General features: G+C 63.0%; 56 protein-coding genes and 1 riboswitch (1 of these 57 only partly in view). Of the genes, 29 read left to right on the top strand and 27 right to left on the bottom strand.

Translation table 11 applies throughout. The annotated features are described in order from the left end of the window. On the top strand, window positions 1-308 hold a 308-nt coding region (locus NP503_RS31385), incomplete at its 5' end, for an electron transfer flavoprotein subunit alpha/FixB family protein (protein WP_206529168.1). Between the two features lie 116 nt (window positions 309-424). Then, entirely contained in the window at window positions 425-1,303 is an 879-nt protein-coding gene (locus NP503_RS31380) for a 3-hydroxybutyryl-CoA dehydrogenase (RefSeq protein ID WP_013529423.1), read from the top strand. A 57-nt stretch (window positions 1,304-1,360) separates the two neighbouring features. On the opposite strand, the gene NP503_RS31375 is transcribed toward NP503_RS31380, so the two are convergent. The 4 genes from NP503_RS31375 to NP503_RS31360 all read right to left on the bottom strand — a co-directional run bounded on the left by NP503_RS31375 (window position 1,361) and on the right by NP503_RS31360 (window position 5,879). Next, window positions 1,361-3,379 carry a PAS domain S-box protein gene (locus tag NP503_RS31375; RefSeq protein WP_127271199.1) on the bottom strand — a complete coding sequence of 673 codons (2,019 nt, stop codon included), beginning with the start codon at window positions 3,377-3,379 and terminating at the stop codon, window positions 1,361-1,363. A 132-nt stretch (window positions 3,380-3,511) separates the two neighbouring features. Then, the gene (locus NP503_RS31370) at window positions 3,512-4,150 is read right to left on the bottom strand and encodes an NrsF family protein (protein ID WP_127271201.1); all 639 of its coding nucleotides are present in this window, start codon (window positions 4,148-4,150) and stop codon (window positions 3,512-3,514) included. Window position 4,151: 1 nt separating this feature from the next. Continuing rightward, complete coding sequence (locus NP503_RS31365; RefSeq protein WP_127271203.1) at window positions 4,152-4,703, bottom strand: sigma-70 family RNA polymerase sigma factor; 552 nt, start codon at window positions 4,701-4,703, stop codon at window positions 4,152-4,154. Window positions 4,704-4,859: 156 nt separating this feature from the next. After that, complete coding sequence (locus NP503_RS31360; RefSeq protein WP_127271205.1) at window positions 4,860-5,879, bottom strand: hypothetical protein; 1,020 nt, start codon at window positions 5,877-5,879, stop codon at window positions 4,860-4,862. 90 nt (window positions 5,880-5,969) lie between these two features. Here NP503_RS31360 and NP503_RS31355 point away from each other — a divergent pair, with 90 nt between their 5' ends. The 5 genes from NP503_RS31355 to NP503_RS31335 all read left to right on the top strand — a co-directional run bounded on the left by NP503_RS31355 (window position 5,970) and on the right by NP503_RS31335 (window position 11,847). Continuing rightward, window positions 5,970-6,623 carry an N-acetyltransferase gene (locus NP503_RS31355; RefSeq protein ID WP_127271207.1) on the top strand — a complete coding sequence of 218 codons (654 nt, stop codon included), beginning with the start codon at window positions 5,970-5,972 and terminating at the stop codon, window positions 6,621-6,623. Next, window positions 6,620-7,846: a cytochrome P450 gene (locus NP503_RS31350; RefSeq protein ID WP_127271208.1), complete on the top strand. Its 1,227-nt coding sequence runs from the start codon at window positions 6,620-6,622 to the stop codon at window positions 7,844-7,846. Before NP503_RS31355 ends, NP503_RS31350 begins: the two co-directional genes overlap by 4 nt. A gap of 159 nt (window positions 7,847-8,005) precedes the next feature. Beyond that, window positions 8,006-9,013: an iron ABC transporter substrate-binding protein gene (locus NP503_RS31345; RefSeq protein WP_127271210.1), complete on the top strand. Its 1,008-nt coding sequence runs from the start codon at window positions 8,006-8,008 to the stop codon at window positions 9,011-9,013. A 174-nt stretch (window positions 9,014-9,187) separates the two neighbouring features. Continuing rightward, the gene (locus tag NP503_RS31340; RefSeq protein WP_127328001.1) at window positions 9,188-10,768 is read left to right on the top strand and encodes an iron ABC transporter permease; all 1,581 of its coding nucleotides are present in this window, start codon (window positions 9,188-9,190) and stop codon (window positions 10,766-10,768) included. Continuing rightward, window positions 10,765-11,847, top strand: a complete 1,083-nt coding sequence (locus NP503_RS31335) for an ABC transporter ATP-binding protein (protein ID WP_127268506.1) — start codon at window positions 10,765-10,767, stop codon at window positions 11,845-11,847. The genes NP503_RS31340 and NP503_RS31335 overlap by 4 nt, the downstream gene beginning before the upstream one ends. Window positions 11,848-11,974: 127 nt before the next feature. Here NP503_RS31335 and NP503_RS31330 read toward each other — a convergent pair whose 3' ends face one another. From NP503_RS31330 to ugpB, 4 genes are all read right to left on the bottom strand, one after another. Next, the gene (locus tag NP503_RS31330; protein ID WP_127268505.1) at window positions 11,975-13,042 is read right to left on the bottom strand and encodes a sn-glycerol-3-phosphate import ATP-binding protein UgpC; all 1,068 of its coding nucleotides are present in this window, start codon (window positions 13,040-13,042) and stop codon (window positions 11,975-11,977) included. Between the two features lie 7 nt (window positions 13,043-13,049). Then, the gene (gene ugpE, locus NP503_RS31325; protein ID WP_127268504.1) at window positions 13,050-13,898 is read right to left on the bottom strand and encodes a sn-glycerol-3-phosphate ABC transporter permease UgpE; all 849 of its coding nucleotides are present in this window, start codon (window positions 13,896-13,898) and stop codon (window positions 13,050-13,052) included. 9 nt (window positions 13,899-13,907) lie between these two features. Then, window positions 13,908-14,792, bottom strand: coding sequence for a sn-glycerol-3-phosphate ABC transporter permease UgpA (gene ugpA / locus NP503_RS31320; protein WP_127268503.1), 885 nt, complete (start codon window positions 14,790-14,792; stop codon window positions 13,908-13,910). A gap of 194 nt (window positions 14,793-14,986) precedes the next feature. Next, window positions 14,987-16,297: a sn-glycerol-3-phosphate ABC transporter substrate-binding protein UgpB gene (gene ugpB, locus NP503_RS31315; protein WP_127269634.1), complete on the bottom strand. Its 1,311-nt coding sequence runs from the start codon at window positions 16,295-16,297 to the stop codon at window positions 14,987-14,989. 359 nt (window positions 16,298-16,656) lie between these two features. Between ugpB and NP503_RS31310 the strand changes: the two genes are divergently transcribed. Further along, a complete protein-coding gene (locus tag NP503_RS31310) occupies window positions 16,657-19,089 on the top strand; it encodes an EAL domain-containing protein (protein WP_127269633.1) in 2,433 nt (810 codons plus the stop codon). A 1-nt stretch (window position 19,090) separates the two neighbouring features. On the opposite strand, the gene NP503_RS31305 is transcribed toward NP503_RS31310, so the two are convergent. Further along, the gene (locus tag NP503_RS31305; protein ID WP_127272540.1) at window positions 19,091-19,780 is read right to left on the bottom strand and encodes a TlpA disulfide reductase family protein; all 690 of its coding nucleotides are present in this window, start codon (window positions 19,778-19,780) and stop codon (window positions 19,091-19,093) included. Window positions 19,781-19,815: 35 nt separating this feature from the next. Here NP503_RS31305 and argH point away from each other — a divergent pair, with 35 nt between their 5' ends. The 6 genes from argH to NP503_RS31275 all read left to right on the top strand — a co-directional run bounded on the left by argH (window position 19,816) and on the right by NP503_RS31275 (window position 27,185). Beyond that, window positions 19,816-21,216 carry an argininosuccinate lyase gene (gene argH / locus NP503_RS31300; RefSeq protein ID WP_127271598.1) on the top strand — a complete coding sequence of 467 codons (1,401 nt, stop codon included), beginning with the start codon at window positions 19,816-19,818 and terminating at the stop codon, window positions 21,214-21,216. A 141-nt stretch (window positions 21,217-21,357) separates the two neighbouring features. Next, complete coding sequence (locus tag NP503_RS31295; RefSeq protein WP_023811112.1) at window positions 21,358-21,564, top strand: lipoprotein; 207 nt, start codon at window positions 21,358-21,360, stop codon at window positions 21,562-21,564. A 63-nt stretch (window positions 21,565-21,627) separates the two neighbouring features. After that, on the top strand, window positions 21,628-22,896 hold the full coding sequence (gene lysA, locus NP503_RS31290) for a diaminopimelate decarboxylase (RefSeq protein ID WP_127272539.1): 1,269 nt from the start codon (window positions 21,628-21,630) through the stop codon (window positions 22,894-22,896). Between the two features lie 39 nt (window positions 22,897-22,935). Beyond that, a complete protein-coding gene (locus NP503_RS31285; RefSeq protein WP_127272538.1) occupies window positions 22,936-23,877 on the top strand; it encodes a threonine/serine dehydratase in 942 nt (313 codons plus the stop codon). A 235-nt stretch (window positions 23,878-24,112) separates the two neighbouring features. Next, window positions 24,113-26,701 (top strand): TIGR02302 family protein, encoded by a 2,589-nt coding sequence (locus tag NP503_RS31280; RefSeq protein ID WP_127301959.1) that lies wholly within the window; start codon window positions 24,113-24,115, stop codon window positions 26,699-26,701. Between the two features lie 112 nt (window positions 26,702-26,813). Further along, entirely contained in the window at window positions 26,814-27,185 is a 372-nt protein-coding gene (locus NP503_RS31275) for a glyoxalase superfamily protein (protein ID WP_127269183.1), read from the top strand. Here the strand turns inward: NP503_RS31275 and NP503_RS31270 are convergent. After that, a complete protein-coding gene (locus tag NP503_RS31270) occupies window positions 27,164-28,045 on the bottom strand; it encodes a LysR family transcriptional regulator (protein WP_127269182.1) in 882 nt (293 codons plus the stop codon). The two genes, NP503_RS31275 and NP503_RS31270, sit on opposite strands and share 22 nt — an antisense overlap. A gap of 222 nt (window positions 28,046-28,267) precedes the next feature. Between NP503_RS31270 and NP503_RS31265 the strand changes: the two genes are divergently transcribed. Further along, window positions 28,268-29,215, top strand: a complete 948-nt coding sequence (locus NP503_RS31265) for a DMT family transporter (protein WP_164748665.1) — start codon at window positions 28,268-28,270, stop codon at window positions 29,213-29,215. Here the strand turns inward: NP503_RS31265 and NP503_RS31260 are convergent, their stop codons facing one another. The 3 genes from NP503_RS31260 to NP503_RS31250 form a co-directional block, all read right to left on the bottom strand. Next, a complete protein-coding gene (locus NP503_RS31260) occupies window positions 29,216-29,587 on the bottom strand; it encodes a response regulator (RefSeq protein ID WP_027038124.1) in 372 nt (123 codons plus the stop codon). Window positions 29,588-29,785: 198 nt separating this feature from the next. Beyond that, a complete protein-coding gene (gene hpt, locus NP503_RS31255; RefSeq protein ID WP_023811104.1) occupies window positions 29,786-30,328 on the bottom strand; it encodes a hypoxanthine phosphoribosyltransferase in 543 nt (180 codons plus the stop codon). A gap of 23 nt (window positions 30,329-30,351) precedes the next feature. Then, window positions 30,352-30,996, bottom strand: a complete 645-nt coding sequence (locus NP503_RS31250; protein ID WP_127271081.1) for a hypothetical protein — start codon at window positions 30,994-30,996, stop codon at window positions 30,352-30,354. A 192-nt stretch (window positions 30,997-31,188) separates the two neighbouring features. Here NP503_RS31250 and ftsE point away from each other — a divergent pair, with 192 nt between their 5' ends. The 3 genes from ftsE (at window position 31,189) to NP503_RS31235 (ending at window position 33,694) form a co-directional block, all read left to right on the top strand. After that, window positions 31,189-31,848, top strand: a complete 660-nt coding sequence (ftsE, locus tag NP503_RS31245) for a cell division ATP-binding protein FtsE (RefSeq protein WP_010911739.1) — start codon at window positions 31,189-31,191, stop codon at window positions 31,846-31,848. Next, window positions 31,841-32,836, top strand: coding sequence for an ABC transporter permease (locus NP503_RS31240; RefSeq protein WP_027038121.1), 996 nt, complete (start codon window positions 31,841-31,843; stop codon window positions 32,834-32,836). Before ftsE ends, NP503_RS31240 begins: the two co-directional genes overlap by 8 nt. A gap of 132 nt (window positions 32,837-32,968) precedes the next feature. Next, window positions 32,969-33,694 (top strand): YdcF family protein, encoded by a 726-nt coding sequence (locus tag NP503_RS31235; RefSeq protein WP_127270825.1) that lies wholly within the window; start codon window positions 32,969-32,971, stop codon window positions 33,692-33,694. Here NP503_RS31235 and NP503_RS31230 read toward each other — a convergent pair whose 3' ends face one another. Both NP503_RS31230 and NP503_RS31225 read right to left on the bottom strand, forming a co-directional pair. Further along, window positions 33,695-34,327 (bottom strand): pyridoxamine 5'-phosphate oxidase family protein, encoded by a 633-nt coding sequence (locus NP503_RS31230; RefSeq protein ID WP_127270827.1) that lies wholly within the window; start codon window positions 34,325-34,327, stop codon window positions 33,695-33,697. Between the two features lie 24 nt (window positions 34,328-34,351). Beyond that, a complete protein-coding gene (locus NP503_RS31225) occupies window positions 34,352-34,822 on the bottom strand; it encodes a DUF1348 family protein (protein WP_127270828.1) in 471 nt (156 codons plus the stop codon). Window positions 34,823-34,939: 117 nt separating this feature from the next. Here NP503_RS31225 and NP503_RS31220 point away from each other — a divergent pair, with 117 nt between their 5' ends. Then, window positions 34,940-35,842 (top strand): LysR family transcriptional regulator, encoded by a 903-nt coding sequence (locus NP503_RS31220; RefSeq protein ID WP_127271084.1) that lies wholly within the window; start codon window positions 34,940-34,942, stop codon window positions 35,840-35,842. Between the two features lie 123 nt (window positions 35,843-35,965). After that, the gene (locus NP503_RS31215; protein WP_127268948.1) at window positions 35,966-36,766 is read left to right on the top strand and encodes a 1-acyl-sn-glycerol-3-phosphate acyltransferase; all 801 of its coding nucleotides are present in this window, start codon (window positions 35,966-35,968) and stop codon (window positions 36,764-36,766) included. A 25-nt stretch (window positions 36,767-36,791) separates the two neighbouring features. Here the strand turns inward: NP503_RS31215 and NP503_RS31210 are convergent, their stop codons facing one another. The 3 genes from NP503_RS31210 to NP503_RS31200 all read right to left on the bottom strand — a co-directional run bounded on the left by NP503_RS31210 (window position 36,792) and on the right by NP503_RS31200 (window position 39,099). After that, a complete protein-coding gene (locus NP503_RS31210; RefSeq protein WP_127268946.1) occupies window positions 36,792-37,418 on the bottom strand; it encodes a LysE family translocator in 627 nt (208 codons plus the stop codon). 90 nt (window positions 37,419-37,508) lie between these two features. Next, window positions 37,509-38,456: an aldo/keto reductase gene (locus tag NP503_RS31205; RefSeq protein WP_127268945.1), complete on the bottom strand. Its 948-nt coding sequence runs from the start codon at window positions 38,454-38,456 to the stop codon at window positions 37,509-37,511. A gap of 121 nt (window positions 38,457-38,577) precedes the next feature. Further along, complete coding sequence (locus NP503_RS31200; protein WP_127268943.1) at window positions 38,578-39,099, bottom strand: gamma-glutamylcyclotransferase; 522 nt, start codon at window positions 39,097-39,099, stop codon at window positions 38,578-38,580. A gap of 142 nt (window positions 39,100-39,241) precedes the next feature. On the opposite strand from NP503_RS31200, the gene NP503_RS31195 reads away from it, so the two are divergent. Beyond that, complete coding sequence (locus NP503_RS31195; RefSeq protein WP_127268941.1) at window positions 39,242-40,240, top strand: DUF2125 domain-containing protein; 999 nt, start codon at window positions 39,242-39,244, stop codon at window positions 40,238-40,240. Between the two features lie 7 nt (window positions 40,241-40,247). After that, window positions 40,248-41,171: a sugar kinase gene (locus tag NP503_RS31190; protein WP_127268939.1), complete on the top strand. Its 924-nt coding sequence runs from the start codon at window positions 40,248-40,250 to the stop codon at window positions 41,169-41,171. Window positions 41,172-41,260: 89 nt separating this feature from the next. On the opposite strand, the gene NP503_RS31185 is transcribed toward NP503_RS31190, so the two are convergent. Both NP503_RS31185 and hisC read right to left on the bottom strand, forming a co-directional pair. Continuing rightward, window positions 41,261-42,196 (bottom strand): prephenate/arogenate dehydrogenase family protein, encoded by a 936-nt coding sequence (locus NP503_RS31185; RefSeq protein ID WP_206517072.1) that lies wholly within the window; start codon window positions 42,194-42,196, stop codon window positions 41,261-41,263. 5 nt (window positions 42,197-42,201) lie between these two features. After that, entirely contained in the window at window positions 42,202-43,311 is a 1,110-nt protein-coding gene (hisC, locus tag NP503_RS31180; protein WP_127271089.1) for a histidinol-phosphate transaminase, read from the bottom strand. A 136-nt stretch (window positions 43,312-43,447) separates the two neighbouring features. Beyond that, window positions 43,448-43,525, top strand: a riboswitch (SAM riboswitch). Window positions 43,526-43,639: 114 nt separating this feature from the next. Here hisC and NP503_RS31175 point away from each other — a divergent pair. Then, entirely contained in the window at window positions 43,640-44,809 is a 1,170-nt protein-coding gene (locus NP503_RS31175) for a homoserine O-acetyltransferase (RefSeq protein ID WP_127271091.1), read from the top strand. Beyond that, window positions 44,806-45,423, top strand: coding sequence for a methionine biosynthesis protein MetW (gene metW / locus NP503_RS31170; protein ID WP_127268377.1), 618 nt, complete (start codon window positions 44,806-44,808; stop codon window positions 45,421-45,423). The genes NP503_RS31175 and metW overlap by 4 nt, the downstream gene beginning before the upstream one ends. Window positions 45,424-45,430: 7 nt before the next feature. Here the strand turns inward: metW and NP503_RS31165 are convergent, their stop codons facing one another. Further along, entirely contained in the window at window positions 45,431-45,751 is a 321-nt protein-coding gene (locus NP503_RS31165) for a DUF1330 domain-containing protein (protein ID WP_127268376.1), read from the bottom strand. Window positions 45,752-46,078: 327 nt separating this feature from the next. Here NP503_RS31165 and NP503_RS31160 point away from each other — a divergent pair, with 327 nt between their 5' ends. After that, window positions 46,079-47,035: a glycosyltransferase gene (locus NP503_RS31160; protein WP_236383418.1), complete on the top strand. Its 957-nt coding sequence runs from the start codon at window positions 46,079-46,081 to the stop codon at window positions 47,033-47,035. A 15-nt stretch (window positions 47,036-47,050) separates the two neighbouring features. After that, window positions 47,051-47,986, top strand: a complete 936-nt coding sequence (locus tag NP503_RS31155) for a glycosyltransferase family 2 protein (protein WP_127268374.1) — start codon at window positions 47,051-47,053, stop codon at window positions 47,984-47,986. A 70-nt stretch (window positions 47,987-48,056) separates the two neighbouring features. On the opposite strand, the gene NP503_RS31150 is transcribed toward NP503_RS31155, so the two are convergent. The 3 genes from NP503_RS31150 to NP503_RS31140 form a co-directional block, all read right to left on the bottom strand. Next, on the bottom strand, window positions 48,057-48,860 hold the full coding sequence (locus tag NP503_RS31150; protein ID WP_127271093.1) for a DUF1194 domain-containing protein: 804 nt from the start codon (window positions 48,858-48,860) through the stop codon (window positions 48,057-48,059). 85 nt (window positions 48,861-48,945) lie between these two features. Continuing rightward, window positions 48,946-50,772: an ABC transporter ATP-binding protein/permease gene (locus NP503_RS31145; protein WP_127268372.1), complete on the bottom strand. Its 1,827-nt coding sequence runs from the start codon at window positions 50,770-50,772 to the stop codon at window positions 48,946-48,948. A 132-nt stretch (window positions 50,773-50,904) separates the two neighbouring features. Continuing rightward, window positions 50,905-51,687: a class I SAM-dependent methyltransferase gene (locus NP503_RS31140; RefSeq protein ID WP_127268371.1), complete on the bottom strand. Its 783-nt coding sequence runs from the start codon at window positions 51,685-51,687 to the stop codon at window positions 50,905-50,907. Window positions 51,688-51,824: 137 nt separating this feature from the next. Here NP503_RS31140 and gloB point away from each other — a divergent pair, with 137 nt between their 5' ends. Beyond that, entirely contained in the window at window positions 51,825-52,592 is a 768-nt protein-coding gene (gene gloB / locus NP503_RS31135; protein WP_127271095.1) for a hydroxyacylglutathione hydrolase, read from the top strand. Window positions 52,593-52,611: 19 nt separating this feature from the next. Then, a complete protein-coding gene (locus tag NP503_RS31130) occupies window positions 52,612-53,040 on the top strand; it encodes a cupin domain-containing protein (RefSeq protein WP_127266957.1) in 429 nt (142 codons plus the stop codon). Between the two features lies 1 nt (window position 53,041). Here NP503_RS31130 and NP503_RS31125 read toward each other — a convergent pair whose 3' ends face one another. The 3 genes from NP503_RS31125 to NP503_RS31115 are packed head-to-tail and all read right to left on the bottom strand — an operon-like array spanning window position 53,042 to window position 55,483. Continuing rightward, window positions 53,042-53,728, bottom strand: a complete 687-nt coding sequence (locus NP503_RS31125) for a lysoplasmalogenase (protein ID WP_127266958.1) — start codon at window positions 53,726-53,728, stop codon at window positions 53,042-53,044. Then, window positions 53,725-54,660, bottom strand: a complete 936-nt coding sequence (locus NP503_RS31120; protein WP_127266959.1) for a DMT family transporter — start codon at window positions 54,658-54,660, stop codon at window positions 53,725-53,727. Before NP503_RS31120 ends, NP503_RS31125 begins: the two co-directional genes overlap by 4 nt. Before the next feature lie 34 nt (window positions 54,661-54,694). Beyond that, window positions 54,695-55,483, bottom strand: a complete 789-nt coding sequence (locus NP503_RS31115; RefSeq protein WP_127266960.1) for a DUF3108 domain-containing protein — start codon at window positions 55,481-55,483, stop codon at window positions 54,695-54,697. Between the two features lie 257 nt (window positions 55,484-55,740). Between NP503_RS31115 and rpmB the strand changes: the two genes are divergently transcribed. Then, a protein-coding gene (gene rpmB, locus NP503_RS31110; protein WP_013529373.1) for a 50S ribosomal protein L28 crosses the window boundary here: on the top strand, window positions 55,741-55,785 show its 5' end (the start). 252 nt of this gene lie beyond the right edge of the window; the window shows 45 of its 297 coding nt (coding positions 1-45); the start codon lies at window positions 55,741-55,743; its stop codon lies off the right edge, out of view.

Below are 55,785 nucleotides of genomic sequence, written 5' to 3'. Positions count from 1 at the left end.
AGTTCCAGGAGGTCATCCTGCCGGTCGCCGACAAGCTCGGTGCCGCCGTCGGCGCCTCCCGCGCCGCGGTCGATGCCGGCTATGCGCCGAACGACTGGCAGGTCGGCCAGACCGGCAAGGTGGTTGCCCCCGATCTTTACATCGCGGTCGGCATCTCCGGCGCCATCCAGCATCTCGCCGGCATGAAGGATTCGAAGGTCATCGTCGCAATCAACAAGGACGAGGAGGCGCCGATTTTCCAGGTTGCCGACTACGGCCTCGTCGGCGATCTCTTCGTCATTCTGCCGGAGCTGCAAAAGGCGCTTTGACGCTTTCTGCCAAAGCGTATTAAATGGTGAGGGTGGGGTAGACGAAGTCGCCCCGCCCTTTTAGTTTGCACCGCACAAAAAGCAGGCCGCAAAGGCCTTTTGACGGGATCGGTGTAATGAGCAAGATCGAGACGATCGGCATCATCGGCGCGGGCCAGATGGGCGGCGGCATCGCCCATGTCTCCGCGCTTTCGGGCTACAAGGTGCTGATCTACGATATTTCGCCCGACCGCATCGAGAAAGGCATCGCCACAATCAGCGGCAACATGGCCCGCCAGGTGGGGTCCGGCAAGCTCGACGAGAAGGTGCGCAACGACGCGATGGGCCGCATTTCGGCCGCGCCCGCGATGGCCGATCTTGCCGGCGCGGATCTGGTGATCGAGGCGGCGACAGAGGACGAGACGGTCAAGCGCAAGATCTACGCCCAGCTTTGTCCGCAGCTCAATCCCGAAGCCATCCTGGCGACCAACACCTCGTCGATCTCGATCACGCGGCTTGCCGCGCAGACCGACCGGCCTGAGCGGTTCATCGGCATACATTTCATGAACCCGGTGCCGCTGATGAAGCTGGTCGAGCTGGTGCGCGGCATCGCCACCGAGGACCAGACCTTCGAGGCTGCCAAGACCTATGTGAAGCAGCTCGACAAGACGATCACGGTCTCGGAGGATTTTCCGGCCTTCATCGTCAACCGCATCCTGTTGCCGATGATCAACGAGGCGATCTACACGCTCTATGAGGGTGTCGGCTCGGTCGACGCCATCGACACCGCCATGCGGCTCGGCGCCAACCATCCGATGGGGCCGCTGCAGTTGGCCGATTTCATCGGGCTCGATACCTGCCTGTCGATCATGCAGGTGCTGCATGACGGCCTGTCGGACTCGAAGTATCGCCCTTGCCCGCTGCTGGTGAAATATGTCGAGGCCGGCTGGCTCGGCCGCAAGACCGGGCGCGGCTTCTACGACTATCGTGGCGAGCATCCCGTTCCGACGCGCTGAGCGCATCGTCGACGCAAATCAGGGACAAGCCTTCGGATCGGCGGTTGACAGGCTCGATCAGGAGGCCGCCGCCAGCGGCTCTGTCCGGCCCTCCACGATCCGTGCGTCGGACGCCACGGAGACACAGCCGCGGCCGGCCGCCTTGGCCGCATAGCAGGCCGCATCGGCTCTCGCGATGATCTCGTCGACCTCGCCGCAATTGGCATTGATCGCAGCCAGTCCGATGCTGGCGCCGATCACGTGAAGACGGCCGTCCCAGGTGAAGTCCAGCCCGCCGATCGCATCGATGATGGAGCGTGCCGCGATCTTGGCGCCGGCTGCCGAACCCGATTTCAGAATGACCGCGAATTCGTCGCCGCCGAGGCGAGCGACGATATCGTCTGGACCAAGCACGCCGCGAATCGCCTCGGCAACCCGCTTCAGCAGCGCGTCTCCCGCCGCGTGTCCGCCGGTGTCGTTGACCAGTTTGAAGTGGTCGAGATCGATGAACATGAACTGATGTCCGGCGCCTCCGACCGACTTCGTCGTGTCGGCGGTGCCATCCTTGCGCGCCTGGCCGACCAGGTCTTCCATGGCGCGGATGAAGCTCGAGCGGTTGGCAAGGCCGGTCAGCGCATCGTGTGCCGCGGCATGCGCCAGCTGGCGCTGCAGCGCGCGCGCATCGGTAAAGTCCTGGAAGACGATGACCAGCCCGCAGAATTCGTTCCGTTCGTTGATGATCGGCGACACCACCTGGCGGATGCTGCAGCGCGTGTCGTCGCGCCGGATCAGGACGGCGCGGCTGTTCTGGTCGGCGGGCGCATGAACGCCAACTGCGGGCCGGGTGACGCCGATCCTGTGCCCCGTCTCCTCGTCGACCGCCCAGTAGACATGGCCAAGCATCTTGCCGAGAGCCTCGCCGCCGGCAATCCCGGTCAGCTTTTCGGCGACCGGGTTCATGAAGGTGATACCGTTTGCGGCGTCGGTGCAGATGACGGCATCGCCGATCGATTGCAGCGTCACCCTCAACCGCTCCTTTTCGTCGGCAAGCATTGCCGCTGACACAGTAAGGCGCTCTTCGGCCTCCTTGCGGCGGGTGATGTCGGTCAGGCTGCCGATGGCCCTGATCAGCCGTCCATTCTCGTCGCGTTCGATGGCCTTGCCGCGGTCGAGTATCCACATCCAGTGGCCATCCTTGTGGCGCATCCTGAACTCGGCCTCAAAGAACGGTGTCTTGCCCTCGAGATGAGCGCGATCCGCTTCGGCGACAGTCTCGCGATCGTCGGGATGAATCATCGTCAGCCAGCGATCGGTGTCGCCATCGAGCTCGCCATCCGCATAGCCCAGCATCTTGACCCAGGTCGAGGAATAGGTCGTGCCCCCCTTGCGCATGTCGAGGTCCCAGACGCCTTGGCCGGCACCAGCCAGAGCAAAATTCCAACGCGTCTCCGCCTCGGCAATGCGCGCCTCGGCCTGCTTGCGCGCGTCGATGTTCTCGATTTGCGAAACGAGATAGAGCGGGCGGCCGCTGGTCTCATCGCGAATGACCGAACCGGCAAGATGAGCCCAGACGGGCGTTCCGTCCTTCCTGAGATAACGCTTCTCGAAGTGGAAGGAATTGACCGTGCCCGCCTTCAGATCGTCCATCGTCTCCCGCCCGATCAGCAGATCGTCGGGATGCGTGATCTGGAAGAAAGTCAGCGCCTCGATCTCTTCGCTTGTGTAGCCAAGCATGGCGGCGAAGGCCGGATTGGTTTGGCGGATGCGACCGTCGAGACCGACAACCACGATGCCGATCGCCGAATCCTCCATGGCGCGGCGGAAGCGCAGCTCGCTCTCGGCGATCTGCTGGCGATCCCTGCTGATCCTGCGGATAGACAGGGCGGCGAGGAACAGCGCGCCCGCCGCCACCGCCACCGCGATCTGCAGGCAGAGCCTCAACGCTTCGGTGCCGAAATCCAGGCTCGACAGCAGGATCGAGGTCGCCAGCACGCCCAGGCCGGCGACGAGCAACGCCAGCCCTGCATGCCCAAGAGATTTTCGGCTGGTCAATCCTCGCCACATCACGATACGTGCCACCCCCGTGCGCAAACGCATGTTCTCGCATCAACCTTGGCGGATCGATTTTAAGGAAAGGTTGCGTCCGGCATGCCGGCGTGGTCGCTAACCGGCAAACAATTGCCGGCATGATTAAGGATCGGTGCACGGGTCCGCGATCGTTACGAAACGCTACCAGCGTATGAAAAACCGTCCGCCGAGCGCACCGAGCAATGCGAGCGCTGCGATCGCTGCCGTGTACCAGGTGGCGACGAAAAGCGGCGAGTCGTCGAAGCAGTGCGCGGCATAGAAGGTTGCCGCCAGCCCGCCGGCGAGCAGACCCGCCACCGCACCGGCAAGCACCGGCCGTGTCGGCGCGCCATAGCGCAGCATCCACAGGAAGATGGCAAGCGGGCCAATACCGATCAGCGGGATGAAGCCCATGCAGAGCATCATGTTGGAGCCGACCATCCGTGTACCCCACAGCGCCTCCGGCACCATGAAAAGCTCAAGAAGCACCGCCACGGCGACCAGCACGGGCGCCGCGGCCATCCAGGCCATTGCCCGGCCCGTCGAGGCGCCCGGCGTCGACAAGGCGCGGATCAGGGCGAAGGCGCTGACGGCCAGCACGATGGTGAAGACGAATTTGGAGAGGAAGCGCATCGTGTGAGCGGCCGCCATGAAGTCCGGGCGCGGGCCGATGGTCAGCAGGAATACGACGGCCGCGATCACCGCCCCCGCACCGGCGGCCAGCCACCAGGCCGATAGCAGCGGGATTGCCTTGCTGCTTGCGTCGGCGTCCAGCGCCTTGATGAGATCATCCGTCCTCATGTCATTCCCGCCCGAACCGCCCCTGCCCGAATCGCTTGGCTATCGCAGCAAGTCCGCGATGCAGCGACACACGCACCGCCGTCTCGCTGATGCCGAACTTCGCCGCCGTCTCACCGATGGACCGCCCTTCCACCGACACGGCCGAGACCACGGAGCGCTGTGCCGGCGACAGGCTGTCCAATGCCCGGTTGATATCTCGCTCGCTGACGGTCTCGGTTTCCGGCTCGGCGAACGTCTCGGCGATATCGTCAACATCGATCTCGATGCGCCGTCCTCGCCGCCGGAACGCATCGATCACCTTGAAGCGGGCGATCGCGTAGATCCACGGCAACACCGGCGCATCCTGACGCCAGGTATGTCGTTTTACATGAATAGCCAGCAAGGTTTCCTGCACGACATCCTCGGGATCGACCCCGCCCTGCACGATCTTGCGCCTGGCAAAACCGCGAACCAGCGCGGCAATCCGGTGCAGAAAGTCGGCGTAAGCCCTTTCATCTCCCGCGATCGCGGCCCGCATCAGCCGGGAAAGTTCGGCCTCGTCCTTGCCGCTCACAAGAGTTCACTCCCCCGAATTTCGCGTCTCGGCGCTGATTTGTTACGTGGCCGGCGAAATAATGTCCAAGCCAAACTATCGGCAAATCACGAAAGATTGCGGCACACCGCGCGCCGATCGCCAGAGCGATATTGCCCCGCGCTCTTGTTCGAGAACTCAAGGCTTGGCGCCGAACATGGCGTCCCGGAAAGACCTGAAGCCCTTTCGAACGGTCAGCTTCATCCGTCTGCGACGGTACTTGTTTCTCAGGCGGCCCAAGATCTGGAAATGTGTCTCATCGATAACCGGAGTGGATAGGGGATCGTTAGCATATGGCAGTTGTGCCAAGGCATCTGCATGCATGTTGGCGTAAGGCAACGAATCGTATCTGTCGAAGGGTGTGGGCGGGTCGTTCAATACAGTGGGATTGGTGTTGATCTCGAAAACCTGGATACGACCATCGACAATGGTGTAGTCGATCCTGCCATATGAGATCCCCGCCTTCTCGAAAATCGGCATCAGCTCTACCGCATGCGGATTGTCGCGCACAAACTCGGTATGCTCGACCCGATGTTGCCCCGACATACCGCCTCCCTGTACCTTTATGAACCACTCCTTGCTGGCGAAGCAGTGTTGCGCATAACTGCGCTCGCCGATCCGATATGCCGAGTATTTTCGGTAGCTGCCATCGGCACCAGCCTTTGCTCCAAACTCCACCACTATGGGGCGAACAAAATTCATCGTACCCAGGTTCGAGAGCGCCTCGCCGAGTTCCGCCGGCGATTGCAACAGCGGCGGCACTTTATAAGCGGCGCCCGTCTCGTCACGCAGAAAGACAGGGAAACGCATTCCCGCCGGCAGACTTTCGGGTCTGTATACATTGAAATCATTGATGCCGTCCGCGAACAGCATACGCAATAGATCGAAACGCTGAAGGCTTTTTCGGGGATGGTTGAGTTGAAACAGATCAGGCTGCTGCGACTTCATCCGCTGGCTGAGATTGGAGCATGCTTCAATCTCTGCTTCGCTCAGTCGGTCCAAATCCGTCCAAAGAACGGTGCCTCTGGAAATCTCAAGCAGATGCTCCCGTTCGTCATAGGGGACAAAGCGCACAGAACCCTGCAAATCTGTTCGAAAATAGAGTAGCAGGCTTGCCAGGGTATAGGCATGCAAGCGATGGCAAACATAGAAGATCATGAGACAACCCGCCCCTACTCATGCACTCATCAACAGCTGGTATCAGAAAATTATCGATTCGATATCGCAATTACGAGCCGCCTTTCGACGATGAAGATGATCGTATTTCAACAGCTTATGGCAGACGACGTTCCGGGCATGGCCGCGATGGAGGCCGCGGCCTGGGGACGACTCGGTGCCAGCGAAAAAACAATTCACCACCGGCTTTCGCTCGGGCATACAATGATCCTGGCCATGGTTGAGAACCTTGTTGCCGGCGCGATCTGCTTCGTGGAAACCAGCCAAGATCCGCACGATACGGGAAGGTTCCCCAAGACCTTCTCCGCCTACTCTTCGCTTGCCAGGAGCCGACCTGCACGGTCACTCTACGTGTACAATCTTGGTGTGCGACCCGAATTCCGCGGCACCGACATGGCACGCCGCCTGTTGTCGCAAATGTCTGACTATGGACGGCAGGTCGGTGCGCGTTGGTTGGTCGGCGACGGACGTTGCCCGTCCTACGCGGGAGCACAGGACGAGTTGCCCGACAAGGTTCGGCCGGATCCGGAATTTCGTCGGACCATCGACGATTGGCATCGGACCGGTGTCATGCCTTCGGTGGAATCCATAACGAGGGATCCGCTACTGCGGTTCTATAACCGTGTTCTCCGGTGCGAATTTCTACATCTCGCGTCCGATTTTCTACCTGAAGACATGAGTTCCGGCGGATTTCGCGTTATCTTTGCTGTCGATCTTGCCCGATGACAGATCAGGCTGATCTATTTGACCCCATCGCCCATGGCAGCGATGCGTTTCCCGAATTCGCCCGTCGTCGGAGTTCAGGAGGCGCCAGTTGGGGCAAACCTCCTTATCCCGAGGTCGGTGAAGCCTTCTACGTGTTCAGCCATGCGCTTGTTTCCCAGGCCTTGAAACACCCGCTGTTGCTGCAGGCACCGCCGGGCGCCTATCAGGAGGTCAGGCAAAAGATCAGCGCCAATCCGGCCCTGGACCTGTTGACCCGTTCCATGCTGCTGTCCGACCCGCCACGGCACATGCGCCTGCGCCGCCCATTGGCTGGTTCGCTAAGCTTTTCCTCCAGCAACGGGCTATTCGACCGGCTTGCGGCCAAAGCGTCGGAACTTACGCAGGCAGCTGTACAAAAACCGGAGTTCGACGCGGTTCGTGATATAGGCCTGCCGCTATCGTTTTCAGCCCTGGAACAGATCCTTGGTATTGACATGGACGATCCCTGGCGGATTGGCGCCGACGCACAGCTTATGGCCAACGCCCTGGAAATAAGGGCCGGCGGCGTAGACGAAGACGCAAACGATGCCTGCCGCCGGTTGGAGGCATGGGTATCCAGCGTGATAGAACACGGTACTGTGCGCCCAAACGGTATTTCAGCTCAGATGCTTGCCGAAGTCGAGGCTGGCCGCTGGCTGAGAGACGATGCCGTTGCAAACATCGTATTCCTGCTCTTTGCCGGGCAGGCGACAGTCGTCGATACCTTCGGCAATGCGCTGGTCGCGCTTGCACGCTTCCCAGAACAGCTTTCGCTGCTTGAAGATGGGAAAGTCAGTTGGTTTTCAGCAGCCGAAGAGCTGCTCCGTTTTTGCGCTCCAGTTCACTATGCCGGAGCGCGCATCGCCGCGGAAGATATGCAATTTGGTGGCGCAACCATAAAAGCCGGGCAGGCCGTCGTACCCGTGCTGGCGAGCGCCAATCGAGACATTTCTGTTTTTCCGGCGGGCGACCGGTTGGATTTGGGTTCCGGCATTTCGTCGGCCCTTGCCTTTGGCACCGGACTGCATGCCTGTCTGGGTCAACACGTCGCCCGGTTAGAAATAGCTGTACTGCTGGAGGCCTTGTTCACGCAGGCCAAAGGCTGGTGCTTGGACCTTCCCAGGGTCGTCAGGCGGCATTCGGTGCTTTTCCACGGTCTGCAAGCCGCCCCATTCATCCGGCCCGCGGATCAACCATCGGTTTGAATTCGGCACGCCATTCGGGTCCCTTCATCACTTGGAATTGTGAGCCCGATATCAAGCGTTTGTGCTTCAGCGACCGATTGAAGCAGATCACCAATGTTGACTAAGCCTGTCAGGTATCGGTAGGTGAGCCGGTGCCAACCCGAACTTTAGGACAATGTCATGAAATATGCTCTTTCCACCCTCGCCGGCGCCACGGCGCTGGCAATCATGCTGATCGCCAGCCCATCGATGGCCGAGGATGCCGGCATCATTGTCTATAACGCCCAGCACGAAAGCCTGACCAAGGCGTGGGCCGAAGGCTTCACCAAGGAAACGGGCATCAAGGTCACGGTGCGCAATGGCGGCGACAGCGACTTCTCCAATCAGATCGTCGCCGAGGGCACTGCTTCACCCGCAGACGTGTTCCTGACGGAAAACTCACCGGCCATGGCGCTGGTCGAGAGCGCCGGCCTGTTCGCGCCGGTCGATGCCGACACGTTGGCACAGGTTCCGCAGGATTATCAACCGGCCAGCGGCAAATGGGTCGGCGTCGCCGCGCGCAGCACGGTCTTTGCCTATAACAAAACCAAGCTGACCGCCGACCAGCTGCCCAAGTCGATGCTTGACCTCGCCGATCCGAGCTGGAAGGGCCGTTGGGCCGCCTCCCCGTCGGGCGCCGATTTCCAGGCCATCGTCAGCGCCCTGCTCCAGCTCAAGGGCGAAGCCGCTACCGCCGACTGGCTGAAGGCGATGAAAACCAATTTCACCGCCTACAAGGGCAACAGCACGGTGATGAAGGCGGTCAATGCCGGCGAGATCGAAGGCGGCGTCATCTATCACTATTACTACTTCGGCGATCAGGCCAAGACCGGCGAAAACAGCAAGAATGTCGAGCTGCACTATTTCAAGAACCAGGATCCGGGCGCCTTCGTCTCGATCTCCGGCGGCGGCGTGCTGGCCTCCAGCAAGCATCCCAAGGAAGCCCAGGCGTTCCTGAAATGGCTGACCGGCAAGGGCGGTCAGGACGTGCTGAAAACAGGCGACTCCTTCGAATACGCGGTCGGCAATGGTGCGGACTCCAACCCGAAGCTTGTGCCGCTCGCCGATCTGCAGGCGCCGAAGGTCGATGCCACGACGCTGAACTCCAAGAAGGTCACCGACCTGATGACGGCAGCCGGCTTGCTTTAGTTGCCATTCGTCCTAAAAGGACACCCGACCACGCTCCCGCGGGAATTCGCCTTCCGCGGGAGTGATTTTGTTTTTCGAGATGGCATTCGTCGATGACGACACGCTGTGTTCCCGACCGCGATCGCGGTCCTTCAATTGCTGCCGCTGGACGGCAACGGCACGGCGTCTGACCTGATGCAGTCCGCGGTCGATCTCGCGCGTTCGGGCCTGCCTTCGGGCACAGGCCGAAGGGCCCGGCGACGCGCACCGCTTTGGCTGGTCCTCGCCGCCATCTTCGTTGCGCTGCTGGCGCTGGTGCCGCTCGCCTTCATCATCTGGATCGCGGTGCAGACCGGCTGGGAAACCGTCGCGGCGCTGGTCTTCCGGCCGCGTGTCGGCGAGCTTCTGGTCAACACTGTCCTGCTGGTCGCGCTCTCGGTGCCGATCACCATCGTGCTGTCGGTTGCGCTGGCCTGGCTGACCGAGCGCAGCGACCTGCCGGGCGACCGGATCTGGTCCTGGCTGTGCGTGGCGCCGCTCGCCATCCCCGCCTTCGTCCACAGCTACGCCTGGATCACCATGGTGCCGGGACTGCACGGCCTGTGGGCCGGCGTGCTGGTTTCCGTTATCGCCTATTTCCCGTTCCTGTATCTGCCGGTGTCGGCGGCATTGCGCCGTCTCGATCCCGCCCTCGAGGACGCCGCCGCCGCACTCGGCCTTGGACCCCGACGCGTGTTCTGGCGGGTCGTGCTGCCGCAATTGCGGCTCGCCATCTGCGGCGGCTCGCTGCTGGTCGGCCTGCATCTGCTGGCCGAGTACGGCCTCTATGTCTTCATCCGCTTCGACACCTTCACCACGGCGATCGTCGACCAGTTCCAGTCGACCTTCAATGGACCGGCCGCCAACATGCTGGCCGGCGTGCTGGTCAGCTGCTGCTTCGTGCTGCTCGGCCTCGAAGTGCTGGTGCGCGGCGAGGAGCGCTATGCCCGCGTCGGCTCGGGTGCGGCGCGCCATCAGCAACGCGCAAGCCTCGGGCGCGCCACCATTCCGAGCCTGCTCTTGCTTGTCGTCACCACGCTTTTGGCGCTCGGCGTGCCGTTCGTCACCATCGGCGGCTGGCTTGTCGCCGGCGGCGCCGCTGTCTGGCGCCTGGACGAGATCGGCCTGGCGCTTGGCCAGACGCTGTTCCTGGCGCTCGCCGGCGCCTTGCTCGCCACCGTCGCCGCCATGCCGATGGCCTGGATCTCGATCCGCGCCCCGGGGCCATTGCAGCGCCTGCTGGAGGGCTGCAACTACATTGTCGGCTCGTTGCCGGGGGTTGTCATTGCACTGGCGCTGGTCACCATCACGGTGCGCATCGCGCTGCCGCTCTATCAGACCCTGTTCACCATCCTGGTGGCCTATGCGCTGATGTTCCTGCCACGCGCGCTGGTCAGCCTGCGGGCGTCGATCGCGCAGGCACCGGTCGAGCTCGAACGCGCCGCTTCCAGCCTCGGCCGCCCGCCGCTGCAGGCGCTGTGGTCGACGACGATCCGCCTGTCGGCGCCGGGTGCCGCGGCCGGCATGGCGCTGGTGGCGCTCGGCATCATGAACGAACTGACCGCCACCCAGATGCTGGCGCCGAACGGCACCCGCACGCTGGCGATGGCGTTCTGGTCCTACAGCGGCGAGATTGATTATGCCTCCGCGGCACCTTACGCCTTCATCATGGTGGCGATGTCGCTGCCCTTGACCTGGCTGCTCTATGTCCAGTCGAAACGGATGGCCGGACGATGAGCTTTCTCGAAATCGGTGGCTTGCACAAGCAGTACGGCCCGGTGGCCGCCCTTGCCGGCGTCGACCTGAACGTCGCCAGCGGCAGCCGCACGGCGATTGTCGGTCCTTCCGGCTGCGGCAAGACGACCCTGCTGCGGCTGATTGCCGGCTTCGAGGCGCCGGACCAGGGGCACATCACGCTCGACGGTACGATATTGGCCAATGGCGGCGCTGCGGTGCCGGCATATCGGCGAGGCATCGGCGTGGTGGCGCAGGATGGTGCCCTGTTTCCGCATCTGACCATTGGCGACAATATCGGTTTCGGCATGGGTCGCGGCGAGGACAAGCGCACCGAGCGCATCGTCGAGCTCGCCTATATCGTCGGGCTGGACAAGGCGATCCTCAAGCGCCGCCCGCACGAGCTCTCCGGCGGCCAGCAGCAGCGCGTGGCGCTGGCTCGCGCCATGGCGATGAAGCCCCGGCTGATGCTGCTCGACGAGCCGTTCTCGGCACTCGATACCGGCCTGCGCGCCTCGATGCGCAAGGCGGTGGCCGAGCTTCTGGAAGCTGCCGGCATCACTACCATCCTGGTGACGCACGACCAGGCCGAGGCGCTGTCCTTCGCCAGCCAGGTCGCGGTGATGCGCGACGGCAAGTTCTCGCAGATCGGGACGCCGCGCGAGCTCTATCTCAAGCCGAAGGACAGGATGATCGCCGAATTCCTTGGCGACGCCATCATCCTGCCGGCCAAGATATCGGATGGATTCGCCAACTCGCCCCTCGGCCGCATCGCGGTCGACACCAATGACAGCCGCGATATCGCCCGTATCATGCTTCGCCCGGAGCAGATCGCGCTGAAGAGAACGTCGCGCGAGGGCATGTCCGGCACCTCGGACATGCTGTTCGGCGAAGTGACGGAATCCGAATTCGCCGGCTCGATGTGCACGGTCGCGGTGCGGCTCTTGAACAATGCCGATCCGCCCGATGCGGCCGCGATCGGCAACACGCCGCTGGTCCTGCGCAAACCGGGCATGGACGCGCCGGCGGTCGGCGAGATCGTCCGGCTGACCGTATCGGGAAAGGCGCATGTCTTCGCCTGAACACCGTATGCTGGAGCAATTCTAGGAAACTGTGAAGCGGTTTTCCGTCTGGAATTGCGTCAAAACAAAGAGTTAGAGCAGCTCGCCGTTTCCGTGAAACGGTGAAACGCTCTGGGCATCTTTTGGATTAGCCGACGCGCTTTCCTGCCTGATCGAACCAGTGCAGCTTTTCTGCCTTGGCAACCACGCGCAATTGGTTGCCAACCGTGGCGGTGGCGCGACCCGCGACACGCACGACGATACGGTTGCCGCCTGCCGCACAGTGAAGGAAACTTTCGGCGCCTACCGGTTCGACTGCCTCGACCAGCGCCGGCAGGACGAGGGCGCCGGGCGGCGCCTCCGCATTGAAGGTGACGTCGGCATCCTCGGGCCGAAAACCGAGGGTCGCAGCTCTTGCCTCCCGAGGTGCGAAAGCGATCGCCGTGCCGTCTGCGAGCACCGCGCCCGAGGCGCTTTCGGTCAGTGCCAGGAGATTCATCGGCGGCGCGCCAATGAAGGAAGCGACGAAGGTCGAGGCCGGCCTTTCATAGATGTCGAGCGGCGCCCCCATTTGCTCGACCAGTCCGCCGTTCATGACGACGAGGATGTCGGCCAACGTCATCGCCTCGAGCTGGTCATGCGTGACATAGACCGACGTGACGCCAAGCGAGCGTTGCAGGTTCTTTATCTCGACGCGCATCTGGCCACGCAATTTGGCATCGAGATTGGAGAGCGGCTCGTCGAACAGGAAAACCCTCGGGTTGCGCACAATGGCACGACCCATGGCGACACGCTGGCGCTGGCCGCCGGAAAGCTCGCGCGGACGGCGGTCGAGCAGCGCCGAAAGTTCGAGTATTTTCGCCGTCGCGCGGACCCGGCTGTCGATCTCATCTTTCGGCGTGCCGCGGTTGCGCAGCCCATAGGCCATGTTGTCGTAGACTTTCATATGCGGATACAGCGCGTAGTTCTGGAACACCATGGCGATGTCCCGCTCGGTCGGACCGATTGAGTTTACGATCTTGCCGTCGATCGCAACTGTTCCCGAGGAGATGGTTTCGAGCCCGGCGATCATCCTGAGCAGCGTGGACTTGCCGCAACCCGATGGGCCGACCAGCACGCAAAGCTGCCTGTCGGGAACTGCGATTGAAACGCCCTTCACGGCCTCGAAACCGCTGGGATAGACCTTCTTCACATCCTTCAGATCGACGGTCGCCATCAGCTTCTCACTTTTCGGAATCGACCAGGCCGCGAACGAACCAGCGTTGCATCAGCACCACGACCAGGATCGGCGGCACGATGGCCAGCATCGCTGTAACCATGACCAGGTGCCATTGCGTATCGGCATCGGCGAAGGAGACCATCTTTCTGAGCGCGATGACGATCGTGTTCATGTTGCTGCTGTTGGTGACGAGCAACGGCCACAGATACTGCGTCCAGCCATAAATGAAGAGGATGACGAACAGCGCCGCGATATTCGTCCGCGACAGCGGCAACAGGATATCGAAGAAGAAGCGCCACGGCCCCGCACCGTCAACACGCGCCGCCTCCACCAGCTCACCTGGAATGGTCATGAAAAACTGTCGAAACAGCAATGTGGCGGTGGCGGAGGCGATCAGCGGGATGATCAGGCCGGCATAGGTGTCGATCATGCCGAGATCGACCATCACCTTGTAGGTCGGCAGGATGCGCACCTCGACGGGAAGCATCAAGGTGATGAAGATCAGCCAGAAGAAGGTCATGCGCAGCGGAAAGCGGAAAAATACGATCGCGTAGGCCGACAGGATCGAGATGAAGATCTTTCCCACCGCGATGCCGAGCGCCATGATCGTCGTGTTGAGCAGCAGCCTGCCGACGCTGACGCCGCCGATACGGCCGACACCGCCGAACAGCGCTTCGGTGTAATTGTTCCAGAACTGATCGCCGGGCAGGAGCGGCAATGGCGGCCTGAGGATCGTTTGCAGCGTCTGCGTCGAGGCAACGAACGTGTAGTAGATCGGGAAAGCAACGATCAATATGCCGAGGATCAGCACGGCGTGGGCGATGACGGTGCGGAGCGGTGACTGGCCGATCATCGCTCGCCCTCAGCCGTAATGGACTTTGCGTTCCACATAGCGGAACTGGATGGCCGTGAGCGAGATGACGATGACCATCAGGATGACCGACTGCGCCGCCGAGTCACCGAGGATCAGATTGACGAAGCCGTCATTGTAGACCTTGTAGACCAGCGTTTCAGTCGTCTTGCCCGGACCGCCCCCGGTGACGGCATGGACGATGCCGAACGTGTCGAACAGGGCATAGACGGTGTTGACGACCAGCAGGAAGAAGGTCGTCGGCGCAAGCAGCGGGAAGACGATGGTCCAGAATCGCTTGGTCTCGCCGGCGCCGTCCATGGCCGCCGCCTCGATCAAGGCTTTCGGCACCGCCTGCAGGCCGGCGACGAAGAACAGGAAATTGTAGCTGATCTGCTTCCAGGCAGCGGCGGACACCAGCAGGATCATGGCCTGGGTGCCGTTGAGCAGTGGATCCCAGGCGATGCCGAAACTTCTCAGCATGTAGGCCAGCGACCCGATCGACGGGTTGAAGAGGAACAGCCACAGCATACCGGCGATTGCCGGCGCCACCGCGTAGGGCCAGATCAAGAGCGTGCGGTAGAGACCTTTGCCGCGCACCACCTTCTCTGCCATGACCGCAAGCAGGAGCGCCACGCACATGGCGACGATGGCGGTCGCAAGGGAAAACACCACCGTGACCTTGATCGAGTTCAGGTAGGCCGGATCGGCAAGCACTTTCCTGAAATTGGCGAACCAGACGAACTTGGTCCTCAGTCCGAACGGATCCTGCCTGAGCATGGATTGGTAGAACGCCTGACCGGCCGGCCAGTAGAAAAACACGAGCGTGATGGCCAGTTGCGGCGCCACCAGCAGGTAGGGAAGGATCTTGTTGGGAAACACGACGCGAGGGGTCATGGAGCCACTCCGAGGTGATGAGGCGGGCGGCACGATGTAGCATCCCTCTTCGCCAAGATGGCTTTGACGAGCGTTTCGGATTGGGCATCATCGACCGTTGGCGAAATCGCAAGGGACGGCAAAACTCCCCTCGCCGAGGGGAGATGCCTGGCAGGACAGGTGGATGCGCCGTAGAGCAAGGACCTGCGCTCGCTCTAATTCCCCAGCGCTTCCTTGATCGCCGCATTGCCACGCGTAACCGCATTGTCGAGCGCCTGCTGCGCGGTTTGCTGGCCGGCGAGCATCTTTTCGAACTCCTCGTTCTGGATATCGCGCACCTGCGGCAGGTTCGGAAGACGTACGCCCTTGGAATTGTCGGTCGGCGCCTTACCCGTCATCTGCAGGATCGGGGTCTCGCGACCGACGTTCTTGTCATAGAAACCGGACTTCTTGGTCGCTTCATAGGCGGCAAGCGTTACCGGCAGATAACCCGACTTCTGGTGCAGGTATTCTTGCACCTCGGTCTTCGACAGGTAGGCGAAGAAGGCCGCGACGCCCTTGTATTCCTCGTCGGATTTTTCAGCGAAAACCCACAGGCTGGCGCCACCCGGCGTCGTGTTCTGCGGTGCGCCCTTGGCGTCGCTGTCATAGGGCAATTGGCCGATGCCGTAATTCATGCCGGACTTGACGATATCGCCAAGGCCGCCGGAGGATTCGGTCATGATCCCGCATTCGCCGGCGAGGAAGATCTGCTTGGCTTCGGAGGTGCGGCCGCCATATTTGAAGGTGCCGTCCTTGGCGAGGTCCGCCAGCGCCTGGAAGTGGTTGACGAAAATCGGCGCATTGATCTTGAGCTCGACATCGCCGCCGGCCAGACCGTTCTGCTGGGTGGCCCATGACACGTCATTCCAGGCCGCGAAATTCTCCAGATGGATCCAGGTCAGCCAGGTCGAGGTGTAGCCGCAGGCGGCCGCGCCGCTCGCCTTGATCTTCTTGGCGTCTTCCCACACCTCATTCCAGGTCTTGGGTGGGCTGTCGACGTCGAGACCAGCCTTCTTGAAGATATCCTTGTTGTAATAAAGGATCGGCGAGGAGGAGTTATAGGGGAAAGAGAGCATGGTGCCGTCCGGCTTCGAATAATAGCCGACTATGCCTGGCAGATACTGGCTCTTGTCGAAGGTCATTCCAGCGCTGGTCAACACATCGGCTGCCGGCTTGATTGCGCCTTCGGCTGCCATCATCACGCCGGTGCCGACGTCGAACACCTGCATGATGTCGGGCGCCTGGCCGGCACGGTAGGCGGCGATGCCGGCATTCAGCGTCTCGGGGTAGGTGCCTTTGAACACCGGAACGAGTTCATAGTCGCTCTGGCTGGCATTGAAATCTTTGGAGATCTTGTCGACAACTTCGGCATTGGCGCCAGTCATGGCGTGCCACCAACTGATCTGCGTGACAGCAAAAGCGGAGGTTGAGGAAAGCAGCATAAAGGTGGCGGCAACACCGGCCGCGAAGCCGAAGGACTTCATGTTTCATCTCCCGTTTGTCATTGGCGAAAGGGGCACTCCCGCAAAGGCAATATGTGTCGCTCATGACAATCAGACAACGGTTTTGTTGCAGATCGACGAACTTCACCCCTTTACCTCACGCCACCTCGCCTCCGCTTGGACGCATGGAAAGCCACACGGTTAGCCGGCTTAGCGCGACGACAAGCGCCAGGAACCACCGTCGGAACTGCCAAGCTGCCTTTCGGGGTGGCAGCCTTGATTGCAGCCGCTGCAACCCGAAGAGACACGCCAAGGTTGCAGGCGACTTTATCGATCCCTCAACGGCAACGCGCTACTCAATCCTGCTGCCCTGTTTATTTCCAAAGATCAGGTGAAATAAAATGCTGACGGTCTACAATTGTATCGTCAACGAACACGATCTGAGACTGGTCGCACTCGCCGCGCTGATCTGCGGAATTTCCTGTTTCTCTGCCGTCAACCTGCTTCATCACATAAGCCGCTCCACCGATCGGAACCGGCTTGCCTGGCTGATGATCGCGGCCACTTCGACCGGCTTCGGCATCTGGGCAACGCACTTCATCGCCATGCTCGCATTCACACCGGGCATACCCAGTGCTTACGATCCCGCACTTTCCGTGCTTTCGCTCGCTGCTTCGGTCACTCTGACGGCAGCCGGCATGTGGATCGCCACCTTGCGGAATGAGTTCGACTATCATCTCGTCGGCGGCGCCGTGCTGGGCGGCGGTATCGCGGCCATGCACTACATCGGTATGGCGGCGTTCGAGGTTCAGGGCCGCATCGAGTGGAACCTGTTGCTTGTCGCCGTTTCCCTTCTGGCCGGCGTGACGCTCGCGGCGCTGGCGCTGCGTGTCGTGCAGCGCCGTCCCTCCTTGAAGGCGACATCCGGCGGCGCGGTGCTGCTGACGCTGGCAATCTGCACCCTGCATTTCATCGGTATGGGTGCCGTCTCGATCTTCCCCGATCCCTCGATCGTCATATCCGAATATACGATCGAGCCGACCTCGCAGGCTTTTGCGGCCGCCGCCGCCACACTGGTGATCCTGGTTCTGTCGGCATCGGCGCTGTGGATCGATTTGCGCTTCCGTCGCCAGAAGCTCGAGGTAGACCGCATGCACGGCCTGGCCAATGCCGCCGTGGAGGGGCTGATCGTCTGCGACGGCCACCGCATCATCAGTGCCAATGACAGCATGGCGACATTGACGGGCATCGCAACAGCGACGCTGAACGGAATGCAGCTTGGCGATCTCTTCGGATCCGACATGTCGGGCTTCGGCGAACAGCCGCAGGAGGCCGAATTGAGCGGCCGCGATGGCACGAGCATTCCTGTCGAGCTGATCGCCAGGAGCATCGACTATTGTGGCAAGCCTCACAACGTGGTCGCGGTCCGCGACATTCGCGAGCGCAAGAAGGCGGAACAGGAGATCCTGCGGCTTGCCCATTTCGATCCATTGACCGGACTGGCCAATCGCCGCAGCTTTTCCGGCCGGCTGGAGACGGAAATCGCTGCGATGGGCCGGACCAGGAAAGGCGGCCAGCTTGCGCTTCTGCTGCTCGATCTCGACCGGTTCAAGGAGGTCAACGACCTGTATGGGCACGGCGCGGGCGACGCCATGCTGCAGAAGGTTGCGCACTGCGTTACCGGCATTCTTCGCCAAGGACAGATGGTGGCGCGGCTGGGCGGCGATGAGTTCGCCATCATCGCGCCGAACCTGACCGACCCGTTGGAGGCGGGCCGTATCGCCAACGCCGTGCTGACCGCCATGCGCGAGGAAAACCGGCTCTCGGTCGGCGGCGGCCTGGTGTCGGCCAGCATCGGCATTGCGCTTTATCCATCGGATGCCGAAAACCAGGCCAGCCTGATAAGCCACGCCGATACCGCGCTCTACCGGGCCAAGACCGAAGGCAAGGACACCTACCGCTATTTCGAAGCTTCGATGGGGGCCGAGGCCCGCGACAAGCGCGTGATGGAGCACGAACTGCGCCAGGCGGTCGCACGCCAGGAGTTCTACCTCGTCTATCAGCCGCAGAAGGAGATCAGCAGCGGGAAGATGGTCGGTTTCGAAGCGCTGGTCCGGTGGCGGCATCCGACGCGCGGCGACGTCTCGCCGAGCATATTCATCCCGGTCGCCGAAGACAGCGGCGCCATTGGCCAGATTGGCGAATGGGTGCTGACGGCCGCCTGCGAGGAAGCCGCCCGCTGGGAAAATCCGCTGACGGTGGCCGTCAACGTTTCGGCGGTGCAGCTCCACAACACGAATTTCAGCCGCAAGGTCCACGAAACCTTGCTGAATTCCGGCCTGGCGCCCGGCAGGCTCGAGCTTGAGATCACCGAGACGGCGCTTGTCAAGGACATGCCGCGGGCATTGGCCACCTTGCGGCAGGTCAAGGCGCTGGGCGTGCGCGTCGCCATGGACGATTTTGGAACCGGCTATTCCTCGCTCTCCAACCTTCGCGCCTTTCCCTTCGACAAGATCAAGATCGATGGCTCATTCATCAAGTCCGTCGACAAGAACGGCCAGGTCGCGGCGATCGTGCGCGCCGTCCTGGGACTTGGACGCGGGCTCGGCCTGCCGGTTCTGGCGGAGGGTGTCGAGACGCTCGGCGAACTGAAGTTCCTGGACGCCGAAGCCTGCGAGATCGGCCAGGGCTACTATATCGGCAAGCCGGCTCTCATCGAGGAATTCGGCGATCTGACCGGCGTCGTCGCACCCGCTGTCGGCAGCAAACCCGCCAGCCTGCGCGACAGAAGCGTTCTGGCCTTCGCGCCCGCACCCGCGCTAGCCACACGCTAGACTACAGGCTCTCGGGCTTGAGTGCCGTCTCGACCAGCCGCCTGGCGTCCGGCCCCGACCATTCGGCCGGGCCGTTCATGTGGGCGATCAGGCAGCCCTCGCCGTCGATCAGCATGGTGACGGGAAGGCCTAGCGCCAAGCCGCGCTTCTTGAGGTCGTTGAACAGCGTCATCGTCGAATCCCGGTAATAGCCGAGCGTCGCGACGCCGGTATCGCTGAGGAACTTCTTCGGCTTCACATCGTCGCCGGCATCGACGTTGACGGCGACCACTTCAAAGGAGTCGCTGCCCTTTTCCTTCTGCAGCGCATCGAGCGCCGGCATTTCGGCACGGCACGGCGCGCACCATGTCGCCCACAGATTGAGCAGCACCGTCTTGCCGGCATGATCGGCAAGCGTCATCGGCTTGCCGTCCGGACCATTGAAGGCAAGGCTCTTCAGGGATTGAGGCGGATCGGCCGGCAAAAGTGCCGCAACCTCACCGGTGGCCGACGCCACGACTTTCTTGGCGCGGTCGCTCTTGGCCGCGCAGGTCACGTCGTCCCTGCTGTCACCCATGGCAGCTTGTGCCGGTGCATTGTTGCCAGACCGGCTCTCGCTGACATATACCGCGACCGCGCCCGCCAGCGCGCCCGCCACCAAGGCGGCGAGGATCAGGCGCGGGGCCGGGAAGAATCTACTACCGTCTGCCATTTTCTCAAAACTGCTCCGAAGCACGGGTTATAGCCATGAGCGACAAGAAAACCAGCAACCAGATGTGGGGCGGACGTTTTGCCTCGGGTCCGGCCGCGATCATGGAAGCGATCAACGCGTCTATCTCCTTCGACCGCAAACTCTATGCGCAGGACATCAAAGGCTCGATCGCCCATAGCGAGATGCTGGCGCAAACGGGCATTATTTCGGCGGCCGACCAAGAAAAAATCGCTGACGGGCTGAACACGATCCTGAAAGAGATCGAGGCCGGCAGCTTCGAGTTTTCGACACGGCTCGAAGACATCCACATGAACATCGAGGCGCGCCTCGCCGATCTGATCGGCCCGGCGGCCGGCCGGCTGCACACCGCCCGCTCGCGCAATGATCAAGTCGCGGTCGATTTGCGGCTGTGGGTCAAGGATGAATGCTTTCGCGTCGCCGAGGCGTTGAAAGGGCTGATCGAGGCGCTGCTGGAGCGGGCCGAGGAGCATGCCGCGACCGTGATGCCGGGCTTTACCCATATGCAGGCGGCCCAGCCGGTGACCTTCGGCCATCACTGCATGGCCTATGTCGAGATGTTTTCGCGCGACCTGTCGCGCGTGCGCGATGCGATCGAGCGGATGGATGAAAGCCCGCTCGGTGCCGCCGCACTTGCCGGCACCAGCTTCCCGATCGACCGCCACCGGACCGCCAAGGCGCTCGGCTTCCGCGAGCCGATGCGCAATTCGCTCGACAGCGTCTCGGATCGCGATTTCGCGCTCGAGTTCCTCGGCGTGGCGGCGATCTGCGCCACGCATCTGTCACGGCTGGCCGAAGAGATCATCATCTGGTCGACGCCGCAGTTCGGCTTCGTCAGGCTGTCGGACTCGTTTTCCACCGGCTCCTCCATCATGCCGCAGAAGAAGAACCCCGATGCCGCCGAACTGGTGCGCGGCAAGACCGGCCGCGTCACCGGTCATCTGGTCGGCCTGCTGACGGTGATGAAGGGCATGCCTTTGACCTATGGCAAGGACATGCAGGAAGACAAGGAATCGGTGTTCGACGCCGCCGAGACGCTCGACCTGATGCTGGCGGCGATGACCGGCATGGTCTCGGACATGACGGTCAACGCGGCCGCGATGAAGAAGGCCGCCGGCTCCGGCCACGCGACAGCAACCGACCTTGCCGACTGGCTGGTGCGCACGCTCGGCCTGCCGTTCCGCGAGGCGCATCATGTCACCGGCCGGGCGGTGGCGCTGGCCGAAGACAGGAAGGTGGGGCTGGAGAAGCTTTCACTGGAGGATTTGCAGGCGATCAATTCCGGCATCACGGCCGACATATTTTCGGTGCTGGCGGTGCAGAACTCGGTCAAGAGCCGCACCAGTTTCGGCGGCACGGCGCCGTCGGAAGTGAGGAAGCAGATCCGCGCCTGGAAAAAGCGGCTGGCGAAAGCGTAATGCCGGATATTGCGAGCAGTAATATCTCGGATATTGCGACGGGCAATATCTCGGATATTGCGACGAGCAATATCCGGGGTGCAATGCGCCGAGAACTCGGCTAAAAGCGGCGGCTGACAAACGTTTCGGACGGATGGATCGATGACCGGAAGCAGGATTTTGGTGACGCTGACGCTGCTGGTTGCGATCGCGGCCGTTTCGGCCTGCGGCAGGAGGGGCGCTCTCGACACGCCCTATGAGGCGGCCGTGCAGGCGCGCAAGGATGCCTCAAAGGCCCACCAGCCCGTGCCGCCGGAGCCGGAAAAACCGGTCAAGGACAAGAAATTCATCCTCGACCCGCTGATCTAGAGCCGACGAGAGCCGGGCCTTTCAACCCGATCTCATCGCGCCCCAACTTCCGGAACCACTCTCGTGAACCATTTCGACTACCGCGACGGCGTGCTCCATGCCGAGGACGTGGCGATCCCCGACATCGCCGCACAGATCGGCACGCCATTCTACTGCTATTCGACGGCGACCCTGACCAGGCACTACCGGGTGTTTGCCCAGTCCTTTGCCGGGCTCGACGCGCTGGTCTGCTACGCCATGAAGGCCAATTCCAACCAGGCCGTGCTGCGGACGCTGGCCAAGCTCGGCGCCGGCGCCGACGTGGTTTCGGAAGGTGAATTGCGCCGGGCGCTGGCCGCCGGCATTCCGGCCGGCAAGATCCTGTTTTCGGGCGTCGGCAAGACCGCGCGCGAAATGGACTTTGCCCTTGCCGCCGGCATCCTTTGCTTCAACGTCGAATCCGAGCCTGAACTCGAGCTGTTGTCGGCGCGAGCCACCGCCCTTGGCAAGGTGGCGCCGATCTCGCTGCGCATCAATCCCGACGTCGACGCCAAGACCCACAAGAAGATCTCCACCGGCAAGGCCGAGAACAAGTTCGGCATCCCGTGGCAGCGGGCGCGGCAGGTTTATGCCCGCGCGGCAAAGCTTCCCGGCATCAGGATCACCGGCATCGATACCCATATCGGCAGCCAGATCACCGAGCTGCAGCCCTTCGACGATGCCTTCGCCCTGCTTGTCGATCTGGTCGGCGCGCTGCGGGCGGACGGCCATGCCATCGAGCATATCGATGTCGGCGGCGGGCTCGGCATTCCCTACCGCATCGACAACAACCCGCCGCCGCTGCCCGACGCCTATGCCCAGATCGTCAGGAAGCATGTCACCAAGCTCGGGCTGAAGGTGATGTTCGAGCCTGGCCGGCTGATATCGGGCAATGCCGGCATCCTCGTCTCGGAAGTGATTTTCGTGAAGGAAGGCGACGCCAAGAACTTCCTCGTCGTTGATGCCGCCATGAACGATCTCATCCGGCCGACGCTCTACGACGCCTTCCACGACATCCGTCCGGTCGTGCAGCCGCCGGCCGACACGCCGCGCATGATGGTCGACGTGGTCGGCCCGGTCTGCGAGACCGGCGACTATATCGGCCTGGACCGCGATCTGCCCAGGCTGAAGGCCGGCGACCTGATTGCCGTCTCCACCGCCGGCGCCTATGGCGCGGTGCAGGCCGGCACCTACAACACCCGCCTGCTGGTGCCGGAGGTGCTGGTCGACGGCGACCGGTTCCACATCGTGCGCCCACGCCCGACCTATGACGACCTGATTGGGCTGGATTCGATGCCCGACTGGCTTGCATAGGAGCGCCGGAAACACACCTACCCGTCCCAGGGAGCAATCATGACGAACGGCATCACCGTCACACGCGAGCGCATTGCCGCGATGGAACCGCGCATCCGCTCCTATATCAGGCACACGCCGGTGCTGCGCGTCGACATGGCCGACTTCGATCAGCCGCCGCTGGCCGTCGACCTGAAGCTCGAATGCCTGCAGCATTCCGGCTCGTTCAAGGCGCGCGGCGCCTTCACCAATCTCCTGGAGCGGCCGGTTCCCGACGCCGGTGTCGTAGCGGCATCGGGCGGCAACCATGGCGCGGCCGTCGCCTATGCCGCCATGCGGCTCGGCCACAAGGCGACCATCTTCGTTCCCGAAGTGAGCCCGCCAGCCAAACTGGAGCGAATCCGCTCCTACGGCGCCGAACTGATCGTCGGCGGCGCCCGCTACGCCGAGGCGCTGGCGGCCAGCGAACGGTTCGCCGAGGAGACCGGCGCCTTGCAGATCCATGCCTTCAACCAGGAGGAAACGCTCGTCGGCCAGGGCACGCTCGGGCTCGAAATCGAGAGCGATTTGCCTAAGATCGACACGCTGCTGGTCGCTGTCGGCGGCGGCGGCCTGATCGGCGGCATCGCTGCCTGGTTTACCGGCCGCATCCGTATCATCGCCGTCGAGCCGGAAGGAGCGCCGACGCTTCATCGCGCCTTCGAGGCCGGACACCCCGTCGACGCGCCGGCCGAGGGTATCGCCGCCGATTCGCTGGCGCCAAAGCGCGTCGGCGAAATGATGTTCCCGATTGCCGAAGCCTTTGTCGAACGCTCGATCCTGGTCAGTGACGACGACATCATCGCCGCGCAGAAGGCGCTGTGGAACCGGGCCCGCATCATCTCCGAGCCGGGTGGCGCCGCCGCCTTTGCCGCGGTCCTGTCGGGCCGCTATGCGCCGGCGGCGGGCGAACGGGTCGCCGTGCTGGTCTGCGGAGCGAATGCGGACCCCGCTACCTTCTAAAGGGCCTGCTGCCTTCTAAAGGGTATGCAGGATGGAACTATAACGGTCCACTTCACGTTTTTCCGAACTGCCTCGCCTTTGCCGTGTTTGCTGGTATTCTTTGAGTCGTGAGGCGTCGGGCTATCCTGCCCGCTCCACAGCATGATCCCGAAAAGTGAAATCCCTTTCGGAACAGATCATGCTCAAAGGGATAAGGCCGCATCCCGGTTTTCGGGATAGGCTCAAGGAAGGGCCGATGACGCAACGACCCACCTTCAGCAGTGATCGCGGCCTGGCCGGACGCCTGGCCTTGAGCCGGTTGGCGACGCGGGTCTCGATGATGGTCGAGCGCGGCTGGCCGTTGCTGCTCCCGCTCGTCATCGTCGCCAGCCTGTTCCTCAGCATCTCCTGGCTGGGGCTGTTCTCCCGGCTGCCGGATATGGCGCGCATCGGCCTGGTCGCTGCTTTTGCCATAGCGGCACTGGCCGCGCTCTATCCGCTGCGCTTCTTCCGCCTGCCGGGCGCCGGCGAAATCGACCGCCGCATAGAGGCCGCCAATCAACTGTTGCACAGCCCGGTGCTGGTGCAGACCGACCGGCCCAGCGGCAGGGAAAGCAGCTTCTCGCAGGCGCTGTGGCGCGAACACCAGAAGCGTATGGCTGGAAAGCTCGACAACCTTGGCGCCGACCTGCCGCGCACGCGCGTGCCGGAGCGCGACCCCTGGGGGCTGCGCGCGGTGGCGGCCCTTTTGCTCGTTACCGCCTTCGCCTTCTCCTTCGGACCGACGGGCGGCAGGATCAGCGACGGCTTCAATGCCCATGGCGCGCGCGATATCGTGCCGCCGCGCATCGACGCATGGGTGACGCCACCGGCCTATACCGGCAAGCCGCCGATCTTCCTGACCGCCGACGCCAACCAGGCGATCCCGACCTTTACGGTTCCCGAAGGCAGTGACGTTTCGCTGCGCGTGACGGGTGGCTCAGGCGAGGAGACGCTCGGCTATGCCGACAAGAATGGCAACGCCCGCGCCATCGATCCCGCTGCGCCGCAGGCCGCCGCCAAGCCGGCTGCAAGCCCGGCGCCGCCGTCCAAGGTGCTCCAGTTCACCAGCAAGCTGACCGGCGACGGCACGCTGACGCTGACGTCGGGCGAGGACCAGCTCGGCCGCTGGGCCTTCGCGGTCATATCGGACAAGCCGCCGCAGATCCGCTTCGTCGGCGAGCCCAAGCGCGCCGCAAACGGCGCCTTCGAGCTAAACTACCAGATCGACGACGACTATGGCGCCGCCACCGCCAAAGCGGTGTTCGCGCTCGCCGATCCGCAGGCGCCCAATGCGCGCCCGCTGTACGGTGCACCTGAAATGCCGCTGACGCTGCCGCGCCGCGGCGGCAAGTCGAACGCCGCCAAGACCTCCAAGGACCTGACCGAGCATGTCTGGGCCGGCAGCAGCATCAAGCTGACGCTGGTCGCCACCGATGATGCCGGGCACACTGCATCGAGCGAAACCAAGACGCTGCTGATGCCGGAGCGGCCTTTCGCCAATCCGCTGGCACGCGCCGTGATCGAACAGCGCCGCCTGCTGGCGCTCGACGCCAACGCCAAGCCGCGCGTGCTCGACCTGATGGACGCCATCACGCTGCGGCCGGAAGACACGTTCGACAACATGTCTCACTATCTCGCCATCATGAGCGCCCGCACCCGGCTGAAGATGGCCGAGAGCGACGATCAATTGCGCAGCGAGGTCTCCTATCTCTGGGAAATCGCGCTCGGCATCGAGGAAGGCAATCTTTCGGCCGCCGAAAAGCGGCTGCGCCAGGCGCAACAGGCGCTGCAGGACGCCATCAAGAATGGCGCCAGCGACGCTGAAATCGAAAAGGCGATGAAGGAACTGCGCGAGGCGATGAACCAGTTCCTGCAGGAATTCGCGGAGCGCGCCAAGCAGAATCCCAACGCCCCGCAGATGCAGCAGAATGGCCAGGAACTGCGCCAGAGCGACATCGATCGCATGATGGACCAGATCGAAAACCTGGCGAAGTCCGGAGATCGCGACAAGGCCCAGCAACTGCTGTCGCAACTGCAGGACATGATGAACAATCTGCAAGCCGGCCGTCAGCAGCAAGGCGGCCAGCAGGACAGCGAGATGCGCCAGCAGATGGACAAGCTGGGTGAGATCCTGCGGCGTCAGCAGGAGATGATGAACGACACCTTCCGCATGGATCAGATGCAGCGCGGCGAGCGCCAGCGCGGGCAGAACCGTGACGAGCAGCTCGGCGAAGGCGGCCAGGATGAGGACAGACCCGGCGTCGGCGAAGACCGCGATCCGCTCGCCCGGCAAAAGCCGATGACACCCCAGGAATTCGCCGATGCGCTGAAACAGCTGCAGCAGGGCCAGGGCCAGCTGCAAAGCGACCTGGATCAGCTGAAGAAGGGCCTCGAAGGCATGGGTATGGAGCCCAATGAAGGATTTGGCGAGGCCGGCAAGTCCATGGGCAATGCCGAACAGGCACTCGGCGAGGGCGAAGGCGATGCGGCCGTCGGTCATCAGGGCCGGGCGCTGGAAGCGCTGCGCAAGGGCGCCAAGGACATGATGAAGCAGATGCAAGCCATGCAGGGCGACCAGGGCGGCGGCGAGGAAGGCGGCCGGCAGCAGAACGCCGATCGTGATCCGCTCGGCCGGCCACGCGCCAGCCAGGGTCCCGATTTCGGCGATTCGGTGAAGGTGCCCGACGAGATCGACGTGCAGCGCGCCCGCCAGATACTGGAAGCGATCCGCAAACGGCTCGGCAATGCGCTCAGCCCCGACATCGAACGCAGCTATCTGGAACGGCTGCTCGAGCTGAAATAGAGCAATTCCAGGAAAAGTGTGAAGCGGTTTTCCGTCCGGAATTGCGAAAAAACATAGGGATTGCCGCCCGCGTCCATCCCACCTAAAGACCCTCTCGCGCGGTTGCACCACCATGCCCAGACTTGGCGCCGTTACACCCATCCTGCGCATCTTCGACATTGCCAAGGCGCGTGAATTCTATGTCGGCTTCCTCGGCTTCGAGGTGCAGTGGGAACATCGCTTCGCCGACGACGCGCCGCTTTACATGGCGGTCGGCCGCGACGGCTGCGTTCTGCATCTCAGCGAACATCATGGCGACGGTGCACCCGGCATCGCCCTGCGCATCGAGGTCGAGGACATCACCGCTCTTCATGGCGAACTGATCGGCAAAAACTACCGCTTCGCCAGGCCGGGCGTGGAAGATACGCCTTGGAAGACCCGCGAGGTATCGGTCGCCGATCCGTTCGGCAACAGGCTGCATTTCTACGAGGATGCCGCCGGCTGACTGAGCCTGTTGACGAAGGCTTCGCGGATCGCATCCTGCATGCCGTCGATCGCCTCACCTGACGCATTGGGGTTGCGGTGCATCACCACGTTGGAGGAATCGATGGCGCCGAATCCGTCCGCGGTGGTCAGTTCACGACAGCCGTCCGGAATGTTGCTGCGCGAAATCGGCGCGATCGCCAGTCCGGAGGTGACGGCGAGCTTGAGGCCGCCGGTGGTGTCGCTGGTATAGGCGACACGATAGGCAAGATCGCGCTGCTCCAGTGATTTGATGGCGAAGTCCTTGCACCAGCCGGCCCGGTTGTAGAGCGCGATCGGCACCGGCTGTTCCTCATGCATGTGATGCAGGGTCGACGTCACCCACACGGTCGGGTCGTGCATCAGCACTTCGCCGCCGGCGGGATCCTGCCATTCGAACACCACGCACAGATCGAGTTCGCCGGCAGCGAGCGCCGCCATCTGTGCCCCGGAATGGGCATAGCGCACGGTGACCTCGACCTGTGTATGACGCTTCGAGAAGGCGCCGAGCGCGCGCGACAGGATGGCGTGGCCATATTCCTCCGGAATGCCGATGCGCACCGGCCCGCCAAGCGGCGCTGCCGCCATCGATGCCGACGTCTCGTCGAGCAGCGAGACAATGCGGCGGGCGTTGACGATGAGTTCGCCGCCGCGCCGCGTCAACGCGACGCCGCGCGAACCGCGCTCGAACAGGCTGGCGCCGATCAGCTCTTCGAGCTTCTTCATCTGCATCGACACCGCGGATTGGGTGCGGCCGGCCTGCTCCGCCGCCTTGGTGAAATTGCCGGTCTCGGCAATCGCCACGAAGGTTCGCAGGAGGTCGCTGTCGAGGGTCGGCCGCATGGAATCCGCCATAAGAGAATTTGATTGCTGGCATCATTCCAATTCGTTTGCAACATGTCAAACGGCGGACGATAGTCGCCATACCCATTGGATATGCGGCTGCGAAATCAGCCGCGGACCAATCAAGAGTCCTCACTCGTGCCCGCTGCCCGAAACGGTGGCGGGTTCTTTTTACCCCGCAGGCGGCAGCTTCGGGTCGTACGCGCAGGAGCCTGGATGCAGATGCAGAATCGGATGGTGGGCGGCATCCTGAGCCTGTGCCTCGGCGTGCTGGTCTTTTCGCTGCAGGATCCGCTCGTCAAAGCCGTGTCGAGCGGCTATCCGGTGACCGAGGTGATGGCGATCCGCTCGATCGTCGCCCTGCCGATCCTGATCGTTCTGGTCCATGCCGATGTCGGCTTGCGGGCGATCCTGTCGAAGCGATTCCGCATGCTGACGGTGCGCGCCTTCATCCAGTTCACCTCCTATACGATGTACTACCTGGCCATCGCTGCTTTGCCGCTCGCCGATGCGGTGGCGCTTTATTTCATGGCGCCGCTGTTCATCATGGTCCTGGCCGGACCTTACCTTGGCGAGCGCGTCTCCTGGCAGACACTGGCAACCGTGCTGATCGGCTTGTTCGGCGTCCTCGTGATGCTGCGCCCCGGCGCAGGGCTGTTCGACTGGGCAGCGCTGCTGTCGCTGGGATCGGCGGCGCTCTATGGTTTTTCGCAGCTGATGGCCCGCAAGATCGGCGATACTGAATCGTCCACCGTCATGGCCTTCTATCAGAACGGCGCCTATCTGGTCGGCGCCGCCGTGGTTGCCGGGGCGTTTCACCTGGCCGGCATTACACACGCCGTTCACCCAAGCCTGGAATTCCTGGTACGGCCATGGCTTTGGCCGACGCTGCCGGATTTTCTCAAGATGGCGGCCTGCGGTTTCGTCGCCTCCGCCGGCATGATCCTGCTGTCGCAGGCCTACCGGATGGCGCCGGCCAACCGCGTTGCCACCTTCGAATACACCGGCATCCTGTGGTCGCCGCTGTGGGGTTTCCTGTTCTTCGCCGAGGTGCCGCGGTCGACGACGGTGATCGGCGCTGCCTTGATTATCGGCGCCGGTCTGCTGGCGCTCAACACCGAACGGCGCAAGAATGTTCCACCTGTGCTCGCTGCCGCCGACCCAGCCTGATCAGGCGAAGCAGATCAGCGCCCGCTCGACTCGCGAACGGATTTCGGCCAGCGTGAAGGGCTTCTGCACGACATCGAGGATGATGCCGTTCAATTCCTCGGCGCGCTCGCGCTGGTCGGCATAGCCGGTCATCAGCACGATCTTGATCGACGGAAACAATGCAGCAGCCGCGATCGCCATCTCGATGCCGTCCATCTCCGGCATGCGGATATCGGAGACGACGAGATCATAGCCGCCACGCGCCGCCTGGATCAGCGAAAGCCCCTGCGCGCCGTCCGCCGCGATATCGATTGTGTGCCCGGCGCGTTCAAGCGCGCGGGCGGCCAGGGTGCGGACGGACTCATCGTCCTCGACGATCAGAAGCTTTGCCATGGCCGGCATATTTGGCCGCCAAAAGTTGACTTTTCCTGAAAGCCCACGAGCAATTCAGGAAAAGTGTGAGACGATTTTCCGGGAAAAGCGCACAGCGCTTTCCCTTGGGAATTGCGTCAAAACAAAAAACTCGAGCGGTTCGGCGTTTTCGTGAAGCGGCGAACCGCTCTAAGCATCAGCAAACCTTTTTGATGCCGCTCAGACATCCCCTTTGACGACACCGACAAACGGCAACTCGCGAAAAGCATGGGCTACATCCATGCCGTAGCCAACGACGAAATAGTCGGGGCAGTCGAAGCCGACATAATCGGCATTGAGCTCGGTCTGGCGGCGCATGCGCTTGTCGAGCAGCACGGCGATCGAACAGCTCTTGGCGCCCCGCGACAACATCAGCTCGCGGGTAAAGCTCAGCGTCTTCCCCGATTCGAGAATGTCGTCGATCAGCAGCACGTCGCGGCCGGCGACCTCATTGTCGATGTCGCGCAGCACCCTCACCTCGCCGCTGCTGGTGCCGGCGCCATAGCTGGAGATGAAGATGAATTCGACCTCCGGCGACAGGCCGACATCGTGCATGGCCCGGATAAGATCGGCGGCGAAGATAAACGAGCCCTTCAGCACCGAGATCACCAGCAGATCGTGATAGTCGTGTCCGGCAATCTCCTTGGCGAGCTCGAGATTGCGCCGCGCGATCGCCGATGCTGAAAACAGAACCTCGATGTCCTTGCCGCGTACGATGGGCATTGATGGTCTTCCCCGGTGATCGCCTATTCGGCGAAAGTGACCGACACGGTCTTCACACCGTTTCTAGGCACGTCGAGCCGGCTGGCAAAGCCGAATCTTTCGCCAGACGCCAGCGAACGGCCGGATGTCCCCAACGTATAGCGGGTAGTCTGCCCGTCATTGCCGGTCACCCGGATTTCGAGCGGCGGCAACTCCGTCGGTTTCGCACCATCATTGACGGCCTCACCATCGACGAACAGTGCGGCGTTCGGCCCGGTAGCGTCGACGCGTGACGTGACGCCCGAAATGCTGAGCGCCGACGCCTGCGCGCTGGACAGGAACGGCGCCTGGCGCACCAGCGCGTGCCCGCCGGAGACCCAGAACGCGGCCAAGGCAGCGCCGATACCAGCGACCCAGAAGATCGGCCCGCCGCGCGAGGCTGGTAGCCGCTCCGGCGGGGCCTCGGGCTTGCGCAGCATGTCCATGCCCGCGACGGGTGGCATGACGATCGCGCGCGGCAGCGGCGAAACGCTCTCCACGGCAGGCGCAAGGCGCGGCATCACCACGTAGTCGGCATCGACGATGTCGGCGGCCGAACCACGCATGAACCGGTCCGCTGCGGCAATTGCCGCCGGATCGGTCATGATTTCGCCGGAAACCGGGCGCGCGGTTCGATCGTCAGCCATCATGGCCCCAGCATTGCAGCACGTGTTCGCTTTTCGTTTCTTTTGCGTAAACACAAATGGTTAACGCTTCCCCACCGGAGCCCTCGTGACGAGCCGAAAGAGCCCAGAAATTAACCGCCGGTTAACCATGCCGGCCGATGGTCTTTACCCAGAACAGGCCGGCTCGCCGCCGTGCCGAAATTCAGGTCGTCGAAATTGATTCGTTTCGAAAATGTCGGCCTCCGCTATGGCATGGGTCCGGAAATCCTCCGCGACATCTCCCTGCACATCCCGGAGCGCTCCTTCCAGTTCCTCAGCGGGCCTTCGGGCGCCGGCAAGACGACCTTGCTGCGCCTGCTGTTCATGTCGCTGAAGCCGACGCGCGGGCTGATCACCATCTTTGGCAAGGACCGTTCGCGCATCTCGCGCACCGAATTGCCGCATCTGCGCCGCCGCATCGGCGTGGTGTTCCAGGATTTTCGCCTGCTCGACCACATGACCACCTACGAGAACGTCGCGCTGCCGCTGCGCGTGCGCGGGCGCGAGGAGGCGAGCTACCGCACCGATGTCACCGAACTGTTGAAGTGGGTCGGGCTGGGCGAGCGCATGCACGTGCTGCCGCCGGTTCTGTCCGGCGGCGAGAAGCAGCGCGCGGCGATCGCGCGGGCGCTGATCGAGCAGCCGGAAATCCTGCTCGCCGACGAACCGACCGGCAATGTCGATCCGCCTCTGGCGCGACGCCTGCTGCGGCTGTTCATCGAGCTCAACCGGCTCGGCACCGCGGTGGTGATCGCCACCCACGACCTTGGCCTGATGGAACAGGTCGACGCGCGCCGCATGATCCTGGCCGGCGGAAGGCTGGACATCTATGACTGAACTGTCCGCCGAACATTTTGTGGAACGGGAGCAGGACGCCGAGGCGACCGAGGCAAAGCCCCGCGCCCAGCGCAGGATGGCGCCGATCGTGCCGGCGCAGAACATCGCTGGCCGGGCACTGGTCCTGGTGATCGCCATCATGACCTTCCTGTCCTGCCTGACTTTCGGCGCAGTGACGCTGGTGCGCGACACAGCGTCCGTCTGGGAGAACCAGATTTCGCGCGAGGCGACCATCCAGATCAAGCCGGTCGACGGCCTCGACATGGAAGCAGCCCTTACCCAGGCCTCCCAGATCGCCGGGGAATTCCCTGGCGTCAAGACGACCCGGATCATCGACCGCGAGGCGACCGCGAGGCTCCTTGAGCCCTGGCTGGGCTCGGGGCTCAACATCGATGAATTACCCGTGCCGCGCCTGATCATCGTCACCATCGACGAGAACAGCCCGCCCGATTTCGCTGCCATGCGCGCCGCGATCACGCCGAAACTGCCGAGCGCATCGCTCGATGATCACCGCACCTGGGTCGACCGGCTGGTAGCGATGGCCCGCACCACGGTGACCATCGGCATTGCCGTGCTGGCATTGATGCTGTCGGCGACCGTGCTGACCGTGGTGTTCGCGACGCGCGGCGCCATGGCCGGCAACGGTCACATCATCGAAGTGCTGCATTTCGTCGGCGCCGAAGCACGCTTCATCGCGCGCGAATTCCGCCGGCATTTCCTGGTCACCGGCATGAAGGGAGCGGCGGCCGGCGGTGCCGCGGCAGTGCTCGTCTTCATCGTCTTTTCCTGGTGGTCGTCGCGCAATATGGCGACGCCGCAGGCCGACCAGGCGACCGCCCTGTTCGGCAATTTCGCCATCGGTTCGGCAGGCTATCTCGGTGTCGTGTTGATGGTGCTGGTGATCGGCGGACTGACGGCTGCCACGTCCCACGCCACCGTCGTTGCCTATCTCAGCGACATCGATGTCCGCCAGCCGGATGCAGGCTAATTCATGTCGCCCAAAAGTGGAACCGGTTTTGGGACAACGACATAGATAGGACAGGGTGATCACGGATGGAGAATTCACGTAACGCAAAGTGCGTCTTTTACCTACCCAAAGCCGCATTTCAGGATTAACCATATGGCGATGGACGCGCGGGATTCGACCGGTACGGCTGGGCAGATGCCAGTGGTGGTTGCCCGTTCGCATGGCCGCTCCACTGTGAGCCGTCTAAGAGCCGCGTTGCGCCTGTCCGCTCTCTCTGTCCTCATCCTCGCAACATTGTTTGCCGGCGGCTTCGGCTGGTTCGCCAATAAGGTCAGTCACCTGACCACGCCTGCCAATCCGGCCAAGGCGGACGCGATCATCGTGCTGACCGGCGGCCAGTCCCGCCTCGATGCGGCGATGGATCTGCTGGCGTCCGGCAAGGGCGAGCGGCTGCTGATCAGCGGCGTCCATCCTTCGGCCAGCCGCCGCCAGTTGCAGGCGGCGACCGGCGGCGACAAGAAACTGTTCTCCTGCTGCGTCGACATCGACCGCGCCGCGCTCGATACGATCGGCAATGCGGAGGAAAGCGCCAAATGGGTCGAGAGCCACGCCTATGGCACGGTGATCCTTGTCACCAACAATTATCATATGCCCCGCAGCCTGCTGGAAATGGGCAGGCTGCTGCATGGCGCCAAGCTCGAGCCCTATCCGGTGGTCAATTCCAACCTCGACAATGGCGGCTGGCTGACCAAGCCGCGGGCATTGCGCGTGCTGTTCACCGAATACAACAAGTATTTGCTGGCGCTGGCGCGCGGCATCGTGCCGGTCAAGCCGACGCCCAACGGCATCGCACTGGCCGAAACCGCAGCCGGCGGCTGATCATTCCCCTGCGGCCGTGCCCGAATTTCCCCTGAGCCGTGCGATCTCCTGCTCAAGACGTTCGATACGCTTGTCCCGCTCGCCGAGTGCCGCCGCCACGTCGGCTGCCTCGAACCGTTGCGGGATGTGCTGCGGGCAATTGGCATCCCAGGCCGAGACCGTGAACAGGATGACCTGCTCGGGGCGCGCTCTGTAGTCTTGCGGCATCAGTTTCGCCATCAGCTCGGCGTCACTCTCGACGACCCGCGCCGTGCCCCAGATCTTGATGCGCTGGCGGTGCATATAGTCGATCAGGAACAGGAACGCCCTTGGATTGTCGGCCAGATTGCCCTGCGTGATGAACTGCCGGTTGCCGGAAAAATCCGCGAAGCCGATCGTATGTTCATCCAGCACCTTGAGGAAGCCGGCCGGCCCGCCGCGATGCTGGACATAGGGCTGCCCCTCGCCATTGGCGGTCGACAGAAAGACGCTGGTCTGCATTTCGATGAAGGCGGCAAGGTCCGGGGTGATGCCGGCCTGCCAGCCGCCACGCTCCTCGACGCGGGCATAGGACTGACGTGAGCCCTTGCGGGTCTGGATTGCCTTGACGGTCGGCGTGAAGGCGACGTCGCTGGTGAAAGCATGCGCGTTCATCGAAAGCCTCCTTGCGGCAAGATGCTAAAGTCCGAGCTCCGACAGTGTCGGGTGGTCGTCCGGCCGCCGGCCGAGCGGCCAGTGATACTTACGATCGGACTCGCCGATCGGCAGGTCGTTGATGCTGGCGATGCGCAGGCGCATCAGCCCGTGTTCATCGAATTCCCAGTTCTCGTTGCCGTAGCTGCGGAACCATGAACCGCTGTCGTCGCGCCATTCGTAAGCGAAACGCACGGCGATGCGGTTGCCGTGGAAGGCCCAGACCTCCTTGATCAGCCGGTAGTCGAGCTCGCGACTCCATTTGCGCGTCAGGAAGGCCTGGATGGCGTCGCGGCCTTGCAGGAATTCGGCGCGGTTGCGCCAGCGGCTGTCCTTGGTATAGGCGAGCGCAACCCGCGCCGGATCGCGTGAATTCCAGGCATCCTCGGCCATGCGCGCCTTCTGTGCTGATGTCTCGGCGGTAAACGGCGGCAGCGGCGGTCGGGCTTCGGACATGGCAACTCCTTTGTGGGCCATGCTGCGGGCAGGCCGACAGACACAATATAGAGCCTTCCATCATTCAAATGGAGATGACATATTCGTAACCTGTCCTTCCATTTTCCGGAAGAAGCTATGGATCGTCTCGAAGCCATGTCGCTCTTTGTCGCCGCGGTGGAGGCCGGCAGCCTTTCCGCGGCCAGCCGCCGTTTCGGCATTCCGCTGGCGACGGTCAGCCGCAAGATTTCCGATCTCGAGCGCCATCTGAACACACGTCTCCTGAATCGCTCGACGCGACGGCTGACACCGACCGATGCCGGCCAGGCCTATCTTGCCGCCTGCCGCCGCATCCTGGACGAGGTCGGCGAGGCCGAACGCACGGCAGCCGGCGAATACAGCGCGCCGACCGGCGAATTGGCCATCACCGCGCCGGTCGTCTTTGGCCGCCTGCACGTGCTGCCGGTCGTCACCGGCTTTCTCGCCGCCTATCCAGACGTGGACATCCGCCTGACATTGGCCGACCGCATAACCCAGCTGGTCGAGGACCATTTCGATCTCGCCATCCGCATCGGCCAGTTGCCCGATTCGAGCCTGGTCGCCATCGGCGTCGGCGCGATCCGCCGCGTCGTCTGCGCCAGCCCGGCCTATCTTGCCGAACACGGCACGCCGACCACCCCGGAGGATCTGGAAACACACGATTGCATCACCTTCGAGGGACTTGCCTCCGCCGCCAGTTGGAGCTTCACCAAGGGCAAGGCCGAAATCCCGGTTCGGGTCCGCTCGCGGCTTCAGGTCAACACCGCCGAAGCGGCCATCGATGCGGCGATTGCCGGCGTCGGGCTGACACGCGTGCTTTCCTACCAGATCGAAGCCGCGCTGCGGTCCGGCACGCTGCGCATCCTGCTGCAGGAGTTTGAGCCAAAGCCATGGCCGGTAAGCCTGGTGCATGCGGGCCACGGCCTGCTGCCGGTCAAGCTGCGCGCATTCCTCGATTTTGCCGCCCCGCGCCTGAAGGAGCGGCTGGCGCGGCTGATGTAGCGGAACCAGGCCAACCCCCATTGGCGACCGTTCTTCGTTGCCAGCCAAAGCGCCCTGCGGCCATTTCCTTTTTTCCCGCGCTTGGTGTAACCAACGCTCACCTCCTCACCGGGCTCCCCCCAAATGCTCTACATCAGATCGCTGACGTTCAATTTCGTCTTTTACGTCAACCTGATCGTCCAGATGATCCTCTGGACCCCATACTATTTCCTGTCGCCCCGGCACCGCGCCTGGTTCGTGCCGAAATTTTGGTCGCGCACCTCGATGTGGCTTTACGACAAGATCGCCGGAACGAAGAGCGAGATCACCGGCCGGGAAAACCTGCCCGAAGGCTCCTTCATCCTGGCCCCCAAACACCAGTCGTTCTGGGATGCGATCGCCTTCTTTCCCTATCTTCACGACCCGCTCTACATCCTGAAGCGCGAGCTCACCTGGATCCCGTTCTTCGGCTGGTACATCATGAAGATGCGCATGATTCCGGTTCATCGCGGCAGCCGTTCGAAAGCGCTGAAGGCCGTGGTCGCCGCGACCAAGGCGGAGATGGCGCGCAATCCTCGCCAGCTCATCATCTACCCCGAAGGGACAAGACGCGCGCCGGGCGACGAGCCGGCCTACAAATACGGCATCGTCGAAATCTATGCGCAACTTGGCATTCCGGTGGTGCCGGTTGCCCATGTCGCCGGTCTCTATTGGCCGCGTCGAAAATTTCTGCGCTACCCCGGCACCGTGAAGGCGCGCTTCCTGCCGCCGATCCCACCGGGACTGAGCAAGGACGAATTCATGGCCCGGCTGATCGGCGAGACCGAGGCTGCCTGCGACCAGTTCCTGATTGATGCCGCGCGCGGCCCAAACCCGCCTGCCTTGCCGCCGACAGCGGTGAAAAGACTGCAAGAGCTGGACAACGCCGCAAGAACCAAAGCCTGAACCGGAAGTCTCCTGCCGGCAGTTCTCAGCCGAAAACGGCCAGCGCGGTGGTCAACACCAGCGTCGCGGCAAAGACCAGGTTGACGATCCGCGAGGCCGCCGGCCGGCGCAGGAAGCGCGCGAATGCCACTCCCAAGACAAGCCACAGAGCATGGATGGCGACGATCATCAGCGCGAGAGCCATCAGCTTCAGCCATGGACCAAGCTCAGTGTTACCCTGTTTGGGCGAAGCACCGGCGAACACGGCGGCGATTGCCACATAGGCCTTCGGATTGGCGACCGCGAGAAGGAATCCAGCCAGCCATGTTGGACACGAAGCCTCCGCGCCGCGTGCTGCCATGGGCGGCGCCGTGGCGATCTTGAAGGCGAGATAGAGGATGTAGGCCGCCGAGGCGAAAGCCAGCAACGGCGCCAGCTTCGGCATCGAGGTAAGCACCGCCATGACCCCGGTCGCGACAACCAGAAGCACGGCGATCGTGCCCAGGATGATTCCCCAGGCATAGCCCAGCGAGTGGCGCAAACCGAAGGCGGCCCCAACGGCGGTAACGCTTATCGTTGCCGGACCCGGGCTGCCCATGATCACCAGGGCGGCAAGCACGAGCGCGAGAAGTTGCCCCCAAAAGTCCGGCTGCGAAAGAAGCGGCTCAGTCATCTCTCCTCTGTCCTGCCTTGCGCGAAGAGACGGTATGGCAGGACCAGAGTGGCGTCTTGGACGTTCGTGCGAGGCGTCGCGCCTGAAGCTTCAGCCGCTCGCTTTGTCGAGTTCGGCCATGTCGGCGGCGGTCAGTTTCAGCGACGCCGCCCTGATCAGGCTGTCCATCTGTTCAGGCTTGGTGGCGCTGGCGATCGGCGCGGTGACACCCGGCCGCGCAATCACCCAGGCAAGCGCGACTTCCGCCTGCTTGGCCGAATGCCTTGATGAAACCGCGTCGAGTGCCGCAAGGATGCGCATGCCGCGCGCATTGAGATAGTCTTTCACGCCACCGCCGCGCGGGCTTTGACCGAGATCGGCATCGCTGCGGTATTTGCCGCTGAGAAAACCCTTGGCCAGGCTGAAATAGGTGATGACGCCGATGTCCTCGGCCACGCACAGATCGCGCAACGGCCCATCGAAGGACGAGCGATCGTAGAGATTGTATTCCGGCTGCAGCACCTCGTAGCGCGACAGACTGCGCAAGCTCGCCACATCGAGTGCGGCACGCAACTGGCCGGCGTCGAGATTCGAACAGCCGGCATAGCGGATTTTGCCCTTGGCGAGCAGCTTCTCGTAGGCGCCAAGCGTTTCTTCATAGGGCGTTGCGGGGTCCGGCCAGTGCGACAGATAGAGATCGATGACTTCGGTCTGCAGCCGCTTCAGCGATGCGTCGACGGCCTTTTCGATGTATGCGGCGGACAGGTCCTTGTGCCCCTGCCCCATATCCGAACCGACCTTCGTGATCACCACGACCTTGTCGCGATTGCCACGGTCTTTCATCCATTTGCCGATGATGGTTTCCGATTCACCGCCTTTGTGGCCGGGAACCCAGCGCGAATAGGCATCCGCCGTATCGATGGCGTTGAGGCCGGCGCCGACGAAGCGGTCGAGCAGGTCGAACGAGGTTTTCTCGTCGGCGGTCCAGCCGAAGACATTGCCGCCCAGAACCAGCGGCGCGATGGTAAGGTCGGTGCGACCGAGACGACGTTTCTGCAAGGCGGATCTCCGGGATGATTGGGGCGGGCAAATGGCGCCCGCGGGCTGAGGGTCGGAGCCTAACCTAGGTCTTGCCTGAACGAGGTCAAAGGCCTGGCCGCCTTTTTCCGCAGAGCCAGCTTCACAAAGGCGCGACCTGGCTGGCGACATCCTCCAGCCAGTGGTCGCTTATGCCCAGTGCCTCGAGATGCTCAAGCGTGCTCAGCACATAGTCCTCGTTGTTGCCGGACTGGCCGACCGCGCCGCGCACCACGGCCGCTGCATCCGCCGCGTCGAGCGCTCCGGCATATTGCTCGTGCTGGCGGTCGACAATGTAGACCACCGCGTCGACCGTACCGCCCCCGTCGAGGCGAATCTTGAGCATGCGCTCCAGATAGACATTGGTGACCAGTTCGCGCTCGCGAAGATAGGCCATGACCTCGTCGCGCAAGTCGCCGGGGACGCGGAATGCGAGGCCGACGCAGGACCCGCCACGGTCGAGGCCGAGCACCAGCCCCGGCCGCTCGCGCGTGCCGCGATGCACGAAGGAATAGACGCAGAGCGAGCGCCGGTAACCATGCAGGCGGGCACGCTGGGTTTCGACATGCGCGAATCCCGGCCGCCAGATCAGCGAGCCATAGCCAAACACCCAAAAATCGCCCATATCGCCGCGCCTGATTGCAAAAGATGCCAACACCGCACCCGGACCGGTGTTTTTTCCGCCCGTCCCGTCTAACTATTCGTCTGTCTGCCTGGCGGAATCGACCACCCGTCCGCAACACCCATGCGATAACGAGAGCCAAAGCATGACGTCAAGTGACGAACGCCAGCCAAGTAACCGTCGCCGCCTGTTCTGGCTTGCAGCATTCATCGTCCTGCTGTTCGCCCTCTACAGCGGCGGCTGGTTCTATCTGGCCGACCGCGTCAGGAGCGAGGCCGACAAGGCGGTCGCCACGCTCAACAAGAATGGCGTCGAGGCCGGCTGCGCCAATCTCCAGGTCAGCGGCTATCCCTTGAGCTTTACCGTCTCCTGCGACAACCTCGCCTATGAAGACGATGCCAGGAACATCGCGGCCTCAGCCGGCAGTTTCAACGCAGCCGCCCAGATCATCCAGCCTCTGTCGCCGGTTGCCAATCTGCGCGGCCCGCTCAGGACCTCAGTTCCGGACATGGTGCCGCTGTGGATCGACTGGGACAATCTGCAGGCCAATTTCAAATTGTGGTGGCCGCTGCCGCAGCGGATTTCTCTGGAGGCGGAGGGCCTGTCCGGCCAGACCGATCCGGCCGACGACACCGATCCGGTGCAACTGTTCAGCGCCGGCAAGGCATCGGGCCAGCTGCAGCCCAACGGCGAGGATATCGACTATCTCGGCAGTTTCGGCGATCTCGAGATCGACCCCGGCGCGATTGGCGGGCGCGTGCTTCCGGCGCTCGATGCCAGTGGCGACGTGACATTGAAGAACGGTGTCGCACTGATCGGCACGCAGGTGAAGAGCCTTCGTGGCCAGGCGATCGAGATCCGCAACCTTGACCTGTCGTCGGGCACGGCGCGCATCACCGTTTCGGGACCGCTCTCGGTTGATGCCGAGGGTCTGGTCAACGCCGATCTGATGATCAGGCTGAAGGACCCGAAGGCGGTGGCGGCCATCCTTGGCGCCGCCATACCCGAGCAGAAAAGCCAGATCGAGCAGGGTTTTTCTGCCCTGGCGGTGCTCGGCAACGAGCCGTCGATGCCGCTGAAGGTGGTCAGGGGCAAGGCCTCGCTCGGCTTCATTCCGCTGGGCAAGATCAAGCCGGTCGAATAGCTCAACCATGGCAAAACCCGTGAAGCTGCTGAGCGTTGGCGCCTTGACGCTGGACACCATCCTGCGCGTCGAGACACTGCCTGTGCATCAAGGCAAGTTCATTGCCTCCGACGGCGTCCAGATCGCCTCGGGCATGGCCACCAGTGCTGCCTGCGCCGCGCATCGCCTGGGGGCCGAGGTATCGCTGTGGGCGAGTGCGGGTGACGATGCCGTCGCCGACCAGCTCATCGCCGGCATCAAGGCCGAAGGCGTCGATTGCACCTTTGTGCGCCGCGTCAGAGGCGCCCGCTCGGCGCTGGCCTCGATCCTGGTCGACGCGCATGGCGAGCGCATCATCGTGCCGTTCTATGACGGGCTGGCCCAGGCCGATCCCGAAGTCTTGCCGGTCGCCGACCTCACGGCATTCGACGCCGTGCTGGTCGATGTCCGCTGGCCGGGCGCGGCAGCGTTGGCACTCAAGGCGGCACGCGCCGTTGGGCGTCCGGCGATCCTCGATGCCGACACCGCACCGTTGCCGGTCCTGGAACAGCTGTTGCCGCTCGCTACGCACATCGTCGCTTCGGAGCCGGCGGCGCGCATCGTCTGCGGCCAGGCGCTCGATCCGGAAACGGCTTGCGCCGATCTCGCCAGCCGCACCGACGCCTTTGTCGCGGTAACCGGCGGCGCGGCGGGCTGTTGGTGGCACGACCGTTCCGCAGGCTGTGTGCGCCATGTCGCGGCGCCGAAAATCAAGGCGGTCGACACACTGGCCGCCGGCGATGTCTTCCACGGCGCCTTCGCCGTCGGGTTGGCGGAAGCCATGCCGGTCGAGCAGGCTTTGCGCTTTGCCAGTGCGGCCGCGGCGCTCAAATGCCTGCGCTTCGGCGGCAGGCTGGGCGCGCCGGATAGGGCCGAGACGCTGGCCATGGTTGCGCAGGCCTGGCCAGCCTGAAACTGACGCTTTTGTTTTGACGCAATTCCCAAGGGAAAGCGCTAGCGCTTTTCCCGGGAAAAACGCCTCACACTTTTCCTGGAATTGCTCTAGCCCTTCGCGGGATGCTCGACGGCCTGGCGACCGAAATCGGGCACGTCGATGTCCTGGCCGGCTTCGATGATCGAGCGGCGCACAGCCCGCGTCCGGGTGAACAGGTCGAAGAGCTTTTCGCCATCGCCCCAGCGGATCGCGCGTTGCAGCGACGCCAGGTCTTCCGAGAACCGCGCCAGCATTTCGAGAATGGCGTCCTTGTTGTGCAGGCAGACATCCCGCCACATGGTCGGGTCGGAGGCGGCAAGGCGGGTGAAGTCGCGGAAGCCGGAAGCCGAATATTTGATCACTTCGGACTTGGTTACCGACTGCAGATCATCGGCGGTGCCGACGATGTTGTAGGCGATGATGTGCGGCAAATGCGAGACGATGGCCAGCGTCATGTCGTGATGCTGCGGATCCATCGTGTCGATGTTGGCGCCGCAGCGGCGCCAGAACTCCGACAGCCTCTCCAGCGCATCCGGGTCGGTGTCGGGCAGCGGCGTGAAGATGCACCAGCGATTGTCGAACAGGTCGGCGAAACCGGCGTCGGGGCCGGATTTTTCCGTGCCCGCCAGCGGGTGGCCGGGAATGAAATGGACGCCTTCAGGCACATAAGGCTGCATCTGCGCGATGACGGACGCCTTGGTCGAGCCGACATCGGTGAGGATCGCGCCCGGCTTCAGCGCCGGCGCGATTTCCTCGGCAACCGCGCCGGATGAGCCTACCGGCACCGAAATGATGACAAGGTCGGCATCGCGGACAGTCTCTCTCGCATCGGTGGTATAGCTATCGCCCAGCCCAAGCTCCTCGGCTCGCGCCAGCGTCGCCGCACTGCGCGTTGATATGGCTACGTGACGGGCCAGCCCCTCGCGGCGGATGACGCGGGCCAGCGACGAGCCGATCAGGCCGATGCCGACCAGCGCGATCTTTTCAAACATCGGTGATGTCATGGTCTCTAGCTTTTCAGGAATGTCGTGAGAGCGGCGACAACGCCGCGATTGGCCTCTTCGGTGCCGACGGTCATGCGCAACGCGTTGGGAAAGCCATAGCCCGAAACGCGCCGCAATATATAGCCGCGCGCCGTCAGATAGTCGTCCGCCGCCGCCGCCGAATGCTTCTGGTCATCGGGAAAATGAATGAGAACGAAATTGCCGACGCTCGGCGTTACCCGCAGCCCGAGCTTTGTGAATTCCTCGCTCAACCAGGCAAGCCAGGTCTCGTTGTGCGCCACGCTGCGCTCGACATGGGCGCGGTCGCGGATGGCTGCGATACCGGCCTCGATCGCCGTCGCATTGACGTTGAAGGGACCGCGCACGCGGTTGATGGCGTCGACGATATGCATCGGCGCATACATCCAGCCGATCCGCGCGCCACCGAGGCCGATCTTGGAGAAGGTACGGGTCATCACCACGTTCTCGGTGCTGCCGACCAACTCGATGCCGGCCTCATAGTCGTTGCGGCGGACATATTCGGCATAGGCCGCGTCGAGCACCAGAAGCACGTGCCTGGGCAGGCCGGCATGCAGCCGGCGCACCTCCTGGAACGGCACATAGGTGCCGGTCGGGTTGTTGGGATTGGCGAGGAACACGATCTTGGTGCGCGGCGTGACCGCGGCCAGGATGGCGTCGATGTCGGCGCGCTCATCTGTTTCCTTGATCGTCACCGGAACGGCACCCGCCGACTGGATGTAGATCTTGTAGACCATGAAGGCGTGTTCGGTGATGACGGCCTCGTCGCCGGGCGCCAGATAGGTCTGCGCCAGCAGGCCGAGAATCTCGTCGGAACCGTTGGAACATATGATGTTCTGAGGGTTGAGGCCATGCACCTCGGCGATCGCTTCGCGCAGCCGCCTGGCGGTGCCGTCGGGATAGATGTCGAGCTTGCCGGCAATCTCGCGCGCGGCTTCGATCGCTTTCGGCGAGGGCCCTAGCGGATTCTCGTTTGATGACAGCTTGTGGGCCTTGGCGACGCCGGCGGGCGCCGTGCTCTTGCCCGGCACATAGGCGTCGATGTCCATGATGCCCGCACGCGGGGTTGGACGTGCCTGGTCCGGTGTCTGGCTCATGTCGCAAAATCCGTCGAGAACGCTTCCTCGGGGAAGCCGCAGCGGAAATACAAGCCGTGGCCTGCAATGTCGAGAGGCGACAGCCATCGCCCAGGGCTGGCCGTTGACGACGGCGCGCCACAGCCCTAGAAGGGGTGCGAACTTCCGTGGTGATTTGGCCGGTCGGCTTGCAGCCACGTTAAACAACTTGCTAAAGGGCCGTTTGCATCCTGTAACCGGCTTTGCGACCGCAATGCCGGTTTTTTGTTGTCCGCGCCGGCCGGACACCCGTATCGGCATCGACTTTCGACAAACGCGATGCGTGGGCTCAAAGTGTGAGATGGATGTCATGGCCGTTCTGCGTGCCCGCAAAACCAACAACGAGGTCGACCAGCCGTCGAGCCCGGTTTTGCGTTTTGGATCCGACAAGCCGCTCAAGCTGGACGCCGGCACGCTGCTTTCACCGTTCCAGATCGCCTACCAGACCTACGGCACGCTGAACGATGCCCGCTCCAACGCCATCCTCGTCTGCCATGCACTGACCGGAGACCAGCACGTCGCCAGCACCAATCCGGTGACCGGCAAGCCTGGCTGGTGGGAAGTGCTGATCGGCCCCGGCAAGATCATCGACACCAATCGCTTCTTCGTCATCTGCTCCAATGTCATCGGCGGTTGCCTTGGGTCCACCGGTCCGGCCTCGACCAATCCCGCCACCGGCAAGCCCTATGGGCTTGACCTGCCCATTATCACCATTCGCGACATGGTGCGGGCGCAGCAGATGCTGATCGACCATTTCGGCATCGAAAAACTGTTTTGCGTGCTCGGCGGCTCGATGGGCGGCATGCAGGTGCTGGAATGGGCGTCGAGCTATCCGGAGCGCGTCTTCTCGGCGCTGCCGATCGCCACCGGCGCGCGCCATTCCTCGCAGAACATCGCCTTTCATGAGGTTGGCCGCCAGGCTGTCATGGCCGATCCGGACTGGCATGGCGGCAAATATTTCGAGCACGGCAAACGCCCGGAAAAGGGCCTGGCGGTAGCGCGCATGGCCGCCCACATCACTTACCTGTCGGAAGCCGCCCTGCACCGCAAGTTCGGCCGCAATCTGCAGGATCGCGAAGCGCTGACCTTCGGCTTTGACGCCGACTTCCAGATCGAAAGCTATCTGCGCCACCAGGGCATGACCTTCGTCGATCGCTTCGACGCCAATTCCTACCTCTACATGACGCGGTCGATGGACTATTTCGACCTTGCCGCCGACCATGGCGGCCGGCTGGCCGATGCTTTCGCCGGCACGAAAACCCGCTTCTGCCTGGTGTCGTTCACCTCGGACTGGCTTTTTCCGACCGAGGAGAGCCGCTCGATCGTGCATGCGCTCAACGCCGCCGGAGCATCGGTATCCTTCGTCGAGATCGAGACCGACCGCGGCCACGACGCATTCCTGCTCGACGAGCCGGAACTGTTTGCCGCCATCAACGGCTTCATCGGCTCGGCCGCCAGGGCGAGAGGGCTGGGCCTATGAGCGTCAACCGCGACCAGCGCGTCGACCTTGAAGTCGTCGCCAACCTCATCCCACCACAGTCGCGCGTGCTCGATGTCGGCTCGGGCGACGGCTCGCTGCTCGAATTGCTGCAGGACAGCAAGCAGGTCGACGGCCGTGGGCTCGAGCTGTCGCAGCGCGGCGTCAACGAATGCGTGGCGCGCGGCCTCTCGGTCATCCAAGGCGACGCCGACAAGGATCTCGAATTCTATCCCGATAAGGGCTTTGACTTCGTCGTCCTCTCGCAGACGCTGCAGGCCACCCGCAACCCGAAGCTGGTGCTCGACGAACTGCTCAGGATCGGCAATCGCGCCATCGTCTCCTTCCCCAATTTCGGCCATTGGCGTGTGCGTCTGTCACTGTTCGTCAACGGCCGCATGCCGGTGACCAAGGACCTGCCCTATTCCTGGTACGACACGCCCAACATCCACTTCTGCACCATCCGCGACTTCGTCAATCTGTGCGACGAGCTCGGCGCGACAGTCGAGAAGGCAACCGCTCTCGACGCCAACGGCCAGAAGATCGGCCTGTCGATGCCGTGGTGGTTCTGGAACTTCTTCGGCCAGCAGGCAGTGTTCTTGCTGAAACGGCAGTAGCCGCAAGCTATTCGAGGATGTCCGTGGCCTTGTGCGGATGTTCGACGCCGTCAGCAAACACCACGTCGGCCTCCGAATTGTCCGTGCGCAGCGCCAGAATCGCTTGATAGGCGGGCGAATTGTACCAGCCATGCACATGCTGCCTGTCGGGAAATTCGATGATAATCAGATGACCCGGCCAGTTGTTCTCGATCACCTCGACATCGCCGCCATGGACCAGAAAACGGCCGCCGAAAGGTTCCAGCGTGGCATCGATCTTGTGCAGGTATTCGACGATCTGCGGGCCCATCGTGGCTTGGCGCATATGGGCGACGGCGTAAGCGGTCATAAGTGCACTCCCTTTCAATCGAAGCCGATTGCCGGCTCCGCAGGCACAGATTGCCAAGGGTCGTGACAGAATTCGATTACCCCAAAAGTAATAAGAATGAGATGAGGCGATCGTGACGAATCGGCCTGCGTGATCCTGAGGCGGTTTCCAGTCTCCGGCCCTCAGGGTGTTGCCGTTGAGACGCAAGGTTGCGAATTCGTGGTTGCGGACGGATTGAACTCTGCAACCAGATGATGACACGGGAGCATGTTTTTCGTAGCGTCATGCCGGACGCGATGCCGAGCGAAGCACGGAGCGGGGAACCTGACCTATTCGATCGTTGTCGAAATGGAAAACGCCAAGTCCATCAATGAAGATGAGATCGGCGTTTCGTTCAGTGCTTTGGCACGGGAAATAGAAGCCGTGACGACAACCGGTCAATACATAAAACCGGAGGTCATCGTCGTTCACAGCGGACCAGATACCGACACACCGCTTCTGCGGCATCGTCTCACCGAAATTGTTCCGCAACTTGGCATGGTAGCAAACACGATCTTCAGCGCCTGCACAGGCGGCCGGTACTATGAGGTCAAGAACGCAGGCGCCGCGTTGGCCAAGGGCGACATCGTCATTTTCTGCGATTCCGATACAGTGATCGAAGACGGCTGGCTGTCGGCACTTCTCAAACCGCTCCAGGATCCGAAGACGATCGCCGTGAACGGTTACACCTATCTCGGCTGTGACGATTTCGCGTCGCGGACCTTTGCGCTTCTGTGGTTCTTCCCGCTGCGTGATGGTGATCGACGCTTTGCCTCCAAGCGCGCGATGAACGCTAACAATTGCGCCTTCCGCAGAAGCTGGTTAGCCGGCCATCCCTTTCCGGCCAGCAATGGATTCAAGGTTTCTTGCACGTTGCTCACCAGCCAGTTACGAGCAAGCGGGCATGATTTTGTCAGAGTCGATGCCCGGGCCAGCCATTATCCCCCGCGCGGTTGGCGCTTTTTCTTTTGGCGTGCCCTGGTCACCGGGCGCGATGCGGACCGGAAATATGTGGCACTGGCATCGCCATCCCAAGCCGCGCGAGTGCTGAAGGCGACAAGACGTTGGTTTTCGACATCCTGGAAAGTGGGTGGGCGTATTCTGACGCATGCAACTCGGCTCGGAATGCCGGCATGGCAGATCCCGTTTGCACTGATCGTCGGATTGGCCTTTTGCGCGCTGGTTTTTTGTGCACAAGCGGCCATGGCCCTTGGGCTGGTTCGGGACGAGGTTGAAAACGTGCCCCTCTACGTGGGACATAGCTGAAGCACTATGGTCAAAATGGGCAAAACCATCGAACCGACACCTCTCATCACGGTCATTACGCCGACCCACAACCGACGCGAAACGGTGTTGCGCGCCGTGGAAAGCGTACTCTCCCAGAGCATGTCGAGGCTTGAGCACATTGTCGTCGACGATGGTTCGACCGATGGAACCGAAGCGGCGCTGGCCCGCATCCAGGACCCGCGGCTGATCTATGTCGGGGCGAAATGGCGAGGCGCCAACGCAGCCAGGAATGCCGGCATCGAGCGCGCGCGGGCACCGTTGGTGACGTTCCTCGATTCCGACGACATCTATATGCCGCACCGGCTTGAACGAACCCTGACCTGGTTCGAGGAAAATCCTGCACTGCAAGTGCTGATCAGTTCGTTCGTGTCCCTGAAAGGCAATCGCATCACAAACTGCGTCAACCCCGAGGCGTTCGTGAGCCCCGCAATGCTGGAGCGGACGCTGGTTGGGCAGACCATCTTCATTGCCGGCTCCGCGATCACGGCTCGCCGCGAAGCCTTGCTGGCCATCGGCGGCTACGACAGCGACATCACCCGCATGCAGGATCGCGAATTGCTGCTGCGCCTTGCGCGGCGCTTCGGTGCGCAGTTGTCCAGGGATCTGGACTGGACGAAATACAATTCGGAGAACTCGATTTCCGGCCGCCGTGACGGCTATGTCGAGGCCTATGCGAACCTGATGGGCAAACATCCGCATATTGCCCATGCCTACCCGCACATTCCGCCTTACATGATCTCGCGGCAACTCATCGCCGACATCCTGCGAGGCAGGATACCGGAGGCATTTCAGGGCTACATGGCCAACCGTTCATCCAAAACGCTTGGCTATTCGCTGCCGGAATTGATGCAAGGCTATGTCCATGGCCGGCGCTGGCGCCGCGATCTCTCCAACGAGTTTCGCAATCAATTTGGTGCCCGGCCCGCTTAAGCCGAGAGGGATTCCGGGAAATTGTGGAACGGTTTTCCCTCCGGATCGCGTTAACCCCTCTGTCGAGAGCTCAACGGTCAAGTTCGGGAAAATACGGATCCGATAGAAACCGCCTGTCCCGTTCGCCTTGTAGGCAGTCTATCGGCGTCGCCGCGTCGACGGGGATGCTTCTCACCTCGTCCTGAATGCCGCTCACTTCCAGGAGCAGCTTGCGCCGGATGGCTGTCGAAAACTCGGCGGCGGCATAGATAGGCAGCACGAAGGAACCGGGTCCGCCGATCACGCACTGCGCATAATACTGGTCGAGATGGCTGAAGGTGGGCGACGGGCTGATCAGGATCGGCAGGCCATTGACGACGATGCCTTTGGCAGTCGCCGCATCACGCGTCGCGGTGACCGGCGGCCCGATATTGTTCGGTCCGTCGCCCGAAATATCGATGACGCTGCGTTCGCCCTGGAAAGACGTGCGGTCGAAAAGCTCGGTGCCGAAGGCCAGCGCGCCGGAAATCGAAGTGCCGCGAAAGCTGCGGAACGGGCGAGCCGCGACCTTGTCGGCAAAGCTGTTCGCGCTCTCGGCACTATCGATGATCTGCCAGCCGATGACCGCGTCGTCGCGGACCGTGCCGGCCCATTCGAAATAGGTCAGCGCTATGCGGCCCGTGGCGCCAGCGCGGACAGCCTTGATGAAGTCGGGATGCCGCAGCGCCTCGACATAACCGGCCCGCTGCAGGGCGAACTCCTTCTCGTCCATCGACAGCGAGATGTCGACCGCCAGCACCAGCTCGACGTCGACGGCGAGCGCATCCGGCGGCGAGGCCATCGGGGCAGCCTGGGCGCAGGCAAGACAGGCAAGCAGGCGAAGAGCATCAAGCATGGCCGTCGCCAGGGTTGTTCTCCCGAAGAGCTTCCCTCGCGATCGCGGCAAAATAAAGCTCTGCTTCCCTCGCTCGGATATCAGCTCATTTCTTGCGGCGGGCGGCGACTGGCGGCGGTTCTATCGCGCCGGCCCTGACGCGGGCGGGCTTCAGGGCTGGCGCACCGGAATCCTTGACGATCGTCAACGCGCGCGGGAAGAAGTGGTTGTTGTGCTGGCCGCGCCCGATGTTGAGGATCGCTGTCCCCGGCAAACGCTTCTCGAGCATCGACAGCACGCGTCTTAGCGATGGGCCGTCGAACGCATCCAGCGCCTCATCGATGATCACCCATTTCGGCTGCCGCAACGCGAGCCTGGCGAAGGCCAGCGAGCGTTGTTCGTCATCGCCCAACTCATGGTCCCAACGCCCGGCACGGTCGAGCGATGAGGATAGCCGTCCCAGACCGACCTCGGCCAGCACCGCCGAAATGTCGGCATCGTTCGCCGGCGCGGGCCCGTTCGGGTGATCGAGGACTTCGCGCAACGTGCCGACCGGAAAATAAGGCACGCGCGGCACGAATATGGGGGTTTCTCCCGACGGCAGGCCGATCCGGCCGCTTCCCCATGGCCACAGGCCGGCAATGGCACGAAAGAACAGCGTCTTGCCCGCACCGGGGTCGCCGGTGATCATGACGCGCTCGCCGGGGCGGATTTCGACATGCGGATCGGCGAGTCTGGTGCAACCCTCCGGCGAGGTCACTTCGAGCTTCTCGAAAGTCAGGCTGCCATTGACGTTTTGGCCGAAGGCAATGCGCTTTTCCGTGTCATGCAGCGCATCGGTTTCATCGAGCGCGATGCGGAAATCGGCCACGCGCATCAGCGTGGCGCGCCAATCGGCGATGCTGCCGATGTTGTTGATGAACCAGCGCAAGGAAGAGTGGACCTGGTTGAAGGCGCCGACCGCCATCATCAGCCCGCCAAAGCTGATATCACCTGAGAAATAGACCGGCGAAGCGACCAGTATGGGCGCCACGACGGTGATCCAGCCATAGGTGTCGGTCACCCAGGACAGGTTGATCTGGGCGGTGTAGATGCGCCGCATGGCGCCCAGCACCGTGCCGAGATCGAGTTCGAGCCGCCGCCTTGCGTCGGCCTCGCCGTGATACAACGCAATGGCATCGACGTTCTCGTTGACGCGCACCATCGAGGAGCGCAGCTCGGCTTCGCGTGTATAGCGGTCGCTGTTCAGGCGGATGAGCGGGCGCCCGACCAGCCAGCTCAGCCAGGAGGCGATGCCGGCGTAAAGGATAGCGGCCCAGACCATGTAGCCCGGTATGGCCAGCGAGGTCCCGCCGATGTGGAACACGAAGCCCGAGGACAGCTCCCACAGCACCCCGACGAAGGACACGAGCAGAATGCACGACTGCAGCAGCCCGACGCCGAGATCGGTTGACAGGTCGGACAGATGCGCGGCGTCCTGCTGCATGCGCTGGTCGGGATTGACGCCGATGGCGCCGGCATTGGCCAACCGGAAGGCGCGCGCCGGCCGCATCCACTGATCGATCAGATCCAGCGTCAGCGCCTCGCGCAGTTTGAGCCTGATCATCTGGTTGAGCCAGGTCTGGCCGATATTGAGCACCAGCAGCCCGCCGGCGATCATCGCGAAGACGAGGAGCTGGTGCAGGAAGGCCGCCATGTCGCGGCGCGAAAGCGCATCGTAGAAAGGCTGGTTCCAGCGGTTGAGCAGAACCTGGCCGATCGACGTTGCGATGATCACGGCCATGATGCCGACCGATGTCCACAGCAACCATTTGCGAACCGGCGATCGCGCCAGTGCCCGCCGGATCGTCGCCACCTGATCGCGCAGGCTGCTGGCTTCAACCGCCACGGCAACCGGATGAACGGCGGCGGCATTGTCCGGTTGATCAGCCATGGCCGAGGTCCTTGCGTCAGTGCTGAAACCGGATGGAGAAACTTGACAGGCGTTTGTATGGGCTGCCGGATGGGCTGTCGGTCCGCTTGCGACAGATAGGCAGGGAAACGAGGTCAGGCACGTTTGCCGTGATCACGAAGCCGTCACCCGCGCAGCCGAGGGCTTGGCATCGGCTTTGCGACGGCCAAGCCGGGTGGCGCCATGCGGCGACAGCACCGGCACGAAGACGCGGCGCGAGGCGCGCTGGACGACGGGCACGCCTTGATAGAGCCGTTTCTGCGCCTCGACGACGATGACGCCGGAAAAGATCGGCCACAGCCGCCGGCCGGCGCGCTCCAGCACATTGTGGAAGCGCATCATGAAACGGCGCTTCGACGGCGGAAAGAACAGCGCATCGGACCAGGCGGCGGGCGTAAAATTGGCCTCGCGCAGCAATTCGGTGAGCTGGCCGCGCGAAAAGGGCCGGCCATTGCCGAATGGGGTGTGCTCGAAGCGCGCCCAGACACCGCGCCGGTTGGGCACGACGATGACCACCCGGCCAGCCGGCGACAGCACGCGCCAGATCTCGTTCAGCGTCTCACGCGGGTTCTCGACATGTTCGAGCGAATGGACGAGCAGCATGCGGTCGATGCAGGAATCGACCAGCGGCAGTTCCTCGTCGAAGACCAGTGCCGTCGCCGTCGGCCCTGTCGCCGGCCACACCACCGCGCCTTGCGTTGCCGGCATGAAGGCAAAGACCCGCTCGGCATCGGTGCCGAACCGCTCCAGCCAGGGCAAGGTGTAACCCAGACCAACCAGCCGCTCGTTGGGCACGACCGCCCATATCGACGACAACGCCATGGTGATCGAACGCTCGGCGAACCGGCCGAGCGTTGTCGAATAGAAGGAGCGAAGATCGACGATGTCGGAATGCATGGCAGGGATGTAGCCGTGATATCGGCGGGTTTCAACAAAAGGCCGCGACGACCCGACATTCCGAGATGTCATTCGACATCCGGGATGACATCCACGCGCCGGCGCCCTATGTCTGCGGCCATAAACGGAGAGATGCGATGCCGGTCGAAATCGAACAGTTCATGTGCCGCAGCGACAATTTCGGCGTGCTGGTGCATGATCCCAAAAGCGGCCAGACCGCGATCATCGACGCGCCCGAGGAAGCGCCTATCCTGGCAGCGATAAAGCGCACCGGCTGGACGCCGACGACGATCCTGACCACGCATCATCACATGGATCACGTCGAGGCCAATCTGGCGCTGAAGGAGCGCTTCAAGCTGCGCATCGTCGGCCCGGAAGCGGAAAAGGCCAAGATCCCCGGCATCGACGAGACCGTCGAAGACGGCTCGGTTCTCCATCTTGGCGATGAAAAGATCGAAGTCATCGCCACGCCCGGCCACACCGCCGGCCACGTTTCCTACTATTTGCCGGTTTCGGGTGTGGCGTTCACCGCCGACACGCTGTTTGCGCTGGGTTGCGGACGGCTGTTCGAATGCAAGCCGCCGGTGATGTATGAATCGCTGAAGAAGCTGGCTGCACTTCCGGCTGAAACGGCCATCTATTGCGGCCACGAATATACGCTCTCCAACGCCCGTTTCGCGCTGACCGTCGACCCGACCAATTCGGCATTGAAGGAACGCGCCGCCAGGATCGAAAAGCTGCGCGCCGCCGACAAGCCGACGCTGCCGACGACGATCGGCGAGGAGCTGTCGACCAATCCCTTCCTGCGCTGGCACGATCCGGCGATCCGCAAGCATCTGGGGCTGGAGAAAGCTTCGGACGCCGAGGTCTTTGCCGAAATCCGCAAGCGCAAGGACAATTTCTAGGCCCGGTGGTATCGTCGCCATGACCAGCTCCGCAGAAATTATCGCGACGCTCGGGCTGAAGCCGCACCCGGAAGGCGGCTGGTATGCCGAGACCTTTCGCGATGGCACTGGCGGCGCGCGCGGCCATTCGACGGCCATCTATTTCCTGCTTGAGGAGCATCAGGTTTCGGCCTGGCACCGGGTCAAGGACGCCGCCGAGGTCTGGCATTTCCATGCCGGCGCCCCGCTGGCACTGGCGATGTGGGAGGAAGGCAGTACCGTTGTGGAGCAGGTGCTCGGCATCGATCTCGCAGCCGGTGAGCGGCCTCAGATCGTCGTGCCGGTAGGCTGGTGGCAGTCGGCGCGCAGCCTGGGCGAATGGACGCTGGTCGGCTGCACCGTCGCGCCGGGCTTCGAGTTTGCCGCCTTTGAGCTGGCCGAACCCGGCTGGCAGCCGAAACAACCCTAACTCAATAAGAACCCAAATTTAGCAGGAACCCAAGTGTCGTCGCGAGCTGGGCGGCGTAGTACAGCGCCCAGACGGCGAAGCGCATCCAGGCGCGGTGGGGCGAGATGGCGGCGACAAGGAATTTCTCGGTGGCGAGCAGCCCGTCCGATACCATGAACAGCACGGCGCCACCGATCACCCACATATTGCTTGTTGTCAGCGCCGAGATGCCCATTGCCAGGATCGCGGCGATATAGACGGTGATCGGGATACCCAGGCCGGGACCGACGCGACGCCACAGCGCCGCCAGCATGATGACCACGAACACCGCCATGGCGAGCCCGATCGCTCCGCGCCACGGCTCGGCGCCAAGCACTCCCAATCCGCCACCGCTGCGCAGGAACAGCGCGACATAGACGATGTGGGCGACGAGAAAACTGGCCAGCCCGCCGAGAAAGGCCTTTTCGCCGTCGCGCGACAGGAAGGCGTCGCCAGCGGCGCTGAGTGCGAGCGCGGCGACCAGCAGCAGCGGGCCGCCCTGCAGTCCGGCCAGCACGGCAAGCATCGCCACGGCAAGCGTCTTTGCCGCCGAGCGGGCGAGCGTCGGCGGCATGCCTAGCGTGAACGCATAGATCACCGCCGCCGCCAGCGAAAAGATCAGTGTCGCATTGGCATTGGCGTCGATGCCGCCCGCAAACGGCATCGTCATGCCCGGCTCCGCCTTTGGATGCCCTGGGCTCCGCCTTCGGATGACCCGGCTCGGCTCTCGGTCGCCGCAGGCTTGCGCAGGAACAGGGATTTTGCGGCGAGCACCGCGCCACCGGTGATGAGCACGCAGGCGGCGAGGATGCGCAGCGACGGCTCGGCGACGCCGGCCGCGATCAGCACCAGCGTCGACAACAGCGGTGCGGCGTAGCTTGCGGCACCCAGCACCTGGATGTTGCCGCGTTTGACGCCGATGTCCCAGGCATAGAAGGCAGCGCCCACCGGCATGAGGCCAAGACCAAGCACCGCCAGCCACTGACCGGCGCCGACGGGCAGAACGGTCTGTTCCAGCGCCAGGTGGCAGGCGAGCGACAGCACCGCGGTCGCTGCGCAGAACCAGGTGACGATGCTGGTCGGCACCGACGGGAAGCGCCGCGACAACAACGAATAGGACGACCACAGGACGGCGCAGACGGCAGCCATGGCATAGCCGAAGGAATAGCGGGCGTCGAAGGCCAGCCCGCCACCCTTGGTGACGATCAGCACGGTGCCGGCAAGGCCGAGCAGCGCGCCGACGACATGGTTCCACGCCAGTTTTTCGCCCGGCATCAGCGCCGAGCCGAGCACGATCAGCAGCGGCCACAGATAGGCGATCAGGCTCGCCTCCACCGCCGGCGCATTGCGCAGCGCGGTGAAATAGAAGAAGTGGTAGCCGAACAGGCCGGCAATGCCGATCAGCCACACCTGCGGCGGTATCTTCTGGCTCTTGTCGGGTGCCGGCATGAACAGCCGCGCGATGAGCCCGACCCCGGTGCCGATCGAGAAGGTGATCGCCGACAAGAGGAACGGCGGCACCTGGCCCGACGCATCGGTGAGCAGTGCGAGCAACGCCCACATGGCGACCGCCGAAAAGCCGATCAGTGTTGCGCGCCCCATTCTGTCTCCAGTGGCGCGCCAATTCCGCGCCTGGCTATTGTACGGCTTCGAAACGCCCGGCGCTGATGGTCAAGGTGCCGATCTGCGTGCCCACCGTGGCACGGATCGGCGCATATACGCCGGTTTGGCCGAGCGGTGCAAACGTCACCATCATGCGGCTTTTGTTCTTGAGATAGTTGAGCGCCTTGCGGCCCTTGCGATAACCCGCCACCGGCTCGAAGCCCATCTGGCAGGTGACGGTGTCGCCCTTGTAGCCCGGGACCGAGATCGTGCCTTTCGACGCGTAGGTCAACGTCAGGTCGGCACGCATCTCGCCGTCATAGAACTTCACCGTGCGGCCGCAGACCTGGTCGAGACTGTCGGCATGAATGACGGTGGCGGCCATGGGATCGAGCACCGACGTCAGGTCGCCGGCACCGAGCGGTACCCAGTTCTTGGGGTCGCGTTTGCCCGGCGCCGGCACGACCTTCGTCGAGGTGACCCTGCCATTGGCAAAGCGGATATCGACAACCGATGCCTTCTTGCCGGAGGTGTAATCGGCGCGGAATGCCTGCGGCACCATTTTCTTGCCCGCGATCGTGCCTTTGGATGAGATCGTGCCGCGCGTATCGTCGAACAGCTTGGCGAGGCCGGCTGCGGTGACACTGCCTTGGATCGCGTAGGCGCCGTTCTCATAGCGGCTGGAAAACGTTGATTTCGCTATCGAAAGGCCGAGGAACGACACTGTGTACTCGCCCTTGAACGACTGCGGCGAGGCAGCAGACGCGGCGGACGGCAAAGCTATGGCAAGCATGGCAACAAGGGCATGTGGCGAACGAAGCATGGCGGGATCGGGTCCTTGATTTTCGGCCGGAGGCGGGCAACTCCGGTCTGGCATGTCCCTATGGAACCGCTTATAGGATGAATTCCGGCCTTAATATGAAATGCCGGGCGTGTCCGCAGGCAAGCTGGAGCTTGACGCCTCGGCGAAATGCAACTATGGAACGCCAACTTTTTCCATAAGGCCGCCTGACCAGAACCGCGCGCCACCCGGCGTGGGCTTGAGTGTTTGGCAGACCCCGAGAACTGAAGGTTAGAACAATGTCCCGCACCTGCGAACTCACTGCCAAGGCAGTCATGTCCGGC

Origin of the sequence: Mesorhizobium sp. SEMIA396 (assembly GCF_024518615.1) — a bacterium.
In the GTDB taxonomy this organism is placed as follows: Bacteria; Pseudomonadota; Alphaproteobacteria; order Rhizobiales; family Rhizobiaceae; genus Mesorhizobium.
This window is presented reverse-complemented; position numbering and strand designations above follow the sequence as displayed.

Excerpts from the sequence above, each read along its gene's own strand:
- NP503_RS31380 (WP_013529423.1), top strand. The coding sequence starts at position 425 with ATGAGCAAGATCGAGACGATCGGCATCATCGGCGCGGGCCAGATGGGC.
- NP503_RS31375 (WP_127271199.1), bottom strand. The coding sequence starts at position 3,379 with ATGCGTTTGCGCACGGGGGTGGCACGTATCGTGATGTGGCGAGGATTG.
- NP503_RS31370 (WP_127271201.1), bottom strand. The coding sequence starts at position 4,150 with ATGAGGACGGATGATCTCATCAAGGCGCTGGACGCCGACGCAAGCAGC.
- NP503_RS31360 (WP_127271205.1), bottom strand. The coding sequence starts at position 5,879 with ATGATCTTCTATGTTTGCCATCGCTTGCATGCCTATACCCTGGCAAGC.
- NP503_RS31355 (WP_127271207.1), top strand. The coding sequence starts at position 5,970 with ATGAAGATGATCGTATTTCAACAGCTTATGGCAGACGACGTTCCGGGC.
- NP503_RS31350 (WP_127271208.1), top strand. The coding sequence starts at position 6,620 with ATGACAGATCAGGCTGATCTATTTGACCCCATCGCCCATGGCAGCGAT.
- NP503_RS31345 (WP_127271210.1), top strand. The coding sequence starts at position 8,006 with ATGAAATATGCTCTTTCCACCCTCGCCGGCGCCACGGCGCTGGCAATC.
- NP503_RS31340 (WP_127328001.1), top strand. The coding sequence starts at position 9,188 with ATGCAGTCCGCGGTCGATCTCGCGCGTTCGGGCCTGCCTTCGGGCACA.
- NP503_RS31335 (WP_127268506.1), top strand. The coding sequence starts at position 10,765 with ATGAGCTTTCTCGAAATCGGTGGCTTGCACAAGCAGTACGGCCCGGTG.
- NP503_RS31330 (WP_127268505.1), bottom strand. The coding sequence starts at position 13,042 with ATGGCGACCGTCGATCTGAAGGATGTGAAGAAGGTCTATCCCAGCGGT.
- ugpE (WP_127268504.1), bottom strand. The coding sequence starts at position 13,898 with ATGATCGGCCAGTCACCGCTCCGCACCGTCATCGCCCACGCCGTGCTG.
- ugpA (WP_127268503.1), bottom strand. The coding sequence starts at position 14,792 with ATGACCCCTCGCGTCGTGTTTCCCAACAAGATCCTTCCCTACCTGCTG.
- ugpB (WP_127269634.1), bottom strand. The coding sequence starts at position 16,297 with ATGAAGTCCTTCGGCTTCGCGGCCGGTGTTGCCGCCACCTTTATGCTG.
- NP503_RS31310 (WP_127269633.1), top strand. The coding sequence starts at position 16,657 with ATGCTGACGGTCTACAATTGTATCGTCAACGAACACGATCTGAGACTG.
- NP503_RS31305 (WP_127272540.1), bottom strand. The coding sequence starts at position 19,780 with ATGGCAGACGGTAGTAGATTCTTCCCGGCCCCGCGCCTGATCCTCGCC.
- argH (WP_127271598.1), top strand. The coding sequence starts at position 19,816 with ATGAGCGACAAGAAAACCAGCAACCAGATGTGGGGCGGACGTTTTGCC.
- NP503_RS31295 (WP_023811112.1), top strand. The coding sequence starts at position 21,358 with ATGACCGGAAGCAGGATTTTGGTGACGCTGACGCTGCTGGTTGCGATC.
- NP503_RS31285 (WP_127272538.1), top strand. The coding sequence starts at position 22,936 with ATGACGAACGGCATCACCGTCACACGCGAGCGCATTGCCGCGATGGAA.
- NP503_RS31280 (WP_127301959.1), top strand. The coding sequence starts at position 24,113 with ATGACGCAACGACCCACCTTCAGCAGTGATCGCGGCCTGGCCGGACGC.
- NP503_RS31275 (WP_127269183.1), top strand. The coding sequence starts at position 26,814 with ATGCCCAGACTTGGCGCCGTTACACCCATCCTGCGCATCTTCGACATT.
- NP503_RS31270 (WP_127269182.1), bottom strand. The coding sequence starts at position 28,045 with ATGCGGCCGACCCTCGACAGCGACCTCCTGCGAACCTTCGTGGCGATT.
- NP503_RS31265 (WP_164748665.1), top strand. The coding sequence starts at position 28,268 with ATGCAGAATCGGATGGTGGGCGGCATCCTGAGCCTGTGCCTCGGCGTG.
- NP503_RS31260 (WP_027038124.1), bottom strand. The coding sequence starts at position 29,587 with ATGGCAAAGCTTCTGATCGTCGAGGACGATGAGTCCGTCCGCACCCTG.
- hpt (WP_023811104.1), bottom strand. The coding sequence starts at position 30,328 with ATGCCCATCGTACGCGGCAAGGACATCGAGGTTCTGTTTTCAGCATCG.
- NP503_RS31250 (WP_127271081.1), bottom strand. The coding sequence starts at position 30,996 with ATGATGGCTGACGATCGAACCGCGCGCCCGGTTTCCGGCGAAATCATG.
- NP503_RS31240 (WP_027038121.1), top strand. The coding sequence starts at position 31,841 with ATGACTGAACTGTCCGCCGAACATTTTGTGGAACGGGAGCAGGACGCC.
- NP503_RS31235 (WP_127270825.1), top strand. The coding sequence starts at position 32,969 with ATGGCGATGGACGCGCGGGATTCGACCGGTACGGCTGGGCAGATGCCA.
- NP503_RS31230 (WP_127270827.1), bottom strand. The coding sequence starts at position 34,327 with ATGAACGCGCATGCTTTCACCAGCGACGTCGCCTTCACGCCGACCGTC.
- NP503_RS31225 (WP_127270828.1), bottom strand. The coding sequence starts at position 34,822 with ATGTCCGAAGCCCGACCGCCGCTGCCGCCGTTTACCGCCGAGACATCA.
- NP503_RS31220 (WP_127271084.1), top strand. The coding sequence starts at position 34,940 with ATGGATCGTCTCGAAGCCATGTCGCTCTTTGTCGCCGCGGTGGAGGCC.
- NP503_RS31215 (WP_127268948.1), top strand. The coding sequence starts at position 35,966 with ATGCTCTACATCAGATCGCTGACGTTCAATTTCGTCTTTTACGTCAAC.
- NP503_RS31210 (WP_127268946.1), bottom strand. The coding sequence starts at position 37,418 with ATGACTGAGCCGCTTCTTTCGCAGCCGGACTTTTGGGGGCAACTTCTC.
- NP503_RS31200 (WP_127268943.1), bottom strand. The coding sequence starts at position 39,099 with ATGGGCGATTTTTGGGTGTTTGGCTATGGCTCGCTGATCTGGCGGCCG.
- NP503_RS31195 (WP_127268941.1), top strand. The coding sequence starts at position 39,242 with ATGACGTCAAGTGACGAACGCCAGCCAAGTAACCGTCGCCGCCTGTTC.
- NP503_RS31190 (WP_127268939.1), top strand. The coding sequence starts at position 40,248 with ATGGCAAAACCCGTGAAGCTGCTGAGCGTTGGCGCCTTGACGCTGGAC.
- NP503_RS31185 (WP_206517072.1), bottom strand. The coding sequence starts at position 42,196 with ATGACATCACCGATGTTTGAAAAGATCGCGCTGGTCGGCATCGGCCTG.
- hisC (WP_127271089.1), bottom strand. The coding sequence starts at position 43,311 with ATGAGCCAGACACCGGACCAGGCACGTCCAACCCCGCGTGCGGGCATC.
- NP503_RS31175 (WP_127271091.1), top strand. The coding sequence starts at position 43,640 with ATGGCCGTTCTGCGTGCCCGCAAAACCAACAACGAGGTCGACCAGCCG.
- metW (WP_127268377.1), top strand. The coding sequence starts at position 44,806 with ATGAGCGTCAACCGCGACCAGCGCGTCGACCTTGAAGTCGTCGCCAAC.
- NP503_RS31165 (WP_127268376.1), bottom strand. The coding sequence starts at position 45,751 with ATGACCGCTTACGCCGTCGCCCATATGCGCCAAGCCACGATGGGCCCG.
- NP503_RS31160 (WP_236383418.1), top strand. The coding sequence starts at position 46,079 with ATGGAAAACGCCAAGTCCATCAATGAAGATGAGATCGGCGTTTCGTTC.
- NP503_RS31155 (WP_127268374.1), top strand. The coding sequence starts at position 47,051 with ATGGGCAAAACCATCGAACCGACACCTCTCATCACGGTCATTACGCCG.
- NP503_RS31150 (WP_127271093.1), bottom strand. The coding sequence starts at position 48,860 with ATGCTTGATGCTCTTCGCCTGCTTGCCTGTCTTGCCTGCGCCCAGGCT.
- NP503_RS31145 (WP_127268372.1), bottom strand. The coding sequence starts at position 50,772 with ATGGCTGATCAACCGGACAATGCCGCCGCCGTTCATCCGGTTGCCGTG.
- NP503_RS31140 (WP_127268371.1), bottom strand. The coding sequence starts at position 51,687 with ATGCATTCCGACATCGTCGATCTTCGCTCCTTCTATTCGACAACGCTC.
- gloB (WP_127271095.1), top strand. The coding sequence starts at position 51,825 with ATGCCGGTCGAAATCGAACAGTTCATGTGCCGCAGCGACAATTTCGGC.
- NP503_RS31130 (WP_127266957.1), top strand. The coding sequence starts at position 52,612 with ATGACCAGCTCCGCAGAAATTATCGCGACGCTCGGGCTGAAGCCGCAC.
- NP503_RS31125 (WP_127266958.1), bottom strand. The coding sequence starts at position 53,728 with ATGACGATGCCGTTTGCGGGCGGCATCGACGCCAATGCCAATGCGACA.
- NP503_RS31120 (WP_127266959.1), bottom strand. The coding sequence starts at position 54,660 with ATGGGGCGCGCAACACTGATCGGCTTTTCGGCGGTCGCCATGTGGGCG.
- NP503_RS31115 (WP_127266960.1), bottom strand. The coding sequence starts at position 55,483 with ATGCTTCGTTCGCCACATGCCCTTGTTGCCATGCTTGCCATAGCTTTG.